This is a genomic window from Aliiroseovarius sp. YM-037, assembly GCF_048060095.1.
Classification (GTDB): Bacteria; Pseudomonadota; Alphaproteobacteria; order Rhodobacterales; family Rhodobacteraceae; genus JBLUOA01.
Window position 1 is genome coordinate 1 of record NZ_JBLUOA010000010.1, and the last position, 50,883, is coordinate 50,883.

Genomic DNA, 50,883 nt, shown 5'->3' on the forward strand with positions numbered 1-50,883 from the left:
AAAAGCTGCGCTTCGCCATCCGCGAAGGCGGCCGCACCGTCGGATCCGGCGTTGTGTCCAAAATCCACGAGTAAAAACGAGTTAAGGCGCGGCTCCTGAGGGGGCCGCGCGCGAAAAACCTGAATGTGTAAGGGCGGCGTTTGTGCGCCGCCCGTTTTTTTGCCTGACGACCCCTATGTTCAATATTTCCCTTCGGCATTCGGCGCTGCCTATCGCGCTTTTCGTGTTTACGCTAATGGCGCTGACCAAGATGCGCCCGCCGAACCTTTGGGCGCACACGCAGTTCTTGCTTTCCTACGATGTCGGAACGGTTCGGCGCAGCCTGATCGGGCAGGGTCTTGCGTGGGTTTTCGAATCGGGGCTGATGCAGTCGACGATCTTTGCCTTGGCCGCGGTGCTGACCTTATCGGGAGCGGCGGCGATGGTGCTGTTTATGGCCCGCGCCTTAGCGCGGTTGGACGGCGGGGCGGAGGTGCTACTGGTCTTTGTCACGTCGGTCGGCATGGTCACCTTCCTCTGCAACACGGGTTATCTTGAGGGCGCCTTGGCGCTCGTCGGGGTCGCGGCGTTGATCCTGCCGGTCAGGGGCGCCCTGCCGCTGATCGCGAAATGCGTTTTGTGCATAGTGGGTGTCCTGATCCACGACATCATGCTGCCAACCTTCGCATTGCTGGTGGGGCTGCAATTGTTCCTGTCGCGGGATGAGTTGCCCGTTGCGTCCCGCATCGCGCTGGGCGCCCTGCCGGTCGCGCTGACCGCCGCGGTGCTGACGGCATTGTTCCTTTTGTCACCGGATGCGGCGGAGTCCTATGACACGGTCTTCGCAACCGTTACCGATCGCGCGCTGGATTTTCCGACACGGAAAGGCGCGGTCGAGGCCGTGATGTCCTACGGGCCGGGGATGGAACCGGCCTATGACAGTGTGTGGGGATCGGACCTCTACCGGTTCGAGCTTATCTACATCAGTTGGATCGGGGTCGCGATCACGCTTTGGCTGCTGGTTGCGGCGGCTCGCCTGATCTCGCATCGCCCGATGTTGGACCGCTTGGCGCTGGTCGCGGCGGGGCTGGGGCCGTTATCCCTGTTGCTGGTCGCGTTCGACGTGTCGCGCCTGCTTGGCGTGGCGATCCTGCATGCGTTTCTGGTGATCGCGGTGGTGCTGCTGATTGATGAGTCTGCACGGGTAAAGCTGCGGAGCGTCTTCACCCAGCAAGCGATTGTTCTTCTGCTGATCGTAAACGTCGTCGTCGGCTTTCGCCCGCTGAACGGCTACCCCGAATTTGGTGACGATTTTCCCGGCGCGGTGATGGAGTTGCCGTTGTGGTGGAATATGCCGCCGTCGGGCGGCAGGCTAACGCAGAACCCTGGAGAATAGCCCCTGGCCAAGCGCTGACATCATCTGAACACGAGTGCCCGTATCGCCCTTTTTCGAATTGGCCAGCAGGTAGATTTCCACCTTCTGATGTGTCGTCAGGGTCGAGACATCGACATCAATACGATGTTCCCGCAGCGCTTGCGCGACGGAGCGGTCAAGATGTGCGTTGTCGGCCTGCGCAGGCACCGACCCTAGCAGGCTGATGGCCATTGCTGTTGCGGCAAGGATTTTCATTGTGCTCTCCTCTTGTCTTGCTCTTCCATATCACGGTTCGCGGGCCCTTACATTACAAGGTCGCTCACGTTTTGTTGCGGCAGGTATTTTTGAGATCAGCCCAAAACCACTCTTGATTCCACGCTGCGGGTGCCGTAATCCCCAGATCGGCTTAGGGGTTTAGCTCAGTTGGTAGAGCATCGGTCTCCAAAACCGAGGGTCGTGGGTTCGAGTCCCTCAACCCCTGCCAGCCGCTTGATCGGAAAATCCACCAACATCAGTTGTTCCGCACCCATTCGGCAAGCGCCGCGTGGGTTGGAAACCAGACCGGCCCCCGAGATTTGGCGTGCTGGATCAGTTGGTCGAGTATCCAGATGCGCGACCGGTAACCGATGACAAACGGGTGAAAGACCAGTTGGCACACCCCACCTTCGTCAAAGGCCGCGTCGAATTCGCGTCTGAAAATATCGAAGACCGCTTCGGGTGGCGTCCACGGGCGGGTCGGGGGATCGCGGTTGAACAGTAGGTAGACCGCGTCGTCACGGACCCAGTCGACCGGAATTTCGACGACGCCGGTGGGTGAGCCATTGGTCAGAAGTTCATAGCATGAGTCGTCGGCCATCATTGAGCTGTCATAGGCAAAGCCCAGCTCTGCCACCAGTTCAACCGTATGCGCGCTAAGATCCCAGTTCGCTGCGCGGTGCCCGACGGGTTCAGTGTCGGTGATGTCGCGCAGCGTGTCGCGGGACCGGATCATCAGATCGCGTTCCGTCGCGCGGTCAAGAAACGATGTGTTTTCGTGAATCCAGCCGTGAACGCCGATTTCGTGGCCGCCTTGGGTTATCGGGGTCAGCGCGTCAGGGTCGATCAGGGCCGACACCGCCGGGACAAAGAAACTGGCGGTTACGTCGTGGCGGGCCAACACGTCGAGGATACGCGGCACGCCAGCGCGCCGCCCGAATTCCCCCCACGCAAGGCGACCGATGGCGGCCTTGCCTGCGCCCATCTCAAACGTCTCGTGGTCGCAATCAAAGGATAGGGCAAAGGCGCAGGTTGCGCCGCCGGGCCAGTGAGTGGGTTTCAGTGCCCGTCCTGCGCGAACGCGGGCGACGTCGGCGCGCCATTCGGCCTCTGGCGTGTCCCAGGGCCGGTCGCGGTTCATGCGCCCAAAACCTCGTGCACCGCGGCGCGCAACGCATCGGCCACTTGATCCGCCTCGGCCTTAGACAAGCATAACGGCGGAGCGAAGCCGACAATATTGCCTTCGGGCATCGCGCGGGCGATCACGCCGCGTTTCAGCATCGCGGCAGAAACGGCGGGGCCGACGGTCATGTCGGGGAACCACGCATCGGCGTTGGGGTCATCCATGAACTCGACCGCTGCCATCAATCCGATGCCCCGGATTTCGGCGACTTTTGCGTGATCGCCCACGGCGTCTTGCAAGCGTTGCAGCAGATAGGGGCCGACGGATGCAGCGTTTTCGATCAGGCCGAGATCGTCGATCAATTGCAGGGTCGCCACCCCGGCGGCGGCGCAAACCGGGTGGGCCGAGTAGGTCCAGCCGTGGCACAGCGGCCCATGATCGTCGGTGCCTTGCGACAGCACATCAAACACCCGCTGCGATATGATCGAGCCTGACAAGGGCGCGTAGGCCGAGGTCAGCCCCTTGGCGGTGGTCATGAAATCGGGTTTGAGGTCGTATGTTTCGCTGCCGAATATCCGCCCGGTCCGGCCAAAGCCGGTCACGACTTCATCCGCGATCAGAAGAATGTCGTGATGGGCCAGAACCTCCTGCACGCGCGTCCAATAGCCTTCGGGTGGGGGCACGATGCCGCCGGTGCCCATTACGGGTTCTCCGATGAAGGCGGCGATGGTGTCCGGTCCTTCGGCTTCGATCATTTCCTCCAGACGGTCAATCAGATGATCTGTGAAGTCGCCTTCTGTCATGTCGCGGCTTGGGCGGCGCAGGAAATAGGGGGTGTCGGTGTGGAGGAAACCGGGAAGCGGCAGGTTGAACCGCGCGTGGTAGCCCTGAAGCCCGGTGAGCGACCCGGACACCAACCCCGATCCATGATACCCGCGCCAGCGGCTGATGATCTTGCGTTTCTCGGGTTTCCCGCGCAGCACGTTGTAATGCCACGCGAGCTTGACGTTGGTTTCATTCGCGTCGGACCCGGACAGGCCGAAATAGACCCGTGCCATGTGATCCGGTGCGCGATCCATGATCATCCTTGCCAGCCGAATCGCGGGTTCATTGCCGTGACCCGCGAAAGCGTGGAAGAAGGCGAGCTTTTGCGTCTGCTCTGACATCGCGTCGGCGATTTCCTTGCGGCCGTATCCAGCGTTGACGCAGTAAAGTGCGGCAAAGGCGTCAAGAAACCGGTTGCCGTCGCGATCCTCGACAAAAACACCCTCTCCGCCGGTGATAATACGGCCCGGCACGTCGCCGCGCGCATGGGCCGCCGTGTGCGTGGTCGGGTGCATCAGGCAATCGCGATCCCACGCGGCGAGTTCATCGTTGATCGGAGTGTTGAGTGTCATAGCGGGCTTTCCAACCGGGTGTTCGTCACAATCTCTGGCACGCTGGCCTGATTGGGCAGGGCGAGAGTGAACGCGACGATATCGGCTACTGTTTCGGGGGTCAGGCGGTCGGCTTTGGGGGTGACGCCGGGAATATCGGCGATCAGGTCGGTGTCGATGGCGCCGGGGCAAAGCGCGGTCGCACGAACGCCGTCGTCCCAGCCCTCCATCCGCACGGCTTGGGTCAGCGCCAGAACGGCGTGTTTTGTCATCGCATAGCCGATTGACGTTCCCTTGCGAAAGCGTTTGCCGTCGGTCGACGCGATGTTGATCACGCGGCCCTTGGCCGATGACTTCAAGTGCGGCAGCGCGGCCCGGATCAGACGAAACGGGGCCTTGACGTTGATCGCCCAGAGGTCGTCCAAATCAGCTTCGGTTCCTTTGTTGAAATCGACCATCCTGAGGATGCCCGCGTTGTTCACAAGCGCGTCGATCCGGCCAAATTGCGCGTGGGTGGCCGCGACCCAAGCTGCAGCGCTGTCAGGGTCGGTCGCGTCAAACGGCGCTGTTATCAGCCGATCAGCGGGCGCGTCGAACTGATCCGCCTGCGCCTGATCCCTGAGGCCGAGTGAGACCGCCCAGCCATCCGCCAGCAGCTTTGAGGTGATCGCCGCGCCAAGGCCGCGCCCACCGCCCGACACCATGACAACGCGCGTCACTAGAAAAGACCCTGATAAACGCCGCCGTCATTGACGATGTTTTGGCCGGACATGAACCCCGCTTGGGCAGAGCACAGATAGGCAATCAGATCGCCGCATTCCTTTGGGTCGGCGAAGCGACCTGCAGGGCATGTGTCGATGCGATCTTGCACGATGGCTTCGTAGGTCGTGTTGCCGCGTTTGGCGTGCCCGTGAAGGTTCGTGTGCAGCGCATCGGTGTCGAACAGCCCCGGACAAACCGTGTTGATCGTGACGTTATGCGGCATTAGTTCCCGCACCATCGCGGCCGTCGCACCAGACAGGGCCAATCGCGCGGAATGACTGTGCGCGAAGCCCACCTGCGGGAATTTGATAAAGCTGACGGACATGTTGACGATCCGCCCAAAGCGGCGCGATTGCATTCCGGGGGCGACGGCCTGGATCATCTCAATCGACGATAGGAAATGCGCCTCCATCCAATAGCGCCAATCTTCGGGCGAGATTTCGGCATAAGGTGTTGGCACCTGACGCACGCCGGGATTGTTGACGAGGATGTCGGGCTCGCCGGCGGCGTCGAGTATCGCGCGGCGTCCGTCATCCGTGGTGAAATCCGCCGCGACCGGCGTGACTTCAACGCCGAAATCGTCGCGGACGCCTTTCGCGGCCTCTTCCAGCGCGTCGGGCGACCTGGCGTTCATGGTGATATGAACCCCCTCCGCCGCCAGCGAACGTGCGGTGGCCAGACCCAATCCCCGGCTTGCCGCCGTGACGATTGCGCGTTTTCCAGTAAGCCCAAGATCCATCGTGCGGCGTCCTTTTTTCGTGTTGCGATTAAGCGACCTTAACTTGCGCGGGCAGCAGTTGTTTTAGCCCTGCAATCAACCCGTCATGTGCCGGGCCTGTCAAATCTTGCAGCGGAGGGCGAAGCGATCCGCCACCCGGCAAGCCCAGATAATTCATCGCGGCCTTGGTGGCCGGATAAAGCGTGCGGCCCTCGGTCGTGAACAATTCGGTCAGCGCGATCCCGGTTTGCTGAAGCGCCCATGCTTCCTCAACCCGGCCCGCTTTGGTGAGGGTCCAGAGGTCAAGGCACCCCGGCGTCCAGACGTTCGGGAAGCAGTCGATCAGCCCGTCGGCCCCGGCAAGCACGGCGGGCACGCCAAACATCGACGACGGCCCACAGAACACGCGGATACGATCCCGCACGCGGTTCAGCGTTGCGTGAAAATTGCCCCAGTCGCCACTGCTTTCCTTTATCGCCACGACGTTATCGAGGTCCGCCAGACGGTCGGCCAGCGCTGGTGTGATCGCGTTCCCGGCGTTGCCGGGGATGTTATAAAGCACGAGGGGCAGCGGCGCTTTCGCGTCCACAACCTCAAAATGCGTGATGAGTTCGAGTTCGGTCAGATGGGCAAAGTAGGGGGGCATGACCAGTGCTCCGTCCGCGCCCGCCTCTTTCGCTGCATGAAGCTGGTCTATCACGTCGCCCGGTCTGATGCTGCCGGTCCCGATGATGGCAGGCCCGCGACCGGCACACGCCTTGACGGCCAGTCCCGCGAGATGCGCGCGTTCGTCCAGTGCTAGGGACCAGAACTCTCCAGTGCAGCCGACGGCGATGACCCCGCTTGATCCGGCGTCGAACAGCCGGTCGATATTCGCGGCAAAGCTATCCTCATCAATCGAATGATCCGCGCGGAAAGGAGTGGTGATGGCGGGCATCGGCCCCGCCCAAGAAACTGAAGAACGGTTCATTGGGCAATCTCCTTCAAGTTTTGCTCAGGCACTGCGATGGACGGGGCGGACGTGTCGAGCGGAGTGTTGAGCCGCGCGCCCGTCGGGCCATCCGCAAAGTAATGCGCCATGTCGGCGTTGATCGCGCATTGGATCGTTTCGCCCGACTTCCAAAGTTGGTGGGCCGGGGCGCGGCCCGTCAGCCGCAAGTCGTCACCGATCCGAACAACGACTATGTTTTCGTGGCCGGTTTGTTCGACCAGTTGAACAACGCCGGAAGTCGGACCCTCGCCCAGATGCAAATCCTCGGGTCGCACGCCAAGGCACGCCGCGCCGGGGCGTGCAGCCGGGCCAAGGCCGCGGGCAGGGATATGCAGGCCAGGTGCCTCGAATTGCCAATCGCTGCCAGTTTGGGACAGCGTTCCGTCGATCAGGTTCATTCCCGGCGTGCCGATAAAACCGGCGACGAAGCGGTTGGCCGGTTCGCGGTAAACATCCTGCGGCGGCGCGAATTGCTGAAGCTCGCCACCCTCCATAATCGCGATGCGGTCGGACATTGTCATCGCCTCAAGCTGGTCATGGGTGACGTAGACCATGGTTCGGCCAAGACGCTGGTGAAGCTCGACCAACTCAGCCCGCATGTAGCTGCGGAGTTTGGCGTCGAGGTTCGACAAAGGCTCATCCAGCAGGAACACTTTTGGGTCGCGGACCAGTGCGCGACCAAGGGCGACGCGTTGCTGCTGGCCACCCGATAGCTGCTTAGGCTTGCGGGAAAGAAGTTCGGTCAGGTGCAGCATTTCCGCGGTTTTGGCGACCATTTCGGCCCGTTCTGCCTTGGGCACGCCGCGCTTTTTCAGCGGGTAGGCGATGTTCTGGCCGACGGTCATGTGCGGATAGAGCGCGTAGGACTGAAACACCATCGCGATGTCCCGTTCCCCCGGCGCAATGTCATTAACCACCCGATCCCCAATCTTGATGTCGCCCGAGGTCGGAAATTCCAGCCCCGCCAGCATCCGCAGCGTCGTCGTTTTGCCGCAACCCGATGGGCCAAGCAGCGACACGAATTCACCCTGCCGGATGTCCAAATCCAGATCCTTGACGGCGTTAAACGCGCCGAAGTCTTTGCACACCTTTGAAAAGATCACGTCGGCCATGAACTATCCTTTTACACTGCCCGCGCCGAAGCCGCGGGTCAGATAGCTTTGCAGGAATGCGAAGACGATAATCAGCGGCACGCTCATCATAACAGAGGCGGCCATCAGCAGGGACCATTCGATATTGAACGATGAAATCAGCATGTTCATGACCCCGGTGGTCAGCGGCCGCGCTGAGTCAGAATTCACCAGAACCAGCGCGTAGAGATATTCGTTCCACGACAGGATGAAGGTGAACAGCGCGGTCGAAATGATGCCCGGCAGCAGCTGCGGCAGGATCACGTCCTTGAACGCGCCAAGCCGCGATGCGCCGTCGACCAGCGCTGCCGATTCCAAGTCCTCCGGCACGCCTTCCATGAAGGATCGCAGAAGCCACAGCGCATAGGGCAGGGCGAAGGTCGTGTAGGCGATCACCAGCGACAGGATGGTGTTTGACAGGCCCAACTGCACCAGCAGCAGATAAAGCGGCAGGATCAGCACCACCGACGGCAAGAGGTAGGTGAACAGCACCAAAAAGGCGAGGCTTTCGCGCCCCCGATAGCGGAACCGCACAAGGCTGTAGGCGCCGACCGTCGCGATGGTGATGACGACGAGTGTTGTCGAGGTCGAAAGGATGACGGAGTTGGTGAAATAGCGCAGGAAATTCGTGTCGCTCAGAAGGCCCCAGTAATGTTCCAGCGTCCAGCTTTCGGGCAGCATGGTCGGCGGGCGGCGAAACAGTTCGGACTGCGGTTTGACTGATGTCACCACCATCCAGAACAGCGGGAACGCCACCATCAGGACGATCGACCACGCCATCAGGTTGAAGAGGACCGAGCGTAATTTCATGTCCCCTCCGCCTTGGTTTTTCGGATGTAGAGGATCATGAAGACCAGCATGATCAGCATCATGATGACCGCATAGGCCGACGCCATGCCCATCTGGTTGAGGGCGAACGCCTCTTTGTAGACCAGCAGCGGCAGTGTTTGGGTCGAGGTCACGGGCCCGCCACCGGTCAGCAGGAAGATCAGGTCGAATTCTTTAAAATCCCAGATCGCGCGTAGCATGATGATGACCACTAAAACCTCGCGCAACTGGGGCAAGGTCACGTCAAAAAACCGCGCGATGGGGCCGGCGCCGTCGATCCGCGCGGCCTCATACAATTGATCGGGGATGGTTTGCAGACGCGCCAGCACGGCGATCACGACGAAGGGAAAATACTTCCACGCGCCGACCAGAATGACCGAGATCATCGCGTTCGGCATCGAGCCGAGGTAATCAATGGGAAAGTCGATCAGGCCCGCGCTGATCATCAGGTGGTTGAGGATGCCGTAAAGGTCATTGAACAGCCACTTCCAGACAAGAACGGCCACCACGGTCGAGATGAAGTAGGGAAACAGGATCAGCGACCGGGCAAGGCTTCGGAACCAGATGTTCTGATGCAGCACCAGCGCCATGCCGACGCCAAAGATGATTTGCAGCGACAGCGTGCCGACGGTCCAGATCAGGTTGGTGCGCAGCGATGTCCAGAACTCTCCGCTGGCCAGAAGGGTGCGATAGTTGCTGAGTCCCACCCATTCGCCTTCGAGCGTTGGGGTGAAAATCGAAAACAGAGACAGGTAGATGGCCGACACCAGCGGATAGACGATGACCGCGCAGAACACCAAGACGGTGGGCGCAATCAACAAGAGGCCCAGCCGTGAATACTGGCGCTCTAAAAGGGTCTGGTTTGTCTTTGACATTGGGGGATCGCAGGTGGGTCGGCGGCGGCCCCGGCCACATCGGCAGGGCCGCCCCGTCACTTGCGTCAGCCTTTCATGATGCCTTCGATCGTTGCGACAGTTTCTCCGATCACGGTATCCGCATCTTCGCCGTTTAGCACGACCCGCTGCACCATATCCGCAATCGCGCCAGAGCCGACAACCTCGCCCGCCTTTTCGTTCGACGGATGGTCGGCAGATTCATAACCCAGATTGAACCCACCAGCGGCTGAGGACGCCATCAGTTCGACTTCTTCTGGGTATTTCTGGATGATGGCGTTTGCCTGATACTCCGGGTTGTTGTTGATCGATTGCAGAACCGGCAGCACGTGGCCGGGTGCAGCATGAAGCTGTTGGATGTAACCGTCGGGATTGAACAGCGACGCGGCAAACGCCTTGGCGGCGTCCTTGTTCGGCGACTGCGCCGGGATAAAGACGCTGGGGAAGTCGTTGAACGTCCACGGCGCGATGTCGGTCGACATGCGCGGATAGGTCGTGCAGGTCACGCTGTCCGCGATATCAGGGTTCTGCGCATTGACGTTGCCAAGCACGCGGCCTGTGTAGATGCCGGTGGCGGTCGCGCCGCTGACGAAGGCGGTAATCGCCTCGCCCCAGCTATAGTTCGTCGCGCCGGGCGGGCAGAGTTCGCGCATGGCGGTGTAGAATTCAAGCGCATCGCGGGTGCCCTGATTATCAAGCGCCACGTTCAGATCGGTATCAAAGACCTGACCGCCGGCCTGATGGATGAAGCCGATAAAGATCAGCGTGGTCATCGAATTGCGGCCATAGGGCAGGGGTGCGCCATAGATGCCGTCTTTCTGCATCGCCTGACAGGCGGCGCGCAGTTCGTCCCAGGTTTCGGGCGCCTTGTCGACGCCGGCTTCGGCCATTAAATCCGTCCGCAACCACAGCATGTTCGCGGCGGAGTTGCCGATGCCGGTTCCGACATAGTTTCCGTCGGCGGCTTTGAAGACGTCATTCGCGCCAGGAAAGAAGTCATCCGCGCCGATGGCGTCGATCACGTCGTTGAACGGTTCGACCAGCCCATTTGCATAATAGGACTGGATTGCGAAAGAGGGCAGGTGGGTCACGATATCCGGCACCTCACCGGATGAAAACGCCGCCGCCAATTGTGGGGCATAGCCTTCGTCCGACGTGGTTTCGAACACCACTTTGACGCCGGGATTGGCCGCCTCAAAATTTGCGATCTGCGTGTTGTATGCCTCGACCTGCGCGGGGGCGGCCTGTGGCGACCACCAGCGCAATGTGACATCCTGCGCCGAGGCGCGGAACGGAACGGCAGCCATCGCGGTCGTTGCCGCAAGCCCCTTCAGTGCGCTTCGTCGTGAAAATCCCTGAGAATTGAGTGCTGAGCGTTTCATTGAATGCCTCCCTGACATAATATGTTCACATAGCGAACTCTTGTGCGATATAACAACGAGGTGACTGAGTCGCGCAAGGGTGTTTTTTCGTCCATCCTAGATGCGCATTCCCGATTGCCTGTGCTAAAAGCCCCGGAATCGAGTGCACAAACGAGTGATTTTGCAGATGCCGCAGAAAACCGATGACACATCCGATGCTCGGAAAGGGGCAGGTGACAAGCCTGCCTCGAAGTCGGGCTTGATGACGGCGAAACCGGATTGGAACGACGACAGCGACAATTCAGGGTTGAACCCGCGCGACTATGTCAGCTCGCTCGCCCGCGGGCTTGAGGTGCTGCGTGCCTTCAACCGGACGGGGCGCAAAATGACCTTATCGCAGGTCGCCGCAGAAACCGGGAATACGCGTGCCGGGGCGCGTCGGATCTTGCTGACTTTGGTGCATGAGGGTTACGCCGTCGCCGATGGAAAGCTGTTCGATCTGACGCCGCAAGTGTTGGAGCTTGGGTTTTCTGTCTTGTCCTCCAAAGGGGTGTGGGACGTTGCACGGCCCTTCATCGATCATCTGTCCGAGGAGCTTCGCGAGTCCGTTTCCGGTGCGGTTCTTGACAACTTTGATGTCGTTTACGTCAGCGGCACGCAGTATCACCGCATCATCAGCGTCGGCATTTCTGTCGGCGCGCGATACCCTGCGCATTGCACCGCGAACGGACGGGTTCTTTTGGCAGCGCAACCGCTTGAAGTTTGGCCGGACATGCTGAAGGAAATCACGCTCGACCGCAAAACCGACATGACGATCACCGACCGGGACGAGTTTCGGAAGGAACTGGAACGCGTGCGCGAACAGGGTTGGTCATTGGTGGATCAGGAGCTTGAGAAGGGCCTGATGTCCATCGCGGTTCCGCTGCGAAGCGCATCTGGTGGGCTTGTTGGCGCGATCAACGTCGGCGTGCCGCTGCTGCGGATGACACCGAAAGAGATGGTCGATGAAGTGCTGCCAAAGCTGCAAGCGACCGTTGCAAACATCTCAGAAGCGTTGAAACACTAGGGTCAGGCGAACCGCCGCGGACAGAACGGGGCAGGGTCGTGGGGCGGGTCTGTTCCCAGAACACAGCCTGCCGCCATGCGGGCGACCAGTGGGCCAAGCGTATAGCCCGCGTCACCGGGTATCGCCATGACCACCCGCTCCGCACCCGGTAAATGCCCGATGATCGACGCGCCGTCTGTTGTTGTGTTTATCCCCGCCCAGGTCCGGATCACCCGCGTCGCCCCGATTGCCGGAACCAGCCGCGCCGCCAGCGCCACGTTTCCAAGCAATGATGGCGCGAGCACTTCGGGCGGCGTCCGTTCCCCCCGATCCCGCGCGGGCCAGCCGCCGCCGATCACGATCTGACCGGTGTGAAACTGCTTTAGCGTGATGGAGCGTTCGGCGTGCTGGACAAGGTGGTTGATCTCAGTCGCGCAGGGTTCAGTGATGTTCATGTGCAGGGGTTCGGCGGCGGTCGGTATCGTCACACCAAGCCCGGCAGCCAGCCGACCCGCGCCCCATGCCGCCGCGATCACGACACGATCGGCTTTGTAGGTGCTGTTGGCTCCGTGGGCGGTGATCCCGGTTTCGGTCGTCTCGATTTCGGCAATGTGGTCGGTCGCAAACTGGACCCCCAACGCCTTCGCCGCGCTGCGCAACCGGGTATTTGCGGCGAGGGGGTTCAGCTTGCCTTCGTCGCGGCACAGCTCCGCCCCGATGATGTTCGGCGACAACCATGGCGCGATCCGGTTGAGGGCTGTGCGGTTCATTATCTCGACATCCAACCCCTGCCGCGCCTCGCGTTCCGCCTTCTGTTCCAAAAAGGCCAGTTGGTCTGCGGTTTCGGCCAGCATCAGCCCGCCCTTGCGCACCAGATCGAAAGGCCCGTGGGTTTGGTCAAGCGTTGCCCATTCGGCGGCGGCGGCGCGATAAAGCGGAAGGGACGCTTCGATATTCGGCACCTGATCTGGGTAAAGTCGCATGAAACGGCTTTGCATTTGCACGTGCAGGCTACCCGCATTCGCGGTTGATCCGGCGTTCTGTGCAGCATCGACAATCGTCACCCCGGCACCCTCCTGCGCCAGCGTTATCGCAGTGACCTGACCGACAATACCGCCGCCCACGACAAGGATGTCAGGGCGTGTCATCCAGCGCCTCCTCGGCGGCGAGGATCGCGGCGATGCTAACCGGTTTGATCGGCACGCGCGGGGCAAAATGGCTGTGATCGTCGATCGGTTTACCGGTGGATTCTGCAATGATCCGCGCCGCGACCGCACCGCAATAACGGCCTTGGCAGCGGCCCATCCCGACCCGCGTTGCGCGTTTTAATGTGCCGACATGCCCTGGTTCGGATTCCAGCCCGGCGCGGATTTGGCCGAGCGTGATTTCCTCGCATCGGCAGACGATGACCTCATCCGGCGCGTTGGCAAGTGTGTTGGGGGCGATGGCGTGCAACTGCCACAGGTGTTTCTGAAACCGGCGATGCCGCGCAAGAGCGCGGTGTTCGGCAAACGTATCGTGTCCGTCGCCATATCCGGCTTGTGCCGCCGCCATCGCGCCCGCGATCCGACCCTCGGCCATCGCTGCCGGTGCGCCGCCCAAGCCTGCGCAATCGCCCACAGCGAACAGGCCGGAAACGCTGGTTTCGCAGGTCTTGGACCTGTCGCAACGCAAATGTCCGAAAGCCGGGTCATAGGTCATGTCTGCGCCGAGAAGGCGTAGGATTTCGTTCTGCGGTTCAAACCCGGTATTCATGCACAGGGCATCGACGATGACGGTCTTTTGGCCGTCCAGCCCGCGCGTCGTGACCGCCAATCCGTCGTCGCATTCCGTAACCTCGACTAGTTCGGTCCGGTAGCGCAGCGGAACGCCCGCCCTGCGCAACCCACGCACCATTTTCCAACCCTTAAAGGTCAGCGCGGGATCGGCAAGGCCCGCGCCCAGCAGATGCACGGGGTTCGTCGCCGGGGCTGAGGCCGCCTCTGCGACGAAGGCAACCTTTGCGCCGCCCTCAGCCAACTCCAACGCCACTTGCAGGTTCAGCGGGCCAGAACCGCAAACAGCAACCCGCGCGCCCGGCAGCGTGCGATAGCTGCGCCAAAGCGTTTGGGCCGCGCCAGTCGTCATCACTCCGGGAAGGGTCCAACCGGGCACCATGCGAGGCCGTTCATACGCGCCTGTGGCCACGATTGCCGTCTTTGGACGGATCGCCAGCGCCGCCCCTTCGCGCGTCCCGAGGAACAACGGCCCGTCGAACGCGCCCCAGACTTCGGTGCTGTCGAGGATTTCAGCGCCGGAGCGTTCAGCCTTGGCCAGCAGGGCCGCGCCGTCCGCTTGCTGGCGATCCAGCGGCGGGCCGTCCGCCGCTTGCTTGAAATACTGCCCACCGCGCACTTTGCGTTCGTCGAGGATCAGAACATCCGCCCCGGCTTGTCGGGCGGCGATGGCGGCGGATAAGCCGCCCGCACCGCCGCCGATGATTAGAACATCGGGGGATAGCTTTCGCACCGGGCCGGGCGCATCCGTCGAGCGGGGCTGCTGTAGTTTCGCAAAGGCCACCTGTGTTTCCACCACTTGCCCGGCTTGGGCTGGAGTCATGCAGGCGCGCATATTCGGGGTGCCGTCGATAGTCACGAGGCAATCCTGACACACGCCCATGCCGCAAAAGATACCGCGCCTGGACGATCCGGCGGTTTCGCGAAACGCCTTGTGACCCGCTTCGGTCAGGGCCGAGGCGAGCGATTGCCCCTTGCGCACCGGCACGGGTGCGCCGTCGAACGAGAGGGTGCGATCAGACATCGGCACCCAGCCACAGCGCGTCGCGCAGTTTCACCAGTTGCGCGACAGCCCCGGCCCGCCAAGCGGCGCGCTTTGGTAGATCAGCTTCGGCGCAAACGGCACGGCGTTCCGCGGTCACGCGGTTGACCAGGTCATCGTGCCAATCGACGGCTTCGCCCCGCGCCTCGCCAATCCGTTTGTAAGCCGGACCCATCCGCGCGGCATGGGCGGCGATTCCGCCTGCCGTATTCAAATCCGCCGTTTCAAACGGACCCGACAGCGCCCAGCGTGGGCCAAGCGCCATGCGCATGATCTTGTCGATCCCTTCGGCATTCGCGATGCCTTCGTCTACCAAGCGATAGGACTCCCGCAAGACTGCGCTTTGTAGGCGGTTCATGACGAAACCTTCGATTTCGTGGGCAAGCATCACGGTTTGAAAACCAGCAGCGCTGAAAAGCTCCGCACTTCGCTTTGTTATGTCGGGCCGTGTGCCGGGCGCGGGCACCAGTTCGATTACACGGAGGACGGCTGGGGGATTCACCGGGTGGGCGACCAGACATCGCGCTTGATCTGTTGCATCAGGCAGGATGTCCGACATCACGATTGCTGAGGACGCCGTGGCGAGGATCACGTCCGGCGACGTGCCAGCCAACAAATCCCGAAATATCGCCTTTTTCGCCACCAGATCCTCTGGCCCGCATTCAAGCACCATTGCGGCGTTGCTGAGAGCGTCGCCTGCATCGGCCAACACCTGAACGGCCCCGCCGCCGCCTTGCCACAAGCCTGCCGTCCGGATCGCGTTGCGCTGCACCTCCAGCCCAGTCGGCACGGCTTCCCGCGCCGCCGGGTTGGGATCGGCCAGCGCCACGGACCAGCCCGCATCCGCGAACACCGCCGCGAGGGATTGGCCGATGATGCCCGCCCCCAGAATGACGATGTTTGACGGTGCAGCGTCACCCATGGGTCGACCTTTCGTTAAACAGTTCACATGACGAACAAAAGTGCGTTATACGTATCTCGAAGTTTTAGACCCTCGAAAGGTAGTGCGCAACATGACATTCGCACAAGATCTTGCTGGCCGCCATGCGGTCGTCACCGGCGGTGCACGCGGGCTTGGCCGCGCCATTGCTGACCGTCTCGCCGCGTCGGGTGCAGGGATCACGATTGTCGATCAAGACCCGCAACAGGACGCGATGCCAGAGGGTTGGAACACGGTCGCGTGCGACTTGGGCGCGGCGGAGGCGCAAGACGTGATGGGTGATCTGGCAGCGCGGCTTGGGAAGGTCGATATCCTTGTCGCGAACGCGGGCGTCGTTCCGCCTTGGCGCGGGGTGAGCGAGCTTGATGCCGAGGAATGGCACGGCGTCATGGCGGTGAATGTCTGGGGTGTCGCGGCGAGTTTGGGGGCGTTTGCCCCGACCTTGTCGCAAGGCGATGGCGGGTCGGCCATCGTGATGGCGTCGATCAACGGCTACAAGGCGCATCCCAAGCAGGTGCTTTACAGCGCCTCAAAACACGCGGTGATTGGTGTGATGCGGGCGGCTGCGCTGGACCTCGGGCCAGGCGGTGTCCGGGTCAATGCGCTGGCCCCCGGACCTATTGCGACGGACGCCCTGCTTGGCCGCGTTGCCGCGCGCCATGCTGAGGGCGGACCGGACCCCGAAGCGGTGCTGGGTGACATGGCGACCGAAACCGCCCTGCGCCGGATGGCGACCGAGGCTGAGGTGGCGCAGGTCGCGCATTTCCTCGCCTCCGACGCGTCGTCGGGCATGACGGGAACGGTCTTTCCGGTTGAGGCCGGGTTGGCCTGACGTTATCCGCCGAGCGGTTCCCAACCGTTTTCGGCCAAGATTGCGTGGCTGGCCACAATGTCGCCGTCGGGATCGGTGTCGGGTTGCAGGGCGTCTGCGATAATCTCAAGCACGGTGACTTCGGAATACCCGATATCTGACAAGGCTTTGGCGACCGGGCCGGGCTCTACGATCCCGGTCCCCAGCCGTTCGTGCTTGAAATCGTCATAGCCTGAATCCGAGATATGGACGTTCTTCACCAGATCCCCCAGCAGGCGCAGCGCATCCGCAGGGTCTTCCTTGATGAAGGCGCTGTTGCAGATGTCGAAATTCACGCCCACTTCGGGGCCGATCAGAGCGGCGGTGTCGACCATATCCTGCGCCGTGGGTAGGTAGGTGAACGGCACGTTTTCCAGCAGCAGTTGCACACCTGTTCCCTTCGCGTGATCGACCAGTTGCTTCATGCCCTCAACGAACCAATCCAGCATCCATTGATGCGGCGGGTTGATCAGGCTGTTGACCGGGCCGGGAATGGCGACCACGTAGGGACAGGATAATTCTGCTGCGAAATCAATCGCTTCTCGGTAACGATCCAGCGTGTATTCGCGCATCAAACGGTCGACGCCGTTCGGGTTGTTGTCCAGAAGCGGATAGCAGAACGACGTCACCCGCGCGCCTTCGCCGTTCAGCCAGCTTGCATAGCTTTTGCGATCAGCCGCCGACAGTTCGCGGGGCCAGCAATGCGGCGGAAAGATCATCAACTCGAACAGATTATAGCCAAGCGATCGAAGATGCTTCATCGCGCCCAATCCGTCGTGAGAATAAAGAAACGGAAATGTGCTTGCCGCCACGTCGAGCTTTGTCATGCTGGGAGTCCTTTTCACTTGTCAGGCGTTCGCCGACATGTTCATTCTACGCACAAAAGTTAGTATAACGCACGAATGACGCGGTTCAATTGGAATATGAGGGGTCGTTGATGGCCAGCACACTTTTCACCCCGATTGCCATGCGGGGCCTGACGATCCCGAACCGCATCACGGTGTCGCCGATGTGCCAATACTCGGCCACGGACGGCGTCGTGGGGGATTGGCACTTTGCGCATCTGGGCCAGTTTGCGCAATCGGGGCCGGGTCTGATCTTTGTGGAATCCACTGGGGTTGAACCGGAGGGCCGGATCACACCGCAATGCACCGGGCTTTACGATGACGCGACCGAGGCGGCGTTCGCCCGGATCGTCGCGTTCATGAAGTCGGTGGGCGACAGCCGCGTTGGCATCCAGCTGGGTCATTCCGGGCGCAAGGGCAGCACCGTCGCCCCGTGGGAGGGCGGCGGCCTGATCGATGGCCCTGACGCGTGGGAACCGCTGGCCCCCTCAGCCGTCGAATACCTGCCTGGGTGGCCACCTCCCGTTGCCATGGACGCCGCAGCGATGGATCGCGTGCGAGAGGCGTTCGTCCAGGCGGCAACGCGGGCCGACCGGGCCGATTTCGATTTGATCGAGCTTCACGTTGGGCACGGATATCTGCTGCACCAGTTTCTTTCGCCAATCACTAACCAGCGCACCGATGCCTATGGCGGAAGCCCCGAGGCGCGGATGCGCTATCCGCTTGAAGTGTTCGAGGCTGTGCGCGCCGCTTTTCCCGCCGATAAACCCGTCATGGTGCGTCTGTCGGCCACCGATTGGATCGACGGCGGCTTGGACATGCCGCAATCCATCGAATTCTGCCGCGCGCTTAGGGCGCTTGGCTGTGACATGGTTGATGTCACCAGCGGCGGCTTGGATCAGCGCCAGAAGATTACGACCGGCCCCGGCTATCAGGTGGGAATGTCAGAAGCGATCCGGCGAGAGGCCGATATCCCGACGATGGCCGTGGGTCAGATCACCGATCCAATACAGGCCGAAACGATCTTGTCCACGGGTCAGGCCGACATGGTCGCGCTGGCGCGCGGGATGCTGTGGGATCCGCGCTGGGCATGGAAAGCCGCCGTGGCACTCGGCGAAGAAATCACACTGCCCGCGCCCCATGCCCGCTGCAACCCCGCGCTTCGCGCGAAACCCTTTGTAACGAGGAGTTAGGCGATGCCCGCACTTTCAGGAAAAACCGTCGTCGTGACCGGCGCGTCAAAGGGGATCGGCGCCGCGATTACCGCTGCGATGGTCAAGGGCGGGGCGCGGGTGATCGCGCATTATGGCACGGACCTTGCCGGGGCTGAGGCGGCTGTGGAGGGCGCTTCGGAGGGGCAGGCGACCCTGATACAAGCCGATTTTTCGGACATGGGCGCGGTGGATCGTTTTTGGAACGCGGCCAAAGAAGCCGCCCCGGAAAGCCGGATCGATGTGCTGGTCAACAATGCCGGGATTATGCGGCAGACCGGCGGCATCTTTGATCCGCTGGAAGACTGGGACCGTGTCTGGGCCGAGGCGATGGCCGTCAACGTCTACGCCCCCGCGCGTTTGCTGCGCCATGCGGTGGCCGATTGGGTCGGCGCGGATCAACCGGGCGCGATCATCGGGATCGGCAGTTGGGCGGCCAGCCGCGGCACTGCAAACCCCGGTGCGATTGCCTACGCGGCTTCGAAGGCCGCCATTGTTGCGGCGACGAAAACCGTTGCCCGAAACTACGCCGATAAGGGCATTCTGGCTTATGTCATCTCCCCCGGCGTGGTGCGCACTCGGATGTCCGTCGACAGCGCCGCGATGGTGGGCGGTGAGGACGCCGTGACCGCGACCCTGCCGATGGCTGAATGGGTGCCGCCGTCAGACATCGGGGAACTCGCCGCGTTTCTGGCCGAAGGCCGCGCGCGCCACCTGACAGGGGCGACAATCGACGTCAACGGCGCTGCCTATATAAGATGAGCGTGTGGTGAGGTTACTCCGCCGCGGCCTGTCGGCCCTCGATCGCGTCGACCACGGACTGCAGCTCTTCCATCAAGGGCACCATGCGGGCGACGCGCTCGCGCCCCTCGGCCCCAAGGCTTTCAAACGTGGTGATCGGCGGGCGCACGTCGCCCACGGGATGCCCCGCCGCCGCCGCCAGCGCCTTGGAGTAGCACTGATGTCCGTAAAGCGGATGGCCCTCGGTGATGATTGCATCAAACTTCTGAATAACGCTTTGCACCGCCCAGACATCATCCCAACGCGCCTCATACGCCCAGTCGACGAATTTGACCGAGGCGCGGGGGATGTAGTTGCCATAGGGGTTCACATAGCCGTTCGCGCCCATCTTGAAACTTTCCAACACCTGCTGCCCGGCCCAGACGTTCATCAGGCCATCGCTTTCGACGCGGATCGCGTGGATGCGTTCGATCCGTTGGGACGCTTCCTTGATATACCGCACCTGCTCAAAGCTTTTCGTCAGGTGGCCGACCAACTTCGCGGGCATGTCGACGTTCGACGTAAAGGGGTTGTTGTAAAGCATAATCGGCAAGTCGCAGCCCTCGCAGATCGCGCGGTAGTAGTTGAAAATCTCGTCCTCGGTTGGGGTGTAGTAATAGGGCGGGATAATCATCAGCCCGTCCGCGCCGAGATCCTGCGCCTGACGCGAGTATCGCACGGCGGTCGGCGTGTGGGCGTTCATCGTGCCGACCATAACCACCATGCGGCCCGCGACGTGATCCACGGTCGCCTTTACGAAGGTTTCGCGTTCGGCGTCGTTGATCGTCAGAAATTCGCCCGTCGTGCCAAGGATGATGATGCCGGGCACGCCGCACTCCACCTGCCAATCCAGAAAGCCTTGCCACGCTTCGTAATCAATCTCGGCCCCGCCGGGGGTGAAGGGCGTAACGGTGACGGTATAGCTGCCACTGAAGGGTTTGGTCATGGTAGTGTCCTTGTAAATGCGGCCTTGGGGCCGAAAGGGGTGGCTGCGTGACGCCAATCAGCACCACGACTGATACGCTTGTGATCGGGGGCGGCATCGCTGGCCTGATGACCGCGTGGTATCTGGCCCGCGACGGTGTTGAGGTCACGCTGGTCGAGGCGGGCGATGATATCGGCACGCAGGCGTCGGGCGCGAATGCTGGGTCGCTGCATTTGCAGATCCAATACCCCGAATTTGCAGCCTATGGCGAAGACTGGGCGCGGGCCTATGCGCCGACGCTGCGGTTCATCAGCGCGTCGATTGATATGTGGCAGGGCTTGCCCGGCGAACTTGGCGAGGATTTGGACGTTCAATTGGGCGGCGGCCTTGTGGTTGCGATGACCGACGACCAGATGCGCCGGATTGAGGCGAAGGCGAAGATCGAGGCCTCCGTCGGCGTGCAAACCGACATTCTGGACGCGGCAGAGGTTCGTAGCATTGCACCCTACCTGACCGAAGCCGTGATCGGCGCGGGCTTCTGCGCGCGTGAAGGTAAGGCCAACCCCTTGCGGGTGACACCTGCGCTGACCTCGGCGGCATTGCTCGCCGGGGTGGTGATCGAACGTCAGGCGCGGGTTACGGCGATTGAACGGCGCGACGGCGGCTTTGACGTCACCACCAGCCGGGGGCGCATCCGGGCGGGCCGTGTCGTGAACTGCGCGGGGGCAGCAGCGGCAGAGGTCGCGGCGATGGTTGGCGTCGACGTCGAACTTGGCGGGTTTCCGTTGCAGGTCACGGTCACGGAACCCGTGGCCCCGACGATCCCGCATCTGGTCTATTCCGCAGCGGGAAAACTGACGCTGAAACAGGTCGCCAATGGCGGCTGCGTGATCGGCGGCGGCTGGGCCGCTACCGTGCGAGGCGACGGAAGCCTTGCGACCGACCCCGTGAATTTCGCACGTAACATGGCGATTGCCGCAGATGTTGCCCCGGTGCTGGCCGCAGCCCGACCGGTGCGAAGTTGGACGGCGTGGGTCAACGGCACGAAAGACTGGCGCCCGATCATAGGCGAGGCGCCGGACGTGCCGGGTTTTTTCCTTGCGCTTTTTCCATGGGTGGGGTTCAGCGCCGGGCCTATGACCGCGCGGGTCACTGCCGATCTGGTGCAGGGTCGCGCGCCGTCTGTGCCGCTTGGGGGCATCTCGGTTTTGGCGGATTAGGGCTGCGGCCGGTTGCATGACCTAGGCAGCGCCGCGGTTGGATTTGCCGTCGCCTGCGATCTTGCGCTTGTAGGCGCGCCACGTCATCGACCATTTCGCCGGATCTTCGAACGCATCCCCTTTTACCTGCGCCACGGGTTGGTTGTGCGGCGCAGTCTTCACAAGCTCTGGCGTTTCGCGGGCTTCTCGCGCGATCTTGGCAACGACATCGATCCACAGGTCGATATCTTCTTTCGACCAAAGCTCCCCAGCTTCGGGGGTGAATGGTTCGGCGACGATCCATGGCTCATGGCTCATCCACCAGGGGTCAATGCCGTAATCCGCCATCCGGTTAGCGAAATCGACGGTGCCGATGCCGGTTTCTTCGCAAAGCGACCCGAGCGACCAGCGCGTCATTTCCATCCGGTGCTTGCCGTTGTCGGGGTTGGAGATTTCAAGGCCCGGAATCTCGCCCAGCTTCTTGTCCATGTAGTTGTTCGCCACGACCGAGATGTCAGACGCAAGTTCAATCCCTTCAGCCCCCATCGCGCGGGCCCATGCGTAAGCTTTGACGACCTGAGGCACGTTGCCCCAGAATTCACGCACCTTGCCCGACGATTTGGGGCGATCTTCGTCGAGGGTGTAACGCGCGCCCTCCTTCACGACGACCGGCGCGGGCAGGTAGGGGGCAAGGTCGTCGGTGCAGCCATAGGCACCCACAGCCGGGCCACCGCCCGCTTTCGGGGCACCAAACGTCTTGTGCAGCATGAACATGCAGGCATCGAACCCCAATTCGCGCGCCGACAGCTTGCCCATCACGCCGTTGAAGTTCGCGTGGTCGTAAAAGCATAGCGCCCCGGCGTCCTTCGCGATCCTTACCCATTCTTTGATCTCGGGGTTGTAGATGCCCATGTCGTCGGGATTGTTGACCATGATAAGCGCGGTCTTGTCGCTGACCGCCGCCTTCAATGCGTCGAGCGAGGGGTAGCCGTTATCCTCCAGCGGCAAGTTTACCACGTCAAAGCCAGCGGCAGCAGCCGTAGCCGGATTACAGGGATGCGCCTGCACTGACGTGACCATTTCGGTTCGCTGGCCGAGCATACCGCGATCGGACCAATAGGCACGGGCGACGGCTGTCATCGTGTAGGCCGCATCGGCCCCGCCGCCTGCCTGAAAGATGAACTGATCCATCCCCGAAAGGCTGCGCAGGATACAGTCGAAATCGTGGATGATCTCAAGCACACCCTGAAGGGTGTCGGGGTGCTGATACGGATGCACTTCGGCCAGATCAGGGGTGAGCGTCGCGTATTCGGCGGTTTTGGAGTTGTATTTCATCGTGCAGGTGCCAAACAGGCTGACCCCCATCATGCCTAGCGTCATCTGGCTTAGATGCAGGTAATGGCGCTGCGCTTCAAATTCGGTGATCTCGGGCAATTCCGGGCGGTCGTCGCGGGCCATTGCGCCGGGGATCAGGTCAGCGCCAACGGCTTTGGACACGTCCGCTTCGGGGGCGGGAAACAACTGCCCACGGGCACCGGGGCGGCCCATTTCCATAACAACGGGTTCGTCCCATTTCGCGGCGTGAAACTGCGGTAGACGGGTCATTGCAGAACCTCCCTCAGCGTATCGGCCAGCCGACGAATATCGGCAGCGCTGTGAACTTCGGTCACGCAGAACAGGGCGGATTGCCCCAGATTGCCGCTTTCGGCCGAGATATCCTTGCCGCCGAAAATACCGCGTTCGCGCAGAGCATCGTTCACCTCGGCCACGGTCCGGCCCGTGTCGTCGAAGTTAACCACGAATTCCTTGAACGTCGTGCCCGGCCAGACGACTTTGACGCCGGGAATGTCGGCCAAAAGCTTCGCCGCATAGCGGGCTTGCGAGACAATCAGATGCCCGACCTCGCGAAACCCCTCTGGCCCCAGAAGGCTCATGTAAACCGCACCGGCGATGGCCCAGAGGTAGGTTGAATTCCCGGTCCAATCCTTGCCATGCTCGCGCGATCCATACGAATTCTGATGCGGACAGGCGAGGCCGAAGCCGTGCTGGCCAGGGGTCTGCGTTTCCGCGATTGAAACGAGAAACCCGTTATATTCGTGGACGTATCGCGGATCGTCGCGCGACGCGATGAAACCGCCGACGCCGCCACCGCATTGCATATGCACCCCCAACGGCTGCACCGGGCCGGTGACGATATCGGCCCCGTAATCCCCCGGTGCTTTCAAAACGCCAAGGCTTAGGGGATCAACGCCAACGATGGTTTCGGCGCCCGCCTCGCGGGCCAATCGTGCGATTTCTGCCGCGCCGGTCTCGATGGTGCCGAGATAAGCCGGGTTTTCAAAATAGACCGCAGCGACATCGGGGCTAAGCTTGGCTTTCAGGTCGCCCAGATCAAGCTGCCCGGTCGTCGGGTCGGCGGCAACGGTGACCACCTCGATATGGCTCTCCATCTCGGACGGCTGGCAATAGGTCCGGATTACCGACAGGCGTTCAGGGTCCGACAGCAGCGGCACCAGAACCTTGCGGCGGCCCGTCATCCTTGCCGCCATTCGGATCGCGTGGCCAATCGCGCAGCCCCATGAATAGACCGGCAGTTGCACGACATCGAGGTTCAGAAGCGCACCCAGTTGCGATGAAAATTCAAACCACGCCTGATTGCGCCCGTGGTCGGACTGGTAGCTGCCCCAGACGTTGGTTGCGAACTCTGTCCGGCCGACGATTTCGTCGACGATGGCGGGAACGTGGTGCTGCCAGACGCCCGCGCCCAGAAAGCTGATGTTGTCCTGGCAATTGAGGTTCTTGCCAAGCTTGCCCATCAGGTCGCGTTTCAGGTCGATTTCGCTGTTCAGAGTCGGCGGCAGATCAAGCGGAGCCTTGCGGTAGTGATCGCTTGGGATCTGCTCAAACACATCAGCGATTGAGGCCGCCCCAATCTCGTCCAGCATGGCTTGGATCGCGCCGGGCGCCGCATTTGCCATCCAGGGATGGGCACGGGTGTCGGTCGTCATTTCTGGGCTCCCTTCAGCGATTCTATGTCTTGGTCAATGTTTTGCACAAAAGTTCGCATATCGCACAATTCTAATCAACTCTCCCCGATCCGCATCATCATCTGCCGCATCGCCCCGGTCTGAACCCGGATGAAACCCGATAGGGCCGCGTCCAGCGTCGGATCACCGGTATCGACCCACAGGCGCGGTTGGGCGAGGGCGGAAAGCTTGGCCTCGGTCGCCAGCACGATCAGCCCTTCACGGCCCGCCTGTGCAATCAAGCTGTGGCTGATCTGTTGGTTGCCGCGTCCCAGCAGGAACCCCTGCTGGCCGGTTACGCCCAAGACCAGATGCACTTGGCGATCAGCCGCCAGCGTTTCTAATGTCGCGGCGTCAGCGTCCCGAGCGACGACCCTCCCATCAAGCAATGCGTCTGTGCCGAGTGTTGTCGGGGTGTGCCCCGCCGCAAGCATGACCGCGCCCGCGCTGGTGCCGGGGCCGATTATATAGAGCGTGTCGGGCTCCATGCCGCGTGCAATGGCAGCGGCGGCATAGGACAGCGCAGCGGCTTCGTCCTGCCGGGGTCCACCCTTCGCGGCCTGCATGAGATTGCGGGCGACGGGCACGCGGGCCAGTCCGAACAGACGCGGGGCGATGACGCCCTCGCGCAGCGCCTCTTCGTCGATGTCCATGACTTCGGCGGTGTCGTCCCACGCGACACGTTCCGCCTCCAAAGCCACATCCGCCATCATCGCCCCAGCCGCGCCGGGCGAGATCGCGAAGACGCCCGAATGCATCTTGACCCCACACGGTATCCCCAGCATCGGCACGCCAGCAGGCAGCGCCGCCGCCACATCGCGGGCCGTGCCATCGCCGCCTGCGAAAACCATAAGATCGACCTCGCGCATCATGCCAACGGCCTCGCGCGTGTCGCGGGCTGTGCTGCTTGGCTCGCCAATATCGATGATCTTGATTTCGAGAGGCAACCCAGCGACCCAATCGGCCCCCAACGGGCCCGGGGCGGTCACAATCGCAGTTCCCGGCGCACGCGCCGCAAGGCGCTCCAACGCCGCGCGGGTGCGCAGTCCGGCCAACGGAATAGCCCCCCGCCGCAACGCTTCGGCCACGGTGTCCGGGCCGTCGGTGCCTTTCAGGCCAACCGCTCCGCCAAGCCCGGCGACGGGATTGACAATAAGGCCAAGCTGCATTGGGTCGCTCCGGAAGAACTTGTTGAACCTGCGTTCATTATGCGCACAACTGTTCGCAAATGGGAGAGTCAAATGACAGCAGAACCGCATCGCGCCACTTTGGGCCGGGGGGTTCCGATCCGGCGGCTGATCACCGGCCTATGGCAGATGGCCGATCAGGAACGCGACGGAAAGCCCTTTGACCTTGATGGCGCGGCTGAGGCGCTTTTGGCGTATGCACGTGCCGGGTTCGACACGTTCGACATGGCCGACCACTACGGCAGCGCCGAGATTGTCGCGGGCATGGTTCACAAGGCGATGCGAGAGGCGGGCGAGGTGCCTCCGACGATCCTGACGAAGTGGTGCCCGCCTCCGGGCGACATGACCGCCGACGTTGTGCGGGCAGGTGTCGAAACCGCGCTGGAGCGACTGCAAGTGCCGTCGGTCGACGTGATGCAATTCCACTGGTGGCGCTATGAATCGCCGGAATACCTTGACGCGCTTGAACAGTTGATGCGCCTGCGGGAAGAGGGGCTGATCCGCGAAATCGGGTTGACGAATTTCGATGCGGCGCATCTTCGGATGGTCATCAAGAACGGGATCGAGATCGCGTCAAACCAGGTGTGCTTTTCGTTGCTGGATCGGCGGGCGGCTGCGGACCTTTCCGCCGTGGCCAAAGCGCATGACGTGGCGCTTTTGGCGTTCGGCACGCTCGGCGGCGGATTTCTGTCGGACAAATGGGTCGGGGCAAAGGAGCCTGCGGACATCCCGGATTGGAGCCGGATGAAATACAAGCGCTTCATCGACGCGGGCGGCGGTTGGGCGCAGTTTCAGACGTTGATGGCCACCCTATCCGATATCGCGGCAAAGCATCGGGTTTCGGTGTCGAACGTGGCGTCGGTCTGGGTTCTCAGCCATGAAGCCGTGCGCGCCACGATCATTGGCGCGCGCTTGGGCGAAGGCGAGCATCGGGCCGACAATCTGCGAGCGCTTGGTGTGACCTTCGACGCCGAAGACCGTGCCCAGCTTTCGGAGGCGTTGGCGCAGCTCACCCCAATCCCCGGCGATTGTGGCGACGAATATCGCAAGCCGCCGTTCCTCACCGCATCCGGCGACCTTAGCCACCACCTTGACGCCTTGCCGCCGGTTTTTGCGGTGTCGCCCGTTCCCGAACGGCCAGATCGCACGCGGGCCGAAAGCCAATCCATCTGGGAGGAAAAGGCCGGATTTTCGCGGGCCGTGCGCACCGGTAATCGCATCGTGGTCAGCGGCACGACGGCGACCGCACCTGATGGGCAGGCGGTTTGCAGCGGCGATGCCGAAGGGCAGGCGGTCTATGCGTTGGACAAGATTCTGGCTGCCATGAGCTCTCTCGGTGGTGGGGCGGCGGATGTTGTCCGCACGCGCATCTACCTGCGGAACGCCGCGGACTGGGAGGCCGTGTCAGCCGTTCATGCCCGCTATTTCGGGGCAACACGGCCTGCCAATACGCTGATCGCCGGTATCGAACTGATCGGCCCCTACGCGGTTGAGATCGAAGCCGAAGCGGAAATCCCATCCGATTGATCCCGCGAGGCGCTCGGAGAATTGCATTGACAGAAAATCAATTCTGACCGACGTTAAATGCGCACAAAAGTTCGTTTTGCGCACAAATCAGGCGGAAGACCTGCAAACAAAGTTTCAAAAGGGTCCGCACCGGACCGCACGACATGGGAGTACGACATATGCTGAAAAGACATTTTCTGGCTGGGATCACGGGGCTTGCGCTTGCTGCGATGGCGTCAACCAGCGTTGAGGCGAAAAGCCTTGATGACATTCTTTCCGACGGCAAAATTCGCATTGGAATCAACCCGAACTTCCCCAACATGAGCACCCGGAACGATGCGGGCGATTGGGAAGGCTTTGACATCGACGTTGGCAATGCACTGGCCGCCGCCATTGGCGTCGAAGTCGAGTGGGTGCCGACCGAAACTCCGCAGCGGGTGCCGTTTCTGGTATCTGACCGGATCGACATTTCGCTTGGCGCGCTGACGCGGAATACCGAGCGGGCGAAGCTGATCGACTACACCGTGCCGCTGCATACCGAGGTTCTCGCCGTTCTGACCACCGAAGAGGTCGCAGGCGATAGCTGGGAAGACTTCAACACCGCAGACGTGACGCTTGCCAACATGCGCGGCAACTGGACCGTCGACTGGATCGGTGAAAACATGCCGGACGCCAACCTTGAATTGGTCGACACGCTGGCTGACACTGTCCGCCTTGTCGGGCAGGGTCGGGCCGACGCGATTGTCGAGAATATCGACTTCTTCATGGCCTTCACCGAGAACTATCCCGACGTAAACTGGCGCGTGGTCGAGAATCCGATTTTCGTCGCCTATTGCGCCATTGGCGTCAGTCAGGGCAACGAAAACCTGACCGAAGTGCTGAATATCGCGCTATACAGCCTGCATTCGTCAGGCATGGTGAACGAGACTTGGGAAAAGCACTATGGCGCGCCGATGCTGCGCACCGTGGACCCTGTTCCCTACTTCTGATCTCTGACGTTATCGGGTCCGCCGCGCATCTGTCGCGGCGACCCATCCCAGTCGCGCGGTATATATGGACTACAGATTTCATTTCGGGGTCGTCTGGGACAATCTTGATGCCCTGTTTCAAGGGGCTTTGCTGACGTTTCAACTGGGCGTGTTCGCCTTTGTGGGTGGCGTGCTGATCGGGCTGGTCGGGGCCACGCTAAAGACCTACGGCCCCAAGCCGGTTCGGTTTCTTGTTGATTGCTACGTGGTTTTCATCACCAACACGCCGGCGTTGATCCAAGTTTACTTCCTTTATTTCGGTCTGCCAGAGGTCGGCGTTCGCTGGTCGAACGTAACCTGCGTTTTGATCGGGCTGATCCTGAACGCGGGCGCTTATCTGACCCTGATCCTGCGGGCGGGATTCTTGTCCGTGCGCTTGCCCGAGATCGAGGCGGGCCAGACCCTCGGCATGTCGCTGATCCAGCAGGTGCGCTACATCATCGTGCCGCATATCGCGAAGTCGATCTATCCGGCGCTCGCGAACTTCTTCATCGTCGTTCTGGTCATGGGCACCTCTCTCGGTGCGCTGATCGGGGTGGACGAACTGACCGGTCAAGCGATCAACCTGTCGACGGTAAACTATCGCTGGCTGGAATACTTCACCGTGGCGGCGGGGATGTATGTCGTTCTGACCTTCATCGCGAGCATTGGCCTCGCGCTGCTGGGGCGCTGGGCGTTCCGCGTTAAGGCTAGGATCTTCTGATGGAGCGGATACTGGAACAGATCCCGCGTTTCTTTAGCGCCGCCAATCTGTCGCTGTTGCTTGAGGCCGCGGGCCTGACCCTTGCCATGACGCTAGTCGGCTGTCTGATCGGGTTTGGCCTTGCCTTTATCCTGGTCTATCTGCGCAAAACGCCGGGGCTGTGGGCGCTGCCGCTGCGTTGGCTCGCGATTTCTTACGTCGAGATTTTTCGCCGTATCCCGTTCATTGTGGTGATCTACCTTGTCCTGTTTTTCATTCAGGCCGTCACGCCAAATGCGTCGCTGTTCACAATAGCTGTCATCGCGATCTGCCTATACGCGGTGGCCTACACCGCCGACATCATCCGGGGCGGCATTGAATCCGTTCCCCATACCCAGGTCGAAGCCGCCGAGGCGATGAATATGTCGCGGCTGCAAACGATGCTGAAGGTGGTTCTGCCGCAGGCGTGGCCCGTCATCATTCCGCCCGCCATCGCCTTTGCCGTGTCGTTCATCAAGGACACAGCGCTGGTCAGTCAGGTCGGGGTGTTTGAGCTGACCTTTCGCGGCAAGGAACTGAACAATCAGGGGTATTCCGGTATCCTTGTCTTCGGCACGATTGCCATGTGCTATTTCCTTCTGTCTTTCCCGCTCAGCCTTTTGGGCCAACATCTGGAGAAACGTCTTGCCACACCTCGCGGTGAACGACGTGCGCGCAAAATACGGCGCACTTGAGGTTCTGCACGGAATCTCCTTTACGATTGAGGCGGGCGAGATTGTCTCGCTCGTCGGGCCGTCGGGGTCTGGGAAATCGACGGTTCTGCGGGCGCTGATGGGTCTGACCCCGATCACCGGCGGAGATGTTGAGATCGCGGGCGAGAAGATGGACTATTCCAGTGCTCGGTCGGTCCGTGAGGCGCGCGACCGCATGGCGATCGTGTTTCAGCAATATAATCTGTTTCAGAACATGACGGTGATGCAGAACGTCACTTTGGCCCCGCTAAAGATCAAACGCTGGCCGAAGGATGAGGTGACGGCAGAAGCCAAGCGCCTGCTTGGCCTTGTCGGCCTTGCGGCGAAGCACGACGCCTTTTCCGACGAACTGTCGGGCGGGCAGCAACAGAGGGTCGCGTTGGCGCGAGCGCTGGCGCTGAAACCGCAGATTCTGCTGCTTGACGAAGTGACCTCGGCGCTTGACCCGGAACTGGTAAACGAAGTTCTGGACGCGGTGCGCAAGCTGGCCGACGAAGGGATGACGATGATTATCGTCAGCCACGAAATGGGGTTCGTGCGCGAGGTCGCGAACAAGGTCATCTTCATGGACCACGGCGAGGTGATTGAAAGCGGCACGCCGCAGGCATTGTTCGAGACCCCAAAGACAGACCGCGCCCGCGATTTCTTTAGCAAAATCCTGCGGCACTAGGCGGGCGGCGGTCATGCGCCCGAACCAATCCTTGGAAGGAGCCGGACCGTGCTGAAATTCTACTACAACGCCGCCCCGAACCCCCTGAAGGTCGCGCTGTTTCTTGAAGAGACCGGGCTTGATTACACCCCTGTCCCCATCGACACCCGGCGCGGCGATCAGCACAGCCCCGGCTATGTTGCGATCAACCCGAATGCGAAGGCTCCGGCGATTGATGACGACGGCACGGTGGTTTTCGACAGCAACGCCATCCTGCTTTATCTCGCTGAAAAGACCGGGCAGTTCCTGCCGCCCGAAAGCCCGACGGCGAGGGGAGAGTTGCTGTCTTGGTTGATGTTTGTCGCTACCGGCGTCGGTCCATTCTCTGGCCAAGCCGTGCATTTCCGCAACTTCGCGCCGGGCGATCACCCTTACGCCCGCAAGCGTTATGACTATGAGGCGCGGCGCCACTGGCAGATCGTTGACGACCGCCTTGCACAGCAGCCCTATATGCTGGGCGATGCCTATACGATCGTCGATATGGCCGTCTGGGGCTGGGCGGGGCGTATTCCGTTCATGCTGGGCAAGGACGATGCGATGGACGCTTACCCGAACCTTGCCCGGCTTGTGGCAGGGATTGACGCCCGCCCCGCCGCCATCCGCGCCGTGGCGCTAAAGGATCAGCACGCCTTCAAGGTCGAGTTTGATGAGGAGGCGATGCGCCACCTCTACCCGCAAATCTTCGCGCCGGACCCGGACTGAATGGCACCCGACACGCATATTGGCACCACAGCCATCGTCACCGGGGCGGCGTCAGGGATCGGGCGCAGCATTGCCGACCATTTCGCCGCTGAGGGCCGCGCGGTTCTTTGCGCTGACATCAACCGGGCCGGGGCGGAAAAGGTTGCCGCGACTATCATCAAGGACGGAGGCCATGCTCGCGCGGTGGAGGTTGACGTCGCGGATGAACCTTCTGTTCAAGCGATGGTCGACGACGCTATTTCGTGGACGGGCCAGATCGATGCGCTGGCTGCAAATGCCGGGATCATGGCCGAAGGATCGGCCCTGACGCTTAGCCTTGAGGATTGGACCAGGGTCATGTCCACCAACGCCACCGGCGCGTTCTTGACCGCGCGGGCCGCCTTGCCACATATGATCGATGGCGGGGGCGGGGCGATTGTATTTACGGCGTCAACGGTCGCGCTTGCCGGGATGAAAGGGATCGCGGCCTACTCCGCCTCGAAAGGTGCGGTTGTGGCGCTGACCCGGCAGATGGCTGCGGATTATGCGGATCAGAACATCCGGGTGAACGCCGTGGCCCCCGGTGCCGTGCGCACACCGCTGTCTGAATCCCACTTCCGCGCCCGCGCCGAGGATGACGCAGAGTTTGAGACGCTGCTAGAGGCTGTGATCGACCGCTACCCGCTGAAACGCTGGGGCACCACCGCCGAGATTGCCGATCTGGTCACGTTCCTTTGTTCAGATCGGGCAGGCTGGATGACCGGCCAGATCATTCCGGTTGACGGAGGTCTGCTGGAATTGCGCTAAACCGCCCACCAGTTGGGCGAACGAACAGGAATAGACACGCCATGAAAATCACATCCATCAAAGCGTATCAGGTCGATCTTCCGCTGAAAGAAGGCCGCTATAGCTGGTCGAACGGCAATTTCGTTGAGGTGTTCGATTCAACCGTGGTTGCGGTTGAAACTGATGCAGGGATCACCGGCTATGGCGAGTGCTGCCCGCTTGGCAGTGCCTATCTGCCGGCTTATGCGCTTGGCGTGCGGTCCGGTTTGATGGAATTGGCACCGAGCGTCATCAGGCTCGACCCTCGCGCCCTTGATGTTCTGAACCGCGCTATGGACGAGAGCCTTCGCGGCCATCCCTATATCAAGGCGGCGATCGACGTCGCATGCTGGGATATTTTGGGACAAGCCACCGGCCTGCCAGTCTATCAACTGCTGGGCGGCAAGGCGCAGGACGACATCCAGCTTTACCGCGCGATTTCGCAGATCGAACCTAAGGCAATGGCCGCTAACGTCGCGGGGTATCGCGACGAGGGATACACCAAGTTCCAACTGAAGGTTGGGGCCGATGCCGACAGCGATATTGAGCGCATTCGCCTTAGTGCGGCTGAGATGCGTCCCGGCGACGTGCTCGTCGCCGACGCGAATACTGGCTGGACGATGCACGAGGCCGCCCGCGTCGTGAACGCCGTGCGTGACGTTGATGTCTATATCGAACAGCCCTGTCCGACATACGAAGAATGCCTTGTCACGCGGCGGCGCACCACGTTGCCCTTCGTGCTTGATGAAGTCATCGGCGGCGTCGGTGACCTGACCCGCGGCCTCGCCGACGGGGCGATGGACGTCATCAATCTGAAAATCTCGAAAGTGGGCGGGCTGACCAAGGCGCGCCTGATGCGCGATCTTTGCGTTCAGTCGGGTATTCCAATGACCATTGAGGATACGTGGGGCGGCGACATCGTCACCGCGACCATCGCCCATCTGGCACAATCCACGCCAGAGGAGTTTTCGTTCTCGGCCACGGACTTTAACTCCTACGGCACGGTCGACATCGCCGAGGGCGCACCGAAGCGGGTGAACGGAACGATGAAAGCCTCTGACGCGCCGGGGCTTGGCGTGACGCCGATCATGGCCGCCTTGGGCGATCCCGTTCTAGTTGTCTGAGGGCCGCCGCGCAGCAGCGACACGAGACTTTCGTCATTCGCCTGATCACCCACCGCTGATGAAGTTGTGATTCGCGACGTGGCGCGCTGTGGCTCTATGATTTGCGGAGCAGCACGCGAAAGGCGCATTCATGGTATCGGCAATTGGTTCTCGGACACGTTTCTTCCTAGTCGCGTCGTTGGTGGCGCTTTCTGTGTTTTGCGCTGCGGCGGTGCACGCGCAGGACGCGGTCCAGTTGCCCGACTATGTGATTGAGGAATATGGCGAGCCTCCCGCCGTTCCGGTGGGTCCGCTGCCCGATGCATTGCGATCCGCCGTGCAGGTGGCTTTTGTCGAACCTACGACGCAGGGGATTTGGGGGCAGGACCAGACATTGGCCTTGGCCGAGATCGCCGCGTCAAACGACCCTCGGTTGGTCTGGATCATCAGCGACCTGATGCGCTTCGCCACGGGCCGTGAGATGAGCCTGCAACTTGCCAGTGCAGCCTCGGAATTGCTGGATCGGAATTTTCAAACTCGGACCCCGTGGGGCGATATGACCGATCACCTCATCGCGTGGGATATTCCGGCGCCCCCCGATTATCTTGAGGTGAAGCGGGCTATTTTCACGAATATCATCCCCGGTTGGGAACAGATTTTTGTCGAAGGCGATATTGATTGGAGGCTCGTTTCCTGGGGCGGCGTGCTGATTGACGGCCGGGCTTACGATACGACGGATCAACCGTGCAATTGCATTCCCGCAGCGGACAATCCCGAGGTCGTCAGCGCCGAGGATGCCGAGTGGCCTGCCGACGATGATATCGTTTTTGGAATTGAGGTGAACGGCGAACATCGAGCCTATCCGCGACGCATTATGGAAGTCCGCGAGATGGTGAATGATACATTGGGCGGACGAGACCTCGGCATCCCCTACTGCACGTTGTGCGGCGCGGCGCAGGCATATTTTACCGATGGCCTGCCGGAAGGAATTGACCGACCCATCCTGCGCACGTCAGGGCTGCTCATTCGGTCCAATAAGGTGATGTATGACATCAGGACGTATTCGGTGTTTGATACGTTCTTGGGCAAAGCAGTAACCGGCCCACTGGCGGAAAAGAACCTGCAACTTGAGCAAGCGACTGTTGTGACGACCGATTGGGGCACGTGGAAGCGAGAGCATCCCGAGACGACGGTACTGGTCGAGGCGTTGGCGCTTGGTCGCAATCCCGATTTTCGCAATGGCCGCGATGCCGACGGGCCGATATTTCCGATCGGTGATGTCGATCCGCGCCTGCCGGTTCATGAGGACATTATCGGCGTGATCTCGGCGTCGGGGACGCCGGTGGCGTTTCAGCGGAGTAAAGCGCTGGTGGCACTGACGAGGGGTGAAGAGATAGCATTTGAGAATATCCGCTTGGAACTGGATGCTGGCGGCATAAGAGCGGTCGATGCAGATGGCGCAGATCTTGGCAGCCATCAGGCGTTTTGGTTTGCGTGGTCACAATTCCATCCTCAAACGGAACTCTGGATGGGGTAGGCAGATTTTTCGCCGTTGGAAATGGCCGAAAATCAGCTTCTCAATTCTGGTGGTTGAAATCCCGGCGTTGAGAGAGTATCTGCCACACATTCCGCGAAAGGGATTCATTCATGGCGAAAACAAATCCAGCCCAGTTTGTGCAGCAGGTTCGGTCCGAAGTGTCGAAGGTCGTCTGGCCCTCGCGTCGCGAAGTGTTGCTGACGACCGGTATGGTATTCGTCATGGCCACGTTGACGGCGATCTTCTTTTTCCTCGTCGATTTGGTGATCCGGACGGGACTTCAGGGGCTGTTTCAGGTCGTTGGCTAATCCGAAATTTCGGCGCTTATACACTTGAAAGTGCTTGATTTCGGCGGTAGAGCGGGCAGCACATTCAGAACAGGCGTGCATCGATTCGTGTTGCGCGCTGTTTTTTGTTCTGGCGAGAGCGGTTTAACCGCATGAAAAGATTGACTTACCGGCGTTAATGCTCCGGTTGATGCGAGGCAATAGGCACGATGGCGAAGCGGTGGTATTCGGTGAGCGTTCTCTCGAACTTCGAGAAAAAAATCGCCGAGCAGATCAAGCATTCGGTCGTCGAAGCCGGCCTTGAAGAAGAAATCGAAGAAGTGCTGGTGCCGACCGAAGAGGTCATCGAGGTGCGCCGGGGCAAGAAAGTGACCGCGGAGCGCCGCTTTATGCCGGGCTATGTTCTCGTGCGGATGGAAATGTCGGATCAGGGTTACCACCTGATTAACTCAATCAACCGCGTCACTGGATTTTTGGGTCCGCAAGGCCGCCCGATGCCGATGCGCGATGCAGAGGTCAACCAAATCCTGAACCGCGTCGAAGAGGGGCAGGAGGCTCCGCGCACCCTGATCCACTTCGATATCGGTGAAAAGGTTCAGGTCACGGACGGCCCGTTCGAAGGCTTCGACGGCATGGTCGAGGATGTGGACGAAGACAACAACCGTCTCAAAGTCACGGTATCGATCTTTGGCCGGGCGACCCCGGTCGAACTGGAATTCACGCAGGTGACGAAAGACGCCTGACGCGATTGTGGGAGGGGAGACAGGCGCGCCTGTCAAACCGGACCACACAACCAAGGCCCCGGTGACGCGTCATTGGGGGAGTTGAAAGAAGGAGAGGCCAGATGGCCAAGAAAGTAGCTGGCACGATGAAGCTGCAGGTTCCTGCAGGTCAAGCCAACCCGTCGCCGCCCGTGGGTCCAGCCCTCGGTCAGCGTGGGATCAACATCATGGAATTCTGCAAGGCGTTCAACGCCAAGACGCAGGAGCTTGAGGCCGGCGCACCGTGCCCGACCGTGATTACCTATTACCAGGACAAGTCCTTCACGATGGACATCAAGACGCCCCCCGCGTCTTACTTCCTGAAGAAAGCGGCCAAGCTGAAATCCGGCGCGAACACGCCGGGCCGTGAAACTGTCGGCACCGTGACCACGAAGCAGGTCAAGGAAATCGCCGAAGCAAAGATGAAAGACCTGAACGCAACGGATATCGAAGGCGCGATGAAAATCGTCCTCGGTTCTGCGCGTTCCATGGGCATCGAGGTGAAGTAATGGCAAAGCTTGGTAAACGGACCCGCGCCGCACGCGAGGCTTTCGCCGGCAAACAGAACGTCACCGTCGAAGAGGCTGTGTCGCTGGTTAAAGGCAATGCAAAAGCGAAATTCGATGAGACCGTCGAAATCGCAGTGAACCTCGGTGTTGACCCGCGCCACGCTGACCAGATGGTCCGTGGCAAGGTTGCGCTGCCGAATGGCACAGGCAAAACGATGCGTGTTGCTGTGTTTGCGCGTGGCGACAAGGCGGACGAAGCTAAGGCCGCAGGCGCTGACATCGTTGGCGCCGAAGACCTGATGGAAACCGTTCAGGGCGGCAAGATCGAGTTTGATCGCTGCATCGCCACGCCGGACATGATGCCGATTGTCGGTCGTCTTGGTAAAGTGCTTGGCCCGCGGAACCTGATGCCGAACCCGAAAATCGGCACGGTGACGATGGACGTGAAAGAAGCTGTCGAAGCCGCCAAAGGCGGTGAAGTGCAGTTCAAGGTCGAAAAGGCTGGCGTCGTGCACGCTGGCGTCGGCAAGGCATCGTTTGGCGAAAAAGAACTGGTCGCCAACATTCGCGCATTCGTTGACGCGGTGGCCAAAGCCAAACCGACAGGAGCCAAAGGTTCCTACATGAAAAAGATCGCCGTCAGCTCCACCATGGGGCCGGGCGTAACAGTTGACGTGGATTCCGCCACGGCTGCCGAGTAAGAGATTTGCCCCGGGAAACCGGGGCGAATGGCGGGGCCGCCAACTGGCCCCGTCCTGTCCGAGACGGAGGGTGAAGCATCCGCTTCATAATTCCTTCCTGAGATGGGGAACGAGAGATTTTCTAACGAGGGCCTGACCCTCGGGCGATTTGGCCTCGGGACCCTGAAATTGGACCCGAACGGCCCTTTCGAGGGTCAAACTGAGCCGGGGGGAAACCCCCAAATTTGGAGTGAAACTGTGGATAGAGCACAAAAAGAGAAAGTGGTCGACGAACTCGGCCAGATCTTTGAAAGCTCTGGCGTCGTTGTGGTTGCCCACTACGAAGGTCTCACGGTTGCTGAGATGCAGGACCTGCGCGCACGCATGCGTGAAGCGGGTGGGTCTGTTCGCGTTGCCAAGAACAGGCTCGCCAAGATCGCCCTGGACGGGAAGCCCTGCGCAAGCATTGCTGACTATCTGACGGGTATGACCGTTCTCGCCTATTCGGAAGACCCTGTGGCAGCAGCCAAGGTCGCCGAAGGTTTCGCCAAGGACAACAAGAAGTTGGAAATCCTTGGTGGTGCTATGGGCGAAACGGCTTTGGACCGTGCCGGTGTAGAGGCCGTGTCGAAAATGCCGTCGCGCGAAGAGCTTCTTGCTCAGATCGCTGGCATGATTGGCGCACCTGCTTCGAACATCGCGGGGGCCATTGGCGCACCTGCAAGCAACATCGCGAGCATTTTGTCCACTATCGAGGACAAAGCTGCGGCTTAAGCAATCAAGAGACCGACGTAGGGATATCCCCAACACGTTGGAACACATGACAGAAACGGAAACAGTACAATGGCTGATCTGAAAAAACTTGCAGAAGAGATCGTGGGTCTGACCCTTCTCGAAGCACAAGAACTGAAAACCATCCTCAAAGATGAGTATGGCATCGAGCCCGCCGCTGGTGGCGCTGTGATGGTAGCTGGTGCAGCTGGCGGCGACGCTGGTGCAGCAGAAGAAGAAAAGACCGAGTTCGACGTGATCCTGAAGTCCGCAGGGGCTTCCAAGATCAACGTCATCAAAGAAGTCCGCGGCATCACTGGGCTGGGCCTCAAAGAAGCAAAAGAGCTGGTCGAAGCTGGCGGCAAAGCCGTCAAAGAAGGCGTGTCGAAAGACGAAGCCGAAGACATCAAGGGCAAGCTGGAAGCAGCTGGCGCGGAAGTCGAGCTCAAGTAATCGGGCAGGGGGCGCTGACCCTCTGCACCATATGAATTGGCTGGACCCGGTGAAATCCGGGTCCAGCCGAACCCGTCTTGGAAAGGCCCACATCGGGCGGGGCTTTTCCAAGGTGAGGTTCAACGGATCGGGAGCAGGCCGGTGGGACGGTTTGCGGGAATTGGTCCGAACCCCATCATTTCGTGTGCGGCACGGGTGTGTGACCCCGACATCCTCCGTGCCCGCGAAAAAAGAAGGTGACCACGCGCATGGCTCAGACCTACCTCGGCCAAAAACGGCTTCGCAAGTATTTTGGTAAAATCCGTGAAGTTCTCGAAATGCCGAACCTCATTGAGGTTCAGAAATCCTCTTACGACCTGTTCCTGAAATCCGGCGACCAGCCGGAAGTGATGGACGGCGAGGGGATCAACGGCGTTTTCCAATCTGTCTTCCCAATCAAGGACTTCAACGAAACCTCCGTTCTGGAATTCGTGAAGTATGAGCTTGAGAAGCCAAAATACGATGTTGAGGAATGTCAGCAACGCGACATGACCTACAGCGCCCCGCTGAAGGTCACGCTGCGCCTGATCGTGTTTGATGTCGACGAAGACACCGGCGCGAAATCCGTTAAGGATATCAAGGAACAAGACGTGTTCATGGGCGATATGCCACTGATGACGCCGAACGGCACGTTCATCGTGAACGGCACGGAGCGGGTGATCGTATCGCAAATGCACCGCTCGCCCGGTGTGTTCTTCGACCACGACAAGGGTAAGACCCATGCGTCGGGCAAACTGCTGTTTGCCTGCCGGATCATCCCGTATCGCGGATCGTGGCTCGATTTTGAATTCGATGCGAAAGACATCGTGTTCGCCCGGATCGACCGTCGTCGTAAGCTGCCTGTGACCACGCTTCTCTATGCGCTGGGGCTGGATCAGGAAGGCATCATGGATGCCTATTACGACACCGTCAGCTACAAGTATCGCAAGAAAGACAAGGGCTGGGTCACCAAGTTCTTCCCTGAGCGCGTTCGGGGGACGCGTCCTGCATATGATCTGGTTGACGCCAAGACCGGCGAAGTGATCGGTGAAGCTGGCAAGAAAATGACCCCGCGCGCGGTCAAGAAACTGATCGACGATGGCAAGGTTACGGACCTGCTGCTGCCTTATGAGCAGATCGTCGGGCGCTTTGTCGCGAAAGACATCATCAACGAAGAAACCGGCGCGATCTATGTCGAAGCGGGCGATGAGCTGACGCTTGAAAAGGACAAAGAAGGCAACATCACTGGCGGTTCGCTGCAAGAGCTGATGGAAGCCGGCGTGACCGAGATTCCGATCCTCGACATCGATAACGTCAATGTCGGCCCTTACATCCGCAACACGATGGCGGCGGACAAGAACATGGGTCGCGACACCGCGCTGATGGACATCTACCGCGTTATGCGTCCGGGCGAGCCGCCCACCGTCGAAGCGGCCTCGGCCCTGTTCGACACGCTGTTCTTTGACAGCGAGCGGTATGACCTGTCCGCTGTTGGCCGCGTGAAGATGAACATGCGTCTTGATCTGGATGCCGCTGACACCCAGCGCACGCTGCGCAAGGAAGACATTGTTGCCTGCATCAAGGCGCTTGTCGAACTGCGTGACGGCAAGGGCGACATCGACGACATCGACCACCTCGGTAACCGCCGCGTGCGGTCTGTGGGTGAGTTGATGGAGAACCAGTATCGCGTGGGTCTGCTGCGCATGGAACGCGCGATCAAAGAACGTATGTCCTCCGTCGAAATCGACACCGTGATGCCGCAAGATCTTATCAACGCGAAGCCTGCTGCGGCAGCTGTGCGTGAATTCTTCGGCTCTTCGCAACTGTCGCAGTTCATGGACCAGACGAACCCGCTGTCGGAAGTCACCCACAAACGCCGCCTGTCGGCGCTTGGGCCGGGCGGTCTGACCCGCGAACGTGCCGGGTTTGAGGTGCGTGACGTTCACCCGACCCACTATGGCCGGATGTGCCCGATTGAAACGCCGGAAGGGCCGAACATCGGTCTGATAAACTCGCTGGCCACCTTTGCCCGCGTGAACAAATACGGCTTTATCGAAACGCCATACCGGAAGGTCGAGAACGGTCAGGTCACGGACGAAGTGCAATACATGTCCGCGACCGAAGAAATGCGCCACACCGTCGCGCAGGCCAACGCCAACCTCGACGAAAAAGGCAAGTTCGTGAATGACCTCGTGTCGACCCGCCGGTCGGGCGACTACATGCTGGCACCGAACGAAACTGTCGATCTGATCGACGTTTCGCCGAAACAGCTTGTGTCGGTTGCGGCATCGCTGATCCCGTTCCTTGAAAACGACGACGCGAACCGGGCGCTTATGGGGTCCAACATGCAACGTCAGGCCGTGCCGCTGCTGCAAGCAGAGGCTCCGCTGGTCGGGACCGGTATCGAAGAAGTCGTCGCACGGGACTCTGGTGCGTCTATCATGGCGAAACGCGCAGGCGTCATCGACCAAGTCGATGCGGCCCGTATCGTTGTGCGTGCGACCGAAGACCTCGAACTGGGCGACGCTGGCGTTGACATCTACCGGATGCGCAAGTTCCAGCGGTCGAACCAGAACACCTGTATCAACCAGCGTCCGCTGGTGAAGGTGGGTGACACGGTTCAAAAAGGCGAAGTTCTGGCAGACGGTCCGTCCACCGACATGGGTGAACTGGCGCTCGGCAAGAACGTCGTCGTCGCCTTCATGCCGTGGAATGGCTACAACTACGAGGACTCGATCCTGATTTCCGAGCGGATCGCGCGTGACGATGTCTTTACCTCGATCCACATTGAGGAATTCGAAGTCGCCGCCCGTGACACCAAGCTTGGGCCGGAAGAAATCACCCGCGACATCCCGAACGTCGGTGAAGAAGCGCTGCGCAACCTCGATGAGGCTGGCATCGTTTACATCGGCGCCGATGTTGAGCCGGGCGATATCCTCGTCGGTAAGATCACACCGAAGGGCGAAAGCCCGATGACGCCGGAGGAAAAACTGCTCCGCGCCATCTTTGGTGAGAAAGCGTCGGATGTGCGCGATACCTCGCTGCGGGTGAAACCAGGTGATTTCGGCACCGTTGTCGAAGTTCGCGTGTTCAACCGTCACGGCGTCGAAAAAGACGAACGTGCGCTTCAGATCGAGCGGGAAGAGGTTGAACGCCTCGCCCGTGACCGGGACGATGAGCTTGCGATCCTTGATCGCAACATCTACGCGCGTCTGAAATCGCTGATCCTTGGCAAAACAGCCGTCAAAGGACCGAAAGGCGTGAAGCCGAAATCCGAAATCACGGAAGAGCTGCTTGAAACGCTCAGCCGTGGTCAGTGGTGGCAGCTCGCCCTCGCTGAAGAGGAAGACGCGAAGATCGTCGAAGCGCTGAACGAGCAATACGAAGCGCAGAAGCGCACGCTTGAAGCGCGGTTCGAAGACAAGGTCGAAAAGGTCCGTCGTGGCGACGACCTGCCGCCGGGCGTCATGAAGATGGTCAAAGTCTTCGTTGCGGTGAAGCGCAAGCTGCAACCGGGCGACAAGATGGCTGGCCGTCACGGCAACAAAGGTGTGATCTCCAAGGTTGTGCCGATGGAAGATATGCCGTTCCTCGCGGACGGGACTCCGGTCGACTTCTGTTTGAACCCGCTGGGCGTGCCCAGCCGGATGAACGTCGGTCAGATCCTTGAAACCCACATGGGTTGGGCGGCACGCGGTCTTGGCGTCAATATTGACGAAGCCTTGGGCGATTACCGCCGGTCTGGCGATCTGACTCCGGTCAAAGAGGCGATGAAACTGGCCTATGGCGATGACGTCTTCGACGAGGGCATCAAAGGCATGAGCGAGGATCAATTGGTCGAAGCGGCCGGAAACGTCACCCGCGGCGTGCCGATCGCAACGCCGGTCTTTGACGGCGCGAAAGAGGCGGACGTGAACTCCGCGCTTGAGCGTGCAGGCTTTGACACATCCGGCCAGTCGGTGCTGTTTGACGGACGAACAGGGGAGCAATTCAGCCGCCCGGTTACGGTCGGGGTGAAATACCTGCTGAAACTGCACCACCTTGTCGATGACAAGATCCACGCACGGTCAACCGGGCCTTACAGCCTTGTCACGCAGCAGCCTCTGGGTGGTAAAGCCCAGTTCGGCGGCCAGCGCTTCGGGGAAATGGAAGTCTGGGCGCTCGAAGCATATGGCGCGGCCTACACCCTGCAAGAAATGCTCACCGTCAAGTCGGACGACGTGGCGGGCCGGACCAAGGTCTATGAGAGCATCGTGAAGGGCGAAGACAACTTCGAAGCCGGCGTGCCGGAAAGCTTCAACGTGCTTGTCAAAGAAGTCCGGGGCCTCGGCCTCAACATGGAACTCCTGGATGCGGAGGGTGAGGAGTAGGGCGCGGCCCTACTTCTTTCCCCTTCCCCTGATATAAGGAACGCAAAATGAACCAGGAACTTACACCAAACCCGTTCAACCCGCTGACGCCCCCTAAGACCTTTGATGAAATCAAGGTGTCGCTGGCCAGCCCGGAGCGGATTCTGTCGTGGTCGTATGGCGAGATCAAGAAGCCCGAGACCATCAACTACCGGACCTTCAAGCCCGAGCGTGACGGTCTGTTCTGCGCCCGTATCTTTGGCCCGATCAAAGATTACGAATGTCTCTGCGGCAAATATAAGCGGATGAAATATCGTGGTGTTGTCTGCGAGAAATGCGGTGTCGAAGTCACGCTGCAAAAGGTCCGTCGTGAACGCATGGGTCACATCGAACTGGCAGCGCCCGTTGCGCATATCTGGTTCCTGAAATCGCTTCCCAGCCGGATTGGCCTCATGCTCGACATGACGCTGCGCGATCTTGAGCGGGTGCTGTATTTCGAGAACTATGTCGTGATCGAACCCGGCCTGACGGACCTCACTTACGGTCAAATGATGACCGAAGAGGAGTATATGGACGCGCAAGACGCCTATGGCATGGACGCGTTCACCGCCAATATCGGTGCGGAAGCGATCCGTGAAATGCTCGGCCAGATTGATCTGGAAGCCGAAGCCGAACAGCTGCGTGCTGATCTGGCCGAAGCAACCGGGGAACTGAAACCGAAAAAGATCATCAAGCGTCTGAAGATCGTCGAAAGCTTCCTTGAATCTGGCAACCGTCCGGAATGGATGATCATGACGGTCGTGCCGGTGATCCCGCCCGAACTGCGCCCGCTGGTGCCGCTGGATGGGGGCCGTTTTGCGACCTCCGACCTCAATGATCTGTATCGTCGGGTTATCAACCGGAACAACCGCCTGAAGCGCCTGATCGAACTGCGCGCGCCTGACATCATCGTCCGCAACGAAAAGCGGATGCTGCAGGAATCCGTTGACGCATTGTTTGACAACGGCCGCCGTGGCCGCGTGATCACCGGCGCCAACAAGCGCCCGCTGAAATCGCTGTCTGACATGCTGAAAGGCAAGCAGGGCCGTTTCCGTCAGAACCTTCTGGGGAAACGCGTCGACTTCTCGGGTCGTTCGGTCATCGTGACCGGGCCTGAGCTGAAACTGCATCAGTGTGGTTTGCCGAAGAAAATGGCGCTCGAACTGTTCAAGCCGTTCATCTACTCGCGGCTTGAGGCGAAAGGGCTGTCTTCCACCGTCAAGCAAGCCAAGAAGCTGGTCGAAAAAGAACGCCCCGAAGTTTGGGACATTCTTGATGAGGTGATCCGCGAACACCCGGTCATGCTGAACCGGGCGCCGACGCTGCACCGACTTGGTATTCAAGCGTTTGAACCTGTGCTGATCGAAGGTAAAGCGATCCAGCTTCACCCGCTGGTCTGTTCGGCCTTCAACGCCGACTTTGACGGCGACCAAATGGCTGTTCACGTTCCGCTGTCGCTGGAAGCACAGCTTGAAGCCCGTGTTCTGATGATGTCGACGAACAACGTGCTGTCGCCCGCCAACGGCGCGCCGATCATCGTGCCGTCACAAGACATGATCCTCGGCCTCTACTACATCACGATGGAGCGCGAGGGCATGAAGGGCGAGGGCATGGCCTTCGCCAGTGTCGAAGAAGTGCAGCACGCGCTCGACGCCGGCGAAGTTCACTTGCACGCGAAGATCACCGCGCGCCTTCCTCAGATTGATGAGGAAGGCAACGAGGTGATGAAGCGGTTCGAAACCACGCCGGGCCGTATCCGCCTTGGCGCGCTTCTGCCGCAAAACGCGAAAGCACCGTTCGAACTCGTCAACCGCCTTCTGCGGAAGAAAGAGGTTCAGCAGGTCATCGACACCGTCTACCGCTACTGCGGTCAGAAGGAATCCGTGATCTTCTGCGACCAAATCATGACGATGGGCTTCCGCGAGGCGTTCAAGGCCGGGATTTCCTTCGGTAAAGACGACATGGTCATCCCCGAAGGCAAATGGCCGATCGTTGACGAAACCCGCGATCAGGTGAAGGACTTTGAACAGCAGTATATGGACGGCCTGATCACTCAGGGTGAGAAATATAACAAAGTCATCGACGCGTGGTCGAAGTGTAACGACAAAGTCACCGAAGCCATGATGGGCGCGATTTCGTCGGCCAAGAAAGACGAAAATGGGGCCGAGGAAGAACCGAACTCGGTTTACATGATGGCCCATTCCGGGGCGCGTGGCTCTGTCACCCAGATGAAACAGCTGGGTGGTATGCGCGGTCTGATGGCGAAACCGTCGGGTGAGATTATCGAAACGCCGATCATCTCGAACTTCAAGGAAGGTCTGACCGTTCTTGAATACTTCAACTCGACCCACGGGGCGCGGAAAGGCCTGTCGGATACGGCGCTGAAAACCGCGAACTCGGGTTACCTGACCCGTCGTCTGGTTGACGTTGCGCAGGATTGCATCGTTCGTATGCACGATTGCGGAACCGAAAAGGCGATCACCGCTGAGGCTGCGGTGAACGACGGCGAAGTCGTTTCTTCGCTGGCTGAGCGGATTCTGGGTCGCGTGGCGGCTGACGATGTTATCCACCCGGCGACTGAGGAAGTGCTGGCGAAAGCTGGTGAGCTGATCGACGAACGCTGCTCTGACAAGATCGAAGAGTCTGGTGTCGTTTCGATGCGCATCCGCTCGCCCCTCACCTGTGAGGCCGAGGAAGGCGTTTGCGCGATGTGTTACGGGCGCGACCTTGCCCGCGGCACGATGGTGAACTCCGGCGAGGCTGTCGGCATCATCGCGGCACAGTCAATCGGTGAACCCGGCACGCAGCTTACGATGCGGACGTTCCACATCGGTGGTGTTGCGCAGGCCGGTGGCCAGCAATCGTTCCAGGAAGCGAGCCAGGAAGGCACGATTGAGTTCCGCGACGAAAGCGTGCTCAAAAACGCTGCTGGCGACCTCGTCGTGATGAGCCGCAACATGCAGGTTGCGATCATCGACGAAAATGGTCAGGAGCGGATCGCGCACAAGGTCGGCTACGGCTCCAAACTGCACGTCAAGGCGGGCCAAAAAGTGGCTCGTGGCGACAAGCTGTTTGAATGGGATCCTTACACGCTTCCGATCATCGCCGAAAAAGGCGGCACCGCGAAGTTTGTCGATCTGGTTTCGGGCATCGCTGTTCGGGATGAGACCGACGATGCAACCGGTATGACGCAGAAGATCGTGACCGATTGGCGCGCCGCGCCGAAAGGTAACGAACTGAAGCCGGAAATCATCGTTGTCGACAAGGATGGCGAACCTGCACGCAACGACGCGGGCAACCCCGTCACCTATGCTATGTCGGTGGATGCCATTCTGTCCGTCGAAGATGGACAAGAGATCAAGCCCGGTGATGTCGTCGCGCGTATCCCGCGTGAAGGCACGAAGACGAAGGACATCACCGGTGGTCTGCCGCGTGTGGCCGAACTCTTCGAGGCGCGGCGTCCGAAGGACCACGCGATTATCGCTGAAATCGACGGCTACGTTCGGTTCGGGCGCGACTATAAGAACAAGCGTCGCATCTCGATCGAACCGGCGGATGACAGCATGGAACCGGTCGAATACATGGTGCCCAAAGGCAAGCATATTCCTGTTGCCGAAGGGGATTTCATCCAGAAGGGTGAATACATCATGGATGGCAACCCGGCGCCGCATGACATCTTGTCAATCATGGGTGTAGAGGCGCTTGCCGACTACATGATCGACGAGGTGCAGGACGTCTATCGACTGCAAGGCGTGAAGATCAACGATAAGCATATCGAAGTGATCGTGCGCCAGATGCTCCAGAAATGGGAGATCCTCGACAGCGGTGAAACCACGCTGCTGAAGGGCGAGCACGTCGATAAGGCCGAATTCGACTTGGCGAACGAAAAGGCAGAGAAGAAGGGCGTGCGTCCGGCGAAGGGCGAACCGATCCTGCTAGGGATCACCAAGGCGTCCCTGCAAACGCGTTCGTTTATCTCGGCGGCTTCGTTCCAGGAAACAACGAGGGTGCTGACCGAGGCGTCCGTTCAGGGCAAACGCGACAAGCTTGTCGGCCTGAAGGAAAACGTCATCGTCGGTCGTTTGATCCCAGCCGGGACAGGCGGCGCGACCCAGTCCGTGCGCAAGATTGCGCAGGATCGGGACAACGTCGTGATCGAAGCCCGCCGTGCGGAGGCCGAAGCGGCCGCCGCACTCGCCGCGCCGTCTGAGGATGAAGTGATCGGTGAGGAAGTCATCGATGCCGGCATCGTCGACACCGTGGAGAGCCGCGAGGAGTAACAGCTCCGGCCTTTCAAAAGATCAGAAAGCCCCGCCATCATGGCGGGGCTTTTCGTTTCGCGCCGACTTTCTGTCGCGCTCTGATCGCAACCACTCCCTCCGCCCCACCATTTTCCAAAAATATCCCAACCCACTGCCCGGCAGGCAGGTTTCCCGCCGAAAGGGGAGGCATCTTTCCGCAGGAAAGACTGGGAAAGACCACCAACACGAGTGACACCTAACGACAGGTTTTCTATACATCCGAACGGCGGCGCGACCGTCTGCCGAAGATACCCGCGCTAAAGCGGTGCTGGCTGTTGACAACCCCCGCGACTCCCCATATACGGCGCCCACTTGGGCAGGGGTCTGACCCCGTATTGCCTGCATCAGAACTGAAGTGGTCACGATCCGGGCCTGTTTGCCCCGATCCTCTGGATACCCACCGCGTCGTTCCCTAGTGACGGGAGCGGTTGCGGTTTTGGCGTTGTGCGGACGCGCGTGGCGCTGTGAGAATTTGAAATGTGTTGCAACACGGGGAAAGAACCGGAATGCCAACGATCCAACAGCTGATCCGCAAGCCGCGGCAGCCGAAAGTAAAACGCTCTAAGTCCATGCACCTGCAGGGTTGCCCGCAGAAACGTGGCGTGTGTACCCGCGTCTATACAACGACGCCGAAGAAACCGAACTCTGCTATGCGGAAGGTGGCCAAGGTCCGTCTGACCAATGGCTTTGAGGTGATCTCGTATATCCCCGGCGAAAGCCACAACCTTCAGGAACACTCTGTTGTCCTGATCCGCGGCGGTCGTGTGAAAGACCTTCCGGGTGTCCGTTACCACATTCTGCGTGGTGTTCTGGATACCCAAGGTGTCAAAGACCGTAAGCAACGCCGTTCGAAATACGGCGCGAAGCGTCCGAAGTAAGGAGAGAGACGTATGTCCCGTCGTCACGCCGCCGAAAAACGCGAAGTTCTGCCAGACGCCAAGTTTGGCGACACAGTCCTGACCAAATTCATGAACAACCTTATGGTTGATGGCAAGAAATCCGCTGCTGAGCGTATTGTTTACAACGCTTTTGATCGTGTTGAAGACAAGCTGAAGCGCGCCCCGGTCGAAGTCTTCCACGAAGCGCTCGACAATATCAAACCGTCGGTTGAGGTTCGCTCTCGCCGGGTTGGTGGTGCAACCTATCAGGTGCCGGTTGAGGTTCGTCCAGAGCGCCGCGAAGCGCTTGCGATCCGTTGGTTGATCAAAGCCAGCCGCGCCCGCAACGAACACACGATGGAAGAGCGCCTTGCCGGTGAACTGCTCGACGCAGTGAACTCTCGCGGCACAGCCGTGAAAAAGCGCGAAGACACCCACAAGATGGCCGACGCCAACAAAGCGTTCAGCCACTACCGCTGGTAACACCAAACTCTGAGGACGAGCCCAATGGCACGCGACTATCCCCTCGACCGATACCGTAACTTCGGGATCATGGCCCACATCGACGCAGGTAAAACCACCTGCTCTGAGCGGATTCTGTTTTACACCGGCAAATCCCACAACATCGGTGAGGTGCACGATGGTGCGGCTACGATGGACTGGATGGAGCAGGAGCAGGAACGTGGCATCACGATCACGTCCGCTGCAACAACCACGTTCTGGGAGCGCACGGAAAACGGCGAAGAGCCTGACTCCGAAAAACACCGGATGAACATCATCGACACCCCCGGCCACGTTGACTTCACCATCGAAGTCGAACGCTCGCTGGCCGTGCTCGACGGTGCGGTTGCGGTTCTGGATGCGAACGCGGGTGTTGAACCTCAGACGGAAACGGTTTGGCGTCAGGCTGACCGCTACAAGGTTCCGCGTATTGTGTTCGTCAACAAGATGGACAAGATCGGCGCAGACTTCTTCAACTGCGTGAAGATGATCAAAGACCGGACCGGTGCGATTCCGGCCCCCGTTCAGATTCCGATCGGTGCGGAGAACGAGCTTGAGGGCATCGTTGATCTCGTCACCATGCAGGAATGGGTCTGGCAAGGCGAAGACCTTGGTGCATCCTGGGAAAAACGCGACATCCGTCCGGAGCTTGCCGACAAAGCCGCCGAAATGCGCGCTGAGTTGATCGAGACCGCCGTCGAAATGGACGACGACGTGATGGAAGCCTACCTCGAAGGGGAAGAGCCTGACATCGACACCCTGCGGAAACTGATCCGCAAGGGCACGCTCAGCTTGTCCTTCGTTCCGGTTCTCTGTGGTTCTGCGTTCAAGAACAAAGGTGTTCAGCCGCTTCTGAACGCTGTGATCGACTATCTGCCGTCCCCGATGGACGTTGTCGATTACATGGGCTTTAGGCCGGGCGACGAAACGGAAACCCGTGACATCCCGCGCCGCGCGGATGACTCGATGCCGTTCTCTGGTCTTGCGTTCAAAATCATGAACGACCCGTTTGTTGGCTCGCTGACGTTCACTCGGATTTACTCCGGTGTCCTGAACAAGGGCGACAACATCCTGAACTCGACCAAAGGCAAGAAAGAGCGCATCGGTCGTATGATGATGATGCACTCCAACAACCGCGAAGAGATCGAAGAGGCATTTGCCGGCGACATCATCGCGCTTGCCGGTCTGAAAGACACAACGACGGGTGACACCCTGTGCGATCAGCGGGAGCCGGTGGTTCTTGAAACCATGACCTTCCCCGATCCGGTTATCGAAATCGCGGTCGAGCCGAAAACGAAGGCCGACCAAGAGAAGATGAGCCAAGGTCTGGCCCGTCTGGCCGCTGAAGATCCGTCCTTCCGCGTGGAAACTGACCTTGAATCCGGTCAGACCATCATGAAGGGCATGGGCGAACTTCACCTCGATATTCTGGTGGATCGCCTGAAGCGTGAATTCAAGGTCGAGGCGAATATCGGTGCGCCGCAGGTGGCATATCGTGAAACCATCGGTCACGAAGTTGAACACACCTACACCCACAAGAAACAGTCGGGTGGTTCGGGTCAGTTCGCCGAAGTGAAGATGATCATTTCGCCGACAGAGCCGGGCGAAGGCTATTCATTCGAAAGCCGCATCGTTGGTGGTGCTGTGCCGAAGGAATACATCCCGGGCGTCGAAAAAGGCATCAACTCCGTCATGGATAGCGGCCCGCTGGCTGGCTTCCCGGTCATCGACTTCAAGGTCGCGCTGATCGACGGTAAGTTCCACGACGTTGACTCCAGCGTTCTGGCCTTTGAAATCGCGGCCCGCATGGGCATGCGTGAAGGCATGAAGAAAGCCGGCGCCAAGCTGCTGGAACCGATCATGAAGGTCGAAGTGATTACACCGGAAGAATACACCGGTAACATCATTGGCGATCTGACATCGCGTCGGGGGCAGGTGCAGGGTCAGGAAAATCGCGGCAACGCGATCGCGATTGACGCATTCGTGCCGCTGGCAAATATGTTCGGCTACATCAACAATTTGCGCTCCATGTCTTCGGGCCGCGCAAACTTCACGATGCAGTTCGATCACTACGAACCGGTTCCGCAAAACATCTCTGACGAAATTCAGTCGAAATACGCGTAAAGGGGCGCGCCCCTTACCGCTCCAAGTTAACAGGAGGCCATCATGGCAAAGGAAAAGTTTGAGCGCAGCAAGCCGCATTGCAACATCGGCACGATTGGTCACGTTGACCACGGCAAGACGACGTTGACGGCGGCGATCACGAAGCAATACGGTGATTTCAAGGCGTATGACGAGATTGACGGCGCGCCGGAAGAGAAGGCCCGCGGGATCACGATCTCGACGGCGCATGTTGAGTATGAGACGGAAAACCGTCACTACGCCCATGTCGACTGCCCCGGCCACGCTGACTATGTGAAGAACATGATCACCGGTGCGGCGCAGATGGACGGCGCGATCCTGGTGGTGAACGCCGCCGACGGCCCGATGCCGCAAACGCGTGAGCACATTCTGCTGGGCCGCCAGGTTGGTATCCCGTCGATGGTCGTGTTCCTGAACAAAGTCGACCAGGTCGACGACGAGGAACTGCTTGAGCTGGTCGAAATGGAAGTCCGCGAACTGCTGACCGAATACGACTACCCGGGCGACGATATCCCGATCATCGCAGGCTCGGCCCTGGCCGCTCTGGAAGGCCGCGACGACAATATCGGGTCTGAAAAGATCGCCGAGCTGATGAAGGCCGTGGACGAATACATCCCGCAGCCTGAGCGTGCGGTTGATCAGCCGTTCCTGATGCCGATCGAGGACGTGTTCTCGATTTCCGGCCGCGGCACGGTTGTGACCGGTCGTGTTGAGCGTGGCGTGATCAATGTTGGCGACGAGATCGAAATCGTCGG

General features: G+C 60.3%; 46 protein-coding genes and 1 tRNA gene. 29 read left to right on the forward strand and 18 right to left on the reverse strand.

Translation table 11 applies throughout. The features are described from left to right. Both ACEWPJ_RS18050 and ACEWPJ_RS18055 read left to right on the forward strand, forming a co-directional pair. Window positions 1–74 (forward strand): hypothetical protein (locus ACEWPJ_RS18050; protein WP_416514434.1); only part of this gene is annotated, 74 nt, incomplete at its 5' end. 101 nt (window positions 75–175) lie between these two features. Continuing rightward, a complete protein-coding gene (locus tag ACEWPJ_RS18055) occupies window positions 176–1,375 on the forward strand; it encodes a hypothetical protein (protein ID WP_416514357.1) in 1,200 nt (399 codons plus the stop codon). Here ACEWPJ_RS18055 and ACEWPJ_RS18060 read toward each other — a convergent pair. Continuing rightward, window positions 1,352–1,609, reverse strand: coding sequence for a hypothetical protein (locus ACEWPJ_RS18060; RefSeq protein ID WP_416514358.1), 258 nt, complete (start codon window positions 1,607–1,609; stop codon window positions 1,352–1,354). The two genes, ACEWPJ_RS18055 and ACEWPJ_RS18060, sit on opposite strands and share 24 nt — an antisense overlap. 153 nt (window positions 1,610–1,762) lie before the next feature. On the opposite strand from ACEWPJ_RS18060, the gene ACEWPJ_RS18065 reads away from it, so the two are divergent. Continuing rightward, window positions 1,763–1,838, forward strand: a tRNA-Trp gene (locus tag ACEWPJ_RS18065). Between the two features lie 27 nt (window positions 1,839–1,865). Here ACEWPJ_RS18065 and ACEWPJ_RS18070 read toward each other — a convergent pair. From ACEWPJ_RS18070 to ACEWPJ_RS18110, 9 genes are all read right to left on the reverse strand, one after another. After that, a complete protein-coding gene (locus ACEWPJ_RS18070) occupies window positions 1,866–2,750 on the reverse strand; it encodes a polysaccharide deacetylase family protein (protein WP_416514359.1) in 885 nt (294 codons plus the stop codon). Beyond that, a complete protein-coding gene (locus ACEWPJ_RS18075; RefSeq protein ID WP_416514361.1) occupies window positions 2,747–4,129 on the reverse strand; it encodes an aminotransferase class III-fold pyridoxal phosphate-dependent enzyme in 1,383 nt (460 codons plus the stop codon). Before ACEWPJ_RS18075 ends, ACEWPJ_RS18070 begins: the two co-directional genes overlap by 4 nt. Beyond that, window positions 4,126–4,827: an SDR family NAD(P)-dependent oxidoreductase gene (locus tag ACEWPJ_RS18080; RefSeq protein WP_416514363.1), complete on the reverse strand. Its 702-nt coding sequence runs from the start codon at window positions 4,825–4,827 to the stop codon at window positions 4,126–4,128. The genes ACEWPJ_RS18075 and ACEWPJ_RS18080 overlap by 4 nt, the downstream gene beginning before the upstream one ends. Beyond that, window positions 4,827–5,609 (reverse strand): SDR family oxidoreductase, encoded by a 783-nt coding sequence (locus ACEWPJ_RS18085; protein WP_416514364.1) that lies wholly within the window; start codon window positions 5,607–5,609, stop codon window positions 4,827–4,829. Before ACEWPJ_RS18085 ends, ACEWPJ_RS18080 begins: the two co-directional genes overlap by 1 nt. A gap of 28 nt (window positions 5,610–5,637) precedes the next feature. Beyond that, window positions 5,638–6,558 carry a dihydrodipicolinate synthase family protein gene (locus ACEWPJ_RS18090; RefSeq protein ID WP_416514366.1) on the reverse strand — a complete coding sequence of 307 codons (921 nt, stop codon included), beginning with the start codon at window positions 6,556–6,558 and terminating at the stop codon, window positions 5,638–5,640. Then, the gene (locus ACEWPJ_RS18095) at window positions 6,555–7,691 is read right to left on the reverse strand and encodes an ABC transporter ATP-binding protein (RefSeq protein ID WP_416514368.1); all 1,137 of its coding nucleotides are present in this window, start codon (window positions 7,689–7,691) and stop codon (window positions 6,555–6,557) included. The genes ACEWPJ_RS18090 and ACEWPJ_RS18095 overlap by 4 nt, the downstream gene beginning before the upstream one ends. 3 nt (window positions 7,692–7,694) lie before the next feature. After that, complete coding sequence (locus ACEWPJ_RS18100) at window positions 7,695–8,519, reverse strand: carbohydrate ABC transporter permease (RefSeq protein WP_416514370.1); 825 nt, start codon at window positions 8,517–8,519, stop codon at window positions 7,695–7,697. Then, on the reverse strand, window positions 8,516–9,412 hold the full coding sequence (locus ACEWPJ_RS18105; RefSeq protein WP_416514372.1) for a carbohydrate ABC transporter permease: 897 nt from the start codon (window positions 9,410–9,412) through the stop codon (window positions 8,516–8,518). Before ACEWPJ_RS18105 ends, ACEWPJ_RS18100 begins: the two co-directional genes overlap by 4 nt. A gap of 65 nt (window positions 9,413–9,477) precedes the next feature. Beyond that, a complete protein-coding gene (locus ACEWPJ_RS18110; protein WP_416514374.1) occupies window positions 9,478–10,812 on the reverse strand; it encodes an ABC transporter substrate-binding protein in 1,335 nt (444 codons plus the stop codon). A 166-nt stretch (window positions 10,813–10,978) separates the two neighbouring features. Here ACEWPJ_RS18110 and ACEWPJ_RS18115 point away from each other — a divergent pair, with 166 nt between their 5' ends. After that, window positions 10,979–11,857, forward strand: coding sequence for an IclR family transcriptional regulator domain-containing protein (locus ACEWPJ_RS18115; RefSeq protein ID WP_416514376.1), 879 nt, complete (start codon window positions 10,979–10,981; stop codon window positions 11,855–11,857). A gap of 2 nt (window positions 11,858–11,859) precedes the next feature. Here ACEWPJ_RS18115 and ACEWPJ_RS18120 read toward each other — a convergent pair whose 3' ends face one another. The 3 genes from ACEWPJ_RS18120 to ACEWPJ_RS18130 are packed head-to-tail and all read right to left on the reverse strand — an operon-like array spanning window position 11,860 to window position 15,575. Further along, complete coding sequence (locus ACEWPJ_RS18120; RefSeq protein WP_416514378.1) at window positions 11,860–12,984, reverse strand: NAD(P)/FAD-dependent oxidoreductase; 1,125 nt, start codon at window positions 12,982–12,984, stop codon at window positions 11,860–11,862. Beyond that, window positions 12,971–14,635 (reverse strand): FAD-dependent oxidoreductase, encoded by a 1,665-nt coding sequence (locus tag ACEWPJ_RS18125; RefSeq protein ID WP_416514380.1) that lies wholly within the window; start codon window positions 14,633–14,635, stop codon window positions 12,971–12,973. The genes ACEWPJ_RS18120 and ACEWPJ_RS18125 overlap by 14 nt, the downstream gene beginning before the upstream one ends. Continuing rightward, window positions 14,628–15,575, reverse strand: a complete 948-nt coding sequence (locus ACEWPJ_RS18130; protein ID WP_416514382.1) for a 3-hydroxyacyl-CoA dehydrogenase NAD-binding domain-containing protein — start codon at window positions 15,573–15,575, stop codon at window positions 14,628–14,630. Before ACEWPJ_RS18130 ends, ACEWPJ_RS18125 begins: the two co-directional genes overlap by 8 nt. Window positions 15,576–15,666: 91 nt before the next feature. On the opposite strand from ACEWPJ_RS18130, the gene ACEWPJ_RS18135 reads away from it, so the two are divergent. Then, window positions 15,667–16,425, forward strand: a complete 759-nt coding sequence (locus ACEWPJ_RS18135) for an SDR family NAD(P)-dependent oxidoreductase (protein WP_416514384.1) — start codon at window positions 15,667–15,669, stop codon at window positions 16,423–16,425. A gap of 2 nt (window positions 16,426–16,427) precedes the next feature. Here ACEWPJ_RS18135 and ACEWPJ_RS18140 read toward each other — a convergent pair whose 3' ends face one another. Next, window positions 16,428–17,270: a sugar phosphate isomerase/epimerase family protein gene (locus tag ACEWPJ_RS18140; protein ID WP_416514386.1), complete on the reverse strand. Its 843-nt coding sequence runs from the start codon at window positions 17,268–17,270 to the stop codon at window positions 16,428–16,430. A gap of 110 nt (window positions 17,271–17,380) precedes the next feature. On the opposite strand from ACEWPJ_RS18140, the gene ACEWPJ_RS18145 reads away from it, so the two are divergent. After that, window positions 17,381–18,481 carry an NADH:flavin oxidoreductase/NADH oxidase gene (locus ACEWPJ_RS18145; protein WP_416514387.1) on the forward strand — a complete coding sequence of 367 codons (1,101 nt, stop codon included), beginning with the start codon at window positions 17,381–17,383 and terminating at the stop codon, window positions 18,479–18,481. 3 nt (window positions 18,482–18,484) lie between these two features. Beyond that, on the forward strand, window positions 18,485–19,261 hold the full coding sequence (locus tag ACEWPJ_RS18150; RefSeq protein ID WP_416514389.1) for an SDR family NAD(P)-dependent oxidoreductase: 777 nt from the start codon (window positions 18,485–18,487) through the stop codon (window positions 19,259–19,261). Between the two features lie 13 nt (window positions 19,262–19,274). Here ACEWPJ_RS18150 and ACEWPJ_RS18155 read toward each other — a convergent pair whose 3' ends face one another. Continuing rightward, the gene (locus ACEWPJ_RS18155) at window positions 19,275–20,225 is read right to left on the reverse strand and encodes a dihydrodipicolinate synthase family protein (RefSeq protein ID WP_416514391.1); all 951 of its coding nucleotides are present in this window, start codon (window positions 20,223–20,225) and stop codon (window positions 19,275–19,277) included. A 47-nt stretch (window positions 20,226–20,272) separates the two neighbouring features. Between ACEWPJ_RS18155 and ACEWPJ_RS18160 the strand changes: the two genes are divergently transcribed. Continuing rightward, complete coding sequence (locus tag ACEWPJ_RS18160; RefSeq protein WP_416514392.1) at window positions 20,273–21,424, forward strand: NAD(P)/FAD-dependent oxidoreductase; 1,152 nt, start codon at window positions 20,273–20,275, stop codon at window positions 21,422–21,424. A gap of 21 nt (window positions 21,425–21,445) precedes the next feature. Here ACEWPJ_RS18160 and gcvPB read toward each other — a convergent pair whose 3' ends face one another. The 3 genes from gcvPB to ACEWPJ_RS18175 all read right to left on the reverse strand — a co-directional run bounded on the left by gcvPB (window position 21,446) and on the right by ACEWPJ_RS18175 (window position 25,598). After that, entirely contained in the window at window positions 21,446–23,008 is a 1,563-nt protein-coding gene (gene gcvPB / locus ACEWPJ_RS18165; protein WP_416514393.1) for an aminomethyl-transferring glycine dehydrogenase subunit GcvPB, read from the reverse strand. Then, window positions 23,005–24,411 carry an aminomethyl-transferring glycine dehydrogenase subunit GcvPA gene (gene gcvPA, locus ACEWPJ_RS18170; protein WP_416514394.1) on the reverse strand — a complete coding sequence of 469 codons (1,407 nt, stop codon included), beginning with the start codon at window positions 24,409–24,411 and terminating at the stop codon, window positions 23,005–23,007. The genes gcvPB and gcvPA overlap by 4 nt, the downstream gene beginning before the upstream one ends. Window positions 24,412–24,485: 74 nt before the next feature. Further along, on the reverse strand, window positions 24,486–25,598 hold the full coding sequence (locus tag ACEWPJ_RS18175) for an ATP-NAD kinase family protein (protein ID WP_416514396.1): 1,113 nt from the start codon (window positions 25,596–25,598) through the stop codon (window positions 24,486–24,488). A 72-nt stretch (window positions 25,599–25,670) separates the two neighbouring features. Between ACEWPJ_RS18175 and ACEWPJ_RS18180 the strand changes: the two genes are divergently transcribed. From ACEWPJ_RS18180 to ACEWPJ_RS18280, 21 genes are all read left to right on the forward strand, one after another. Next, on the forward strand, window positions 25,671–27,143 hold the full coding sequence (locus ACEWPJ_RS18180) for an aldo/keto reductase (RefSeq protein ID WP_416514398.1): 1,473 nt from the start codon (window positions 25,671–25,673) through the stop codon (window positions 27,141–27,143). 158 nt (window positions 27,144–27,301) lie between these two features. Beyond that, window positions 27,302–28,111: a transporter substrate-binding domain-containing protein gene (locus ACEWPJ_RS18185; protein WP_416514400.1), complete on the forward strand. Its 810-nt coding sequence runs from the start codon at window positions 27,302–27,304 to the stop codon at window positions 28,109–28,111. A 64-nt stretch (window positions 28,112–28,175) separates the two neighbouring features. Beyond that, window positions 28,176–28,853: an amino acid ABC transporter permease gene (locus tag ACEWPJ_RS18190; RefSeq protein ID WP_416514402.1), complete on the forward strand. Its 678-nt coding sequence runs from the start codon at window positions 28,176–28,178 to the stop codon at window positions 28,851–28,853. Next, window positions 28,853–29,566 carry an amino acid ABC transporter permease gene (locus tag ACEWPJ_RS18195; RefSeq protein ID WP_416514403.1) on the forward strand — a complete coding sequence of 238 codons (714 nt, stop codon included), beginning with the start codon at window positions 28,853–28,855 and terminating at the stop codon, window positions 29,564–29,566. The genes ACEWPJ_RS18190 and ACEWPJ_RS18195 overlap by 1 nt, the downstream gene beginning before the upstream one ends. Next, window positions 29,532–30,254 carry an amino acid ABC transporter ATP-binding protein gene (locus ACEWPJ_RS18200; protein WP_416514404.1) on the forward strand — a complete coding sequence of 241 codons (723 nt, stop codon included), beginning with the start codon at window positions 29,532–29,534 and terminating at the stop codon, window positions 30,252–30,254. Before ACEWPJ_RS18195 ends, ACEWPJ_RS18200 begins: the two co-directional genes overlap by 35 nt. 48 nt (window positions 30,255–30,302) lie before the next feature. Beyond that, the gene (locus tag ACEWPJ_RS18205; RefSeq protein WP_416514406.1) at window positions 30,303–30,995 is read left to right on the forward strand and encodes a glutathione S-transferase family protein; all 693 of its coding nucleotides are present in this window, start codon (window positions 30,303–30,305) and stop codon (window positions 30,993–30,995) included. Next, entirely contained in the window at window positions 30,996–31,781 is a 786-nt protein-coding gene (locus tag ACEWPJ_RS18210) for an SDR family NAD(P)-dependent oxidoreductase (RefSeq protein ID WP_416514408.1), read from the forward strand. 41 nt (window positions 31,782–31,822) lie between these two features. Beyond that, window positions 31,823–32,923, forward strand: a complete 1,101-nt coding sequence (locus ACEWPJ_RS18215; protein WP_416514409.1) for a cis-3-hydroxy-L-proline dehydratase — start codon at window positions 31,823–31,825, stop codon at window positions 32,921–32,923. Window positions 32,924–33,104: 181 nt separating this feature from the next. Continuing rightward, entirely contained in the window at window positions 33,105–34,439 is a 1,335-nt protein-coding gene (locus ACEWPJ_RS18220) for a DUF3179 domain-containing (seleno)protein (protein WP_416514411.1), read from the forward strand. A gap of 110 nt (window positions 34,440–34,549) precedes the next feature. After that, a complete protein-coding gene (gene secE, locus ACEWPJ_RS18225) occupies window positions 34,550–34,747 on the forward strand; it encodes a preprotein translocase subunit SecE (RefSeq protein WP_416514412.1) in 198 nt (65 codons plus the stop codon). Window positions 34,748–34,935: 188 nt separating this feature from the next. Continuing rightward, window positions 34,936–35,469, forward strand: a complete 534-nt coding sequence (gene nusG, locus ACEWPJ_RS18230; protein ID WP_416514414.1) for a transcription termination/antitermination protein NusG — start codon at window positions 34,936–34,938, stop codon at window positions 35,467–35,469. A gap of 101 nt (window positions 35,470–35,570) precedes the next feature. Continuing rightward, window positions 35,571–35,996 carry a 50S ribosomal protein L11 gene (gene rplK, locus ACEWPJ_RS18235; protein ID WP_416514416.1) on the forward strand — a complete coding sequence of 142 codons (426 nt, stop codon included), beginning with the start codon at window positions 35,571–35,573 and terminating at the stop codon, window positions 35,994–35,996. After that, a complete protein-coding gene (gene rplA / locus ACEWPJ_RS18240) occupies window positions 35,996–36,697 on the forward strand; it encodes a 50S ribosomal protein L1 (RefSeq protein ID WP_416514418.1) in 702 nt (233 codons plus the stop codon). Before rplK ends, rplA begins: the two co-directional genes overlap by 1 nt. A 237-nt stretch (window positions 36,698–36,934) precedes the next feature. Then, on the forward strand, window positions 36,935–37,450 hold the full coding sequence (gene rplJ / locus ACEWPJ_RS18245; RefSeq protein WP_416514436.1) for a 50S ribosomal protein L10: 516 nt from the start codon (window positions 36,935–36,937) through the stop codon (window positions 37,448–37,450). Window positions 37,451–37,519: 69 nt separating this feature from the next. Next, window positions 37,520–37,900: a 50S ribosomal protein L7/L12 gene (gene rplL / locus ACEWPJ_RS18250; protein ID WP_416514420.1), complete on the forward strand. Its 381-nt coding sequence runs from the start codon at window positions 37,520–37,522 to the stop codon at window positions 37,898–37,900. 248 nt (window positions 37,901–38,148) lie between these two features. Next, on the forward strand, window positions 38,149–42,288 hold the full coding sequence (gene rpoB / locus ACEWPJ_RS18255) for a DNA-directed RNA polymerase subunit beta (RefSeq protein WP_416514422.1): 4,140 nt from the start codon (window positions 38,149–38,151) through the stop codon (window positions 42,286–42,288). A 47-nt stretch (window positions 42,289–42,335) separates the two neighbouring features. Further along, entirely contained in the window at window positions 42,336–46,586 is a 4,251-nt protein-coding gene (rpoC, locus tag ACEWPJ_RS18260; protein ID WP_416514424.1) for a DNA-directed RNA polymerase subunit beta', read from the forward strand. Between the two features lie 527 nt (window positions 46,587–47,113). Beyond that, window positions 47,114–47,485 carry a 30S ribosomal protein S12 gene (gene rpsL / locus ACEWPJ_RS18265; protein WP_416514426.1) on the forward strand — a complete coding sequence of 124 codons (372 nt, stop codon included), beginning with the start codon at window positions 47,114–47,116 and terminating at the stop codon, window positions 47,483–47,485. A gap of 12 nt (window positions 47,486–47,497) precedes the next feature. Continuing rightward, entirely contained in the window at window positions 47,498–47,968 is a 471-nt protein-coding gene (rpsG, locus tag ACEWPJ_RS18270; protein ID WP_416514428.1) for a 30S ribosomal protein S7, read from the forward strand. A gap of 24 nt (window positions 47,969–47,992) precedes the next feature. Further along, window positions 47,993–50,110, forward strand: coding sequence for an elongation factor G (fusA, locus tag ACEWPJ_RS18275; protein ID WP_416514430.1), 2,118 nt, complete (start codon window positions 47,993–47,995; stop codon window positions 50,108–50,110). A gap of 42 nt (window positions 50,111–50,152) precedes the next feature. After that, window positions 50,153–50,883, forward strand: a 731-nt coding sequence (locus ACEWPJ_RS18280; protein ID WP_416514432.1) for an elongation factor Tu, incomplete at its 3' end; no start/stop codon positions are given.

What these genes read in the sequence shown, in the direction of transcription:
- ACEWPJ_RS18055 (WP_416514357.1), top strand. Translation starts at nt 176, where the DNA reads ATGTTCAATATTTCCCTTCGGCATTCGGCGCTGCCTATCGCGCTTTTC.
- ACEWPJ_RS18060 (WP_416514358.1), bottom strand. Translation starts at nt 1,609, where the DNA reads ATGAAAATCCTTGCCGCAACAGCAATGGCCATCAGCCTGCTAGGGTCG.
- ACEWPJ_RS18070 (WP_416514359.1), bottom strand. Translation starts at nt 2,750, where the DNA reads ATGAACCGCGACCGGCCCTGGGACACGCCAGAGGCCGAATGGCGCGCC.
- ACEWPJ_RS18075 (WP_416514361.1), bottom strand. Translation starts at nt 4,129, where the DNA reads ATGACACTCAACACTCCGATCAACGATGAACTCGCCGCGTGGGATCGC.
- ACEWPJ_RS18085 (WP_416514364.1), bottom strand. Translation starts at nt 5,609, where the DNA reads ATGGATCTTGGGCTTACTGGAAAACGCGCAATCGTCACGGCGGCAAGC.
- ACEWPJ_RS18090 (WP_416514366.1), bottom strand. Translation starts at nt 6,558, where the DNA reads ATGAACCGTTCTTCAGTTTCTTGGGCGGGGCCGATGCCCGCCATCACC.
- ACEWPJ_RS18095 (WP_416514368.1), bottom strand. Translation starts at nt 7,691, where the DNA reads ATGGCCGACGTGATCTTTTCAAAGGTGTGCAAAGACTTCGGCGCGTTT.
- ACEWPJ_RS18100 (WP_416514370.1), bottom strand. Translation starts at nt 8,519, where the DNA reads ATGAAATTACGCTCGGTCCTCTTCAACCTGATGGCGTGGTCGATCGTC.
- ACEWPJ_RS18105 (WP_416514372.1), bottom strand. Translation starts at nt 9,412, where the DNA reads ATGTCAAAGACAAACCAGACCCTTTTAGAGCGCCAGTATTCACGGCTG.
- ACEWPJ_RS18110 (WP_416514374.1), bottom strand. Translation starts at nt 10,812, where the DNA reads ATGAAACGCTCAGCACTCAATTCTCAGGGATTTTCACGACGAAGCGCA.
- ACEWPJ_RS18115 (WP_416514376.1), top strand. Translation starts at nt 10,979, where the DNA reads ATGCCGCAGAAAACCGATGACACATCCGATGCTCGGAAAGGGGCAGGT.
- ACEWPJ_RS18120 (WP_416514378.1), bottom strand. Translation starts at nt 12,984, where the DNA reads ATGACACGCCCTGACATCCTTGTCGTGGGCGGCGGTATTGTCGGTCAG.
- ACEWPJ_RS18125 (WP_416514380.1), bottom strand. Translation starts at nt 14,635, where the DNA reads ATGTCTGATCGCACCCTCTCGTTCGACGGCGCACCCGTGCCGGTGCGC.
- ACEWPJ_RS18130 (WP_416514382.1), bottom strand. Translation starts at nt 15,575, where the DNA reads ATGGGTGACGCTGCACCGTCAAACATCGTCATTCTGGGGGCGGGCATC.
- ACEWPJ_RS18135 (WP_416514384.1), top strand. Translation starts at nt 15,667, where the DNA reads ATGACATTCGCACAAGATCTTGCTGGCCGCCATGCGGTCGTCACCGGC.
- ACEWPJ_RS18140 (WP_416514386.1), bottom strand. Translation starts at nt 17,270, where the DNA reads ATGACAAAGCTCGACGTGGCGGCAAGCACATTTCCGTTTCTTTATTCT.
- ACEWPJ_RS18145 (WP_416514387.1), top strand. Translation starts at nt 17,381, where the DNA reads ATGGCCAGCACACTTTTCACCCCGATTGCCATGCGGGGCCTGACGATC.
- ACEWPJ_RS18150 (WP_416514389.1), top strand. Translation starts at nt 18,485, where the DNA reads ATGCCCGCACTTTCAGGAAAAACCGTCGTCGTGACCGGCGCGTCAAAG.
- ACEWPJ_RS18155 (WP_416514391.1), bottom strand. Translation starts at nt 20,225, where the DNA reads ATGACCAAACCCTTCAGTGGCAGCTATACCGTCACCGTTACGCCCTTC.
- gcvPB (WP_416514393.1), bottom strand. Translation starts at nt 23,008, where the DNA reads ATGACCCGTCTACCGCAGTTTCACGCCGCGAAATGGGACGAACCCGTT.
- gcvPA (WP_416514394.1), bottom strand. Translation starts at nt 24,411, where the DNA reads ATGACGACCGACACCCGTGCCCATCCCTGGATGGCAAATGCGGCGCCC.
- ACEWPJ_RS18175 (WP_416514396.1), bottom strand. Translation starts at nt 25,598, where the DNA reads ATGCAGCTTGGCCTTATTGTCAATCCCGTCGCCGGGCTTGGCGGAGCG.
- ACEWPJ_RS18180 (WP_416514398.1), top strand. Translation starts at nt 25,671, where the DNA reads ATGACAGCAGAACCGCATCGCGCCACTTTGGGCCGGGGGGTTCCGATC.
- ACEWPJ_RS18185 (WP_416514400.1), top strand. Translation starts at nt 27,302, where the DNA reads ATGCTGAAAAGACATTTTCTGGCTGGGATCACGGGGCTTGCGCTTGCT.
- ACEWPJ_RS18190 (WP_416514402.1), top strand. Translation starts at nt 28,176, where the DNA reads ATGGACTACAGATTTCATTTCGGGGTCGTCTGGGACAATCTTGATGCC.
- ACEWPJ_RS18195 (WP_416514403.1), top strand. Translation starts at nt 28,853, where the DNA reads ATGGAGCGGATACTGGAACAGATCCCGCGTTTCTTTAGCGCCGCCAAT.
- ACEWPJ_RS18210 (WP_416514408.1), top strand. Translation starts at nt 30,996, where the DNA reads ATGGCACCCGACACGCATATTGGCACCACAGCCATCGTCACCGGGGCG.
- ACEWPJ_RS18215 (WP_416514409.1), top strand. Translation starts at nt 31,823, where the DNA reads ATGAAAATCACATCCATCAAAGCGTATCAGGTCGATCTTCCGCTGAAA.
- secE (WP_416514412.1), top strand. Translation starts at nt 34,550, where the DNA reads ATGGCGAAAACAAATCCAGCCCAGTTTGTGCAGCAGGTTCGGTCCGAA.
- nusG (WP_416514414.1), top strand. Translation starts at nt 34,936, where the DNA reads ATGGCGAAGCGGTGGTATTCGGTGAGCGTTCTCTCGAACTTCGAGAAA.
- rplK (WP_416514416.1), top strand. Translation starts at nt 35,571, where the DNA reads ATGGCCAAGAAAGTAGCTGGCACGATGAAGCTGCAGGTTCCTGCAGGT.
- rplA (WP_416514418.1), top strand. Translation starts at nt 35,996, where the DNA reads ATGGCAAAGCTTGGTAAACGGACCCGCGCCGCACGCGAGGCTTTCGCC.
- rplL (WP_416514420.1), top strand. Translation starts at nt 37,520, where the DNA reads ATGGCTGATCTGAAAAAACTTGCAGAAGAGATCGTGGGTCTGACCCTT.
- rpoB (WP_416514422.1), top strand. Translation starts at nt 38,149, where the DNA reads ATGGCTCAGACCTACCTCGGCCAAAAACGGCTTCGCAAGTATTTTGGT.
- rpoC (WP_416514424.1), top strand. Translation starts at nt 42,336, where the DNA reads ATGAACCAGGAACTTACACCAAACCCGTTCAACCCGCTGACGCCCCCT.
- rpsL (WP_416514426.1), top strand. Translation starts at nt 47,114, where the DNA reads ATGCCAACGATCCAACAGCTGATCCGCAAGCCGCGGCAGCCGAAAGTA.
- rpsG (WP_416514428.1), top strand. Translation starts at nt 47,498, where the DNA reads ATGTCCCGTCGTCACGCCGCCGAAAAACGCGAAGTTCTGCCAGACGCC.
- fusA (WP_416514430.1), top strand. Translation starts at nt 47,993, where the DNA reads ATGGCACGCGACTATCCCCTCGACCGATACCGTAACTTCGGGATCATG.